A 57,671-nucleotide genomic window follows, 5' to 3' on the forward strand; every position below is an offset into this window, starting at 1 on the left:
GATCAAACTCTCATGTTCAATCCAAGCTTGTCTCATAGACAAACTCTTAAAAACCGACGTCTGCACATTTTGGTGGTTACCACAAACCAATCTGGCCTAAACCAAATCAGTCCGTCGTCTCCAGGATGCACAGACTAAACGCCATAACGCTGCCCGCGCATCCCTTCCTACTGATCAACAATGTCAAAGAACTCTAGAGCCGAAGCCCTCTACCTTCCAGTCCGCGTCGCCGTCTCCTTGGCGCCGCACCCCGTCGGTGGAGGCGGGTTATAGGCCCCACCCAAGGAACTGTCAAACCCTTTTTTGGAAAAAAACGCGCTAAAAATGCAAAAAGTTGGAAAGCCGGTTTTCCCTTAATTTCCGCCACAACCCGCCATATCACTGTCTGATTGAGTGCGCTGCAGCATCATTTTGACCATATGGTTAGGAATGACATTGTATCGATTTAGCCAACCGCAGAAAACAGCCGTTTTAACCTTAGCACCACCACATCGGCGTTTTGCACGGCACAAAACGGGCATCCGCGGCCTTTCACCCCACCCCGGCCGTCTTTTGCGAACACATATATATAATGGGTCATCGTAAAATCAGATTTGCCCCGAAAAGCCCGTGCAAAAACACCGGGCCATCACCGGCAATTTGCACACATATATATAAGAGTGCGAATCATGGAATGCGTCGGCAGCAGTCCGGCCCCGGCAGCGCGGCATTCAGGATAGTGATTCGCAGATACCGGCACACATTTTGGCCTGCGATCATACGCATCGACAAAAGGTGTGAATTTAAATGGTTAACACGCTGCCATTTTCTTGCCATTCTCGCCATTCAGATCAGCGTCGTTCTTGTGAAGATCCTGCCTTATTCATTTCAACGGTTCGTAAACCATATCCCGGCATCATGGCCGTAACGGGACGGTGTCCGAACCGGTTGCGAATTGGCATTTCACATTTACGAGTCTTTTTTGTATAAGGTTCGTGCCGATGTTGCCGCAAAGAGCAACTCGTTGGGCACACTGCATTATTAGTTCTAGGGGAGTTCTGCGGCAATGGCCGGAAGAGACTTGGTATCTATTGCCACCATCATGGCAATCTTGGGGGGGACTGCGGGTTTCATCCTCTCTGACCATTACTCCAACGCTTCGGATACCGCTTTGTCAGCCAGTGCCGCTGAAAGCGAGTTAAGCGCTTCTCCCTCGTCCGGTGTGACCGAAACGGCCAATCTTCCCGATAATGAACCCCGTCTTGAAACGGTTGTGTTGGAAAAAGGTTCCAACCTGATGGCAACTTTAACCGCGGCGGGACTGGAACGGTCGGTTGCGTTCAATGCCATCGAAGCCCTTCGCGATGTTTACAACCCCCGCAAACTGCGCGCTGGCCAGGAATTCGACCTTGTTTATGGCAGCGACGTTGAAGGGGATAGCGGCCTTTTTGATACGCTGCGCTTCCAGCCTGATCCCGAAACCGTTGTTCTGGTTTCCCGTACCGATGACGGTTTTACCGCCTCAAGCGACAAAATCGCACTGACCCCTGTTCGCAATGTTTCATCGGGCGTGATTGATCAGAGTCTGTTCCTTGCAGCAGAAAAGAACGGTATGCCGCTTTCGGTGCTGATGGAACTGATCGAGCTTTATTCCTATGAAGTCGATTTCCAGCGCGACATTCAGCCCGGTGACAGTTTCGAGGTGATGTTCGAGGAACTGCGCAACGATGCCGGCGAGCGCGTTCGTTATGGCGATGTGGTTTATGCCAGCATGACGCTGAGCGGCAATAATGTCCGCCTTTATTCCTATAAAGACAGCAATGGCGATGTCGACTTCTATAACCAGAAGGGCGAATCGTATCGCCGTGCCCTGATGCGGACACCGATCAATGGTGCGCGTCTGTCATCGGGCTTTGGCGCGCGCAAGCATCCTATCCTTGGTTTTACCAAGATGCACAAGGGTGTGGATTTCGCCGCCCCACCGGGAACGCCGATCTTTGCGGCAGGTAACGGCACCGTTGCCCAGATCGGTCGCAATGGGGGTTATGGCAACTATATCCGTCTGCGCCACAACGATTCCTATGATACCGCATATGCCCATATGAAGGGCTTCGCCAAGGGCCTTAAACAGGGATCGCGGGTCAAGCAGGGGGATGTGATCGGTTATGTCGGCACCACCGGCGCATCGACCGGCCCGCACCTGCATTTCGAAATCCTGAAAAACAACGCCCAGGTCAACCCGATCAAGGTCAAGATGCCCAGCGGCAAGACCCTTAAAGGAAACGAACTGAAAACCTTCCTGGCCAAGGCAGAGGGAATGCGCGGGCAGTATGCCGAACTTTCGATGCATAACCGCAAGGTCGCCAGCGCCGAATAAACGATCCGGATACCACGGCATACGCCTTAAAAAAAGCCCACCGATCACCATCGGCGGGCTTTTTTAATGTCTGCGCCAAGCATGGTCCTTTTTGACAACGGCATCGCCACATGAGCGGATGGACCATGCCAGTCCCTTTCCCGCCTGTCGGCCGCTGGCAACGAAAAACCCCGCCTGCATGCAAACGGGGTTTAACTGATCGCGACCGCTGTCGGTGCGCTATCAGGCCGCATCCTGTTCGAACTGCAACCTGGCCAGACGGCCATAAAGCGGGTTTGATTCCATAAGTTCCTGATGGGTGCCAATAGCAATCAGCTTTCCGTCATCAATCACGGCAATCCGGTCGGCATGCAGCACGGTTGCCAGTCGATGGGCAATCACAAGGGTGGTGCGTGTTGCCATGATGGTTTCAAGTGCCTTCTGGACCACCTGCTCGCTTTCGGCATCCAGCGCACTGGTGGCTTCGTCAAGCAGCAGAACCGACGGATTGCGCAGGATTGCGCGTGCAATCGCGATGCGCTGGCGCTGCCCACCCGAAAGACGAACGCCCCTTTCCCCCAGGAAGCTGTCAAAACCGTCGGGCAACCGATCAAGGAATTCGGTTGCATGGGCGGCATCGGCCGCCGCCCGGACATCCTCGTCGGACGCGTCAGGGCGGCCATAGCGGATGTTTTCCCACGCATTGGCGGCAAAAATCACCGGATCCTGCGCCACCAGACCAATCCGTTCGCGCACGGCGATCGGATCAGCCGTACGGATATCGACGTCATCGACCTTGATCACGCCGTTCGCCGGATCGTAGAATCGCAGCAGAAGCTGAAACACCGTTGTTTTGCCAGCACCCGACGGGCCGACAAGTGCTACGGTTTCCCCCGGTTTGACCTGCAACGAAAAACCGGTCAGTGCCGAACGGTCCGGGCGCGCCGGATAATGGAAAGTGACGTTTTCAAAACTGACATGGCCAAGATGTTTTTGCGGCATCTGGACGGGGTTTGCCGGTGCGGCAATCGCCGGTTCGGTTTCAAGCAACCCCATCAGGCGTTCAGCCGCCCCCGCCGCGCGTTGCAGATCACCGATCACTTCGCTGATCGCACCGACAGAACCGGCAACAACAATGGCATAGAACACAAAGGCAGAAAGGTCCCCGGCCGAAATCGTGCCATCCAGCACGTCATGCCCGCCGATCCATAAAATCGTCCCCACCGCGCCAAACACCATGACGATCACGATGGCGGTCAGAAGGGCGCGCGCCGAAATACGCGAAATCGCGGTTTTGAATGCGCCTTCGACAAAGCCATCAAACTTGTCGCTTTCAATCTTTTCGTGGGTATAGGCCTGAACCGTCCGCAGCGCATTGAGCGATTCTTCGGAAAAGGCACTGACATCGGCAATGCGGTCCTGTGCCTCACGCGACAGGCGGCGTACCCGGCGCCCGTAACCGATGATCGGCACAACCACCAACGGCACGACGAGCAAAACAAGTGCGGTCAGTTTGGGGCTGGTGATCGCCAGCATGGTCAGACCGCCGACAAACATCAGGATATTGCGAAGCGCAATCGAAACACTTGATCCGATCACAACCTGCAAAAGGGTGGTGTCTGTTGTCAACCGCGAGAGGACTTCACCTGTGCGGGTTACCTCAAAGAATCCCGGATCCAGCCGGATGATGTGGGCATAAACCGCCGAACGGATATCGGCAACAACACGCTCCCCGATCCACGATACCAGAAAGAACCGGGCATAGCTTGCCCCGGCCATCAGCAGCGTTACGGCAAACAGAACAAAAAGCGCCTGATCAAGCAAGGAGGCATTGCCATCGGCAAACCCCTGATCAACAAGCATGCGCAACCCGCTGCCAAGCGCAAGCACCGTGCCCGACGCAACAACCAGTGCCACCATCGCACCGGCAACCTGCAACCTGTAGGGCCGAACGAAGGGGATAATGGCGCGAAGAGCGGAGAAATTACGACTGGAGTCCCTGTCTGCAAGACGGGGTGAAGTACGAGGATTTAATGCCACAGCAGCCTTCCAGTTTACGCTTTTCCTGCCATTTCCATGATCGGATCAGTCGAGATCAAGTCGCCGACCGGTTTTCACCGCAAGATCCGCCGAAAGCTGATCGGTCAGCGTCGTCGACCCGCGGGTCGAGGTCCAGCTTTCATTGTCTTCATCGAAATCATAATGGCTGGCCCCGCTGACCGGCGAGGACATCCATATCTGGCGGTTCGGACCATGTTTATTGATGATGAACTGTTCACCCGAGTCGAGCTCGATCGTCAGGATTCCCGATTGCAGATCGACATCAAGATCATCGCCCATCTCGTCATCTATATGATCCGAGAGGGTTTCGATGGTGTCATCAGCAAGCTGATGGAAGCGGGTTTCATCAAGGGCCACGATCAACACTCCGTCTGTCAAAAGGGGCAAAACGCCCCCTGGCAAGGCGACAATTTCATATGCTGGCGCACCATACTATATAAAGAGTCTCGCGCAAGTCTGCATCACACAGGAACTACGGATTATTACCCGATGCGGTGTGCAATATCACCCTGCCCGCCGGGAAAAAACGCCTATCGCAACCGTTAATCAGGCTTTATCCAATAATTCCCGGATACAGGGGTTGCATAGGTCGATTTTTTACCTTATACACCGCGCTTCAAATTCCGGAGTGATAGGCGATGAAAAAAGACATCCATCCCGATTACCATGAAATCACCGTTCAGATGACGGACGGCAGCAGCTTCACCACCAAATCGACCTGGGGCAATCCGGGCGACGTTCTGAAGCTTGACATCGATCCGAAAAGCCATCCGGCTTGGACTGGTGTTCATCGTCTGCTCGACAGCGGCGGTCAGCTCGCGAAGTTCAAAAAACGCTTCGCCGGTTTCAATATCGGTAATAACTAAGCAAATTTCGCCTTTCTGGCGATTTATGGGATCAGCGCCCGCTAGCGTCTTCATGATGCTGCGGGCGTTTTTCTTTTCCGGATGCAGAATCAGAATGGTATGCAACCCAGCTATACGGGGGCATTAGCCATATTTAATGGTCATCCGGACATTTTCTTGCCATAATCTTCAACCGGCGCTATACCGCGCGGAAAACGGGGATGGGGTCCCCCTATTGTCAGGAAGACTGGGCTAACCGAATGAACCAGGTGATTGCGCGCACCCAGGTCAGTTATGAAGTCTATGTAAAAGACCGTTCAGGGCGTTGGGAAATTCACGCCCACTTTACCGGTGCGCAGAAAAAGCAGGCCGAGGAAGAGGCACGCTCGCTTGAAAAGATGGCGCATGTCTCGGCTGTGAAGGTCATTCGCGAAGTCTATAACCACGCGACCAATGCCGCGGATGAATATGTCATCTATGAAACGCGGCAAAGCGGCGCAAAAGACAAACCCCAGAACGCACCAAAGACAGCACCAACCCGCCCGGCCCCGGCGCGTGCGCCAGCAAGCCCCCCCGAACAGGTTTCAACACCGGCCCCAAAACCGGCCCGGACAAAGGTCAAAACAGCCAGCCCGGATGAAAGCCCCGGCCTCATTGCTGTGGCGCTGAAACTGGTGATGGCGTTTTGCATCGCGATTGCCATCGGTCTGGCTGCGATGCTTGGCGCATCTCACGGGCTTGAATATCTGCCGCGCATGGGGCTTTCGATCAGTCAGGGCTTCTACGACAAGGCCAATTTCATATCCTTTATTGTCGGCTTCCTTGCCAGTGCGACACCGATGCTGATGAGCATCACAAGCAAATTCAAGGGCAAGGCACGAACAGAGCCGGCGCAAAAGCCCGGTGCCAAACGTTCCGCCAGACCGGGGCGCAAGACGGCATCGCCGAACCGCCCGTCCTTATCGGGCAGCTTTGCAGAAATGGCCGCCGAGGTTGCGCGTTCTGAAAATGAAGCAATGCCCGACATCGATGCGGATGAAACCGACGATACCCAATCCGCATCCGAACCGCGCGATGACGGCATCCCCGATCAGCCAATGACCGTAACGCCAGCCCTTCAGGCCACGCGCGAGGTCATGAAATCCTTCATCGCCGGTTCGATAGAGGCCATCAAGCGGACCGTTCCGAACATGGACGCCTACCACAAATTCGGCGTCAATCTATACGTTGCCGGTGCCTGTGATGCCTGTAGCGAGAAGAACGCCCTTGGCACCAGTCAGGGACGAAGTGTTCTGAAGGACTGCATTTCCGCACTTGGGGCAACCCACAATATGGCCGACACATTCTGCAAGAATGTCGACAGCTATATCCTGGAACCAAAATACAAGGACATGTATGGCGCGGGCAGAAGCTCGATGGATGCCTACATGAAGGACGAGCAGAGCATCACCACATCGGTGTCGCGTGCGATTGCGTCATGGTCGGAAAAGCCGACTGGCGCGCCAGCAAACGCGAATAACAAGCTGCATGCGCTGATGTTTACCGACATCGTCAATTCGACCCAGATGACCCAGCAACTGGGTGATGTCGGCGCCCAGAAGATGGTGCATATCCACAACCAGATCGTGCGCACCGCCCTGATCAATAATTATGGCAAGGAAGTGAAGCATATGGGGGATGGCATCATGGCCGTGTTCCCGTCGTCTGCAAGTTCCGTCGAAGCCGCCATCGAAATTCAGCGCAACATGGCGCAGCATAATGGCCGCGAGGACCTGAAATTCCAGATTCGCATCGGCATCAATGCCGGCGAGGCCATTGCCGAAGAAAACGATCTGTTTGGCAGCGTCGTGCAGCTTGCCGCACGTGTCTGCGCCCAGGCCGGTGGGGATGAAATTCTGGTATCGCAGAACGTGAAGGATACCTACGCCGGCAGCCGGGCGACCTTCACATCGAAAGGCACACGCCAGATGAAGGGCTTTGCCGAACCGATAGAAGTCTTTGCCGCGACCCCGCGCGCCTGAAGCATTTTGCCTTTAATCTGAAGAAGGTGGCTGAACCGTTGCTCAGGCTGAACAGCGTGCCGCGACCTGAAGCTCCATCCGCGCCGTTCGCATATAAAGCGAATGGGCCCGTTCCATAAGATCGCGAAGGGCGGGGGGAAATCCTGTTTCTTCGTCGCAGTCGTCGCGAACACAGATTTGCAGATCGACCATCAGATCATCAAGATCAACCGCATCTTCCCAATCAATCTCGCCCTCTTCAACCGCCCGCACCGCAAGCAGCCACGCCATCGCCCGGATCAGGCGGCTGGTCATGCGCATCTCCTCAACGAATTGCTTCATTTTGGCACTGCCGTGAATCCCATGGCGCGATGCGGTTCGATTTGCGGAAAGATAATTACGCGCCTCCACCAGCAGGGTGAAAGCCTCGTCATAGGTTCGCGAAAGAGGAACAATCGCGAAGTTGCTTTGATAGGGTTGCCCGATCCCGGTCGGGTGATCCTTTTTTGCCATAAAGCTTATATGGGAAACGGACACCGGGCTTCAAGCATCCGGGAAAATTTGCCCTAAATTTGCCCCGAAATAGAAAGACCGCCCCAAAGGGCGGCCTTGCCTCAACCTGCTAAACTTGCCGGACTTTTTTTTATTCTTGATCTTGTTTGTGGCCGAACTCTAGCTAGCGGTTGGCAAGGGGTCAAGGTAATAAGTGTCGGAAATATGACAGTACGTATTAATACGTACCGAAATACGTATAAGCAGTACGTAAAAGGCGAAAACATAAAAAGAACCGCCCTGAATTCGGGCGGTTCAGTTTAACAGGGAGGCATCGAAACATCACGTTCGACAAGGGGCCAAACAGTGGCCCACTACCCATATATAAGACGGTAAGTTTAATATTCAATTAACCGGAGGTTTAAAAATATATCCTCACGTTTAATATTTTGGCGTACCCGCCCCCGTCAGTTCTTGAAAAGCGCTTCCGCCCCGGCACGAACACCATTGCGATGCTCCATTGCCGCATCAACCCGCACCAGTTCCTGCTCCAGGGCGGCTCGATAATCGACAAGGTTTTCAATCGACATTCCGTCAAGGCTCCGCGGCAGGCCGAACATCGCGGCCAAAGGTTTTTGCAGGTCGTCTTCTTCCACAGTCATCCTCCTTTGACATTTTGCCCCTGGCGGTTTTGCCGCTATTACATAGGGATCGAATTTATCATTCGCTATGGAGTTTTGTCATGACCTTGCCAGACGACCTTGCCCCAAGCCTTGCCCCAAGCCTTGCCAAAGACATGCAGGCAATCGAAATCCGCATCGAGGGCGAAAACCGCTATCTTGCCGCGGGCAAGGTCGCGATGCCGGAAATCACGCAGGGCGAGGTTCTGGTGCGTATTCGTGCCGCCGGGGTCAACCGGCCCGATCTGATGCAGGTGGCCGGGATGTATCCCCCGCCCCCCGGCGCATCGGAAATCCCGGGGCTTGAACTTTCCGGTGAAATTGTTGCCACCGCCCCCGATGTCACGACATGGAAGGTTGGTGATCAGGTTTGCGCGCTGGTCACCGGCGGCGGCTATGCCCAATATGCCGCTGTCCCCGCCGCACAATGCCTTCCGGTTCCGGCTGGCCTTTCCATGACAGAAGCCGCAAGCCTTCCCGAAACATTCTTTACCGTCTGGCATAATGTTTTTGACAAGGCCGGGCTGAAATCCGGCGAAACCTTCCTTGTTCATGGTGGCACATCGGGGATCGGCACCACCGCGATCCAGCTTGCCAAGGCATTTGGCGCGCGCGTGATCACAACGGCCGGCAGCGATGACAAATGCCAGGCCTGTCTGGACCTTGGTGCGGATATCGCCATCAATTACAAAACACAGGACTTCGTCGAACAGGTAAAATCCGCAACCGATGGCAAGGGGGCGGATGTCATCCTTGATATGGTGGCGGGCGATTATGTTGGCCGCAATTTCAAGGCCGCCGCAATGGAAGGCCGCATCCTGATCATTGCCTTCCTCAATGGACCAAAGGCCGAAACCAACTTTACCCCGCTTCTGTTAAAGCGCCTGACCTTGATGGGATCAACCCTGCGCGCCCAGCCGGTTGCCAACAAGGGCGCGATTGCAGAAAAGCTGCGTCAACAGGTCTGGCCGCTATTTGAAAACGGCACGATCAAACCGGTCATTTACCAAACCCTGCCGATGGATCAGGCCCAACAGGCGCATGAGATTTTGCAGGGTGGCGCACATGTTGGAAAAGTGGTACTGGAAGTGCCTTGATCGTTTACGGATCCGGGTTGAAGGCATATCGATCACCATCGGCTTCACCCTTTCCCGGCAACAGGCCTTCGATTGCGGGTCGAAAAGAAATATTCTTTTCGATAACCTGCAACAGATTGTTGCTTTTAACCGCACATTGATCGAAAAGAGCGCTGTGGCGGTTCCAGCGACGCGCGGCACTCACCTTGGGTTGCCTTTGCTGCGTTGCCGGAACACCAAAACAGATTATATTCTGGGGCAGATATTCCCGCGTATTTGGGGTTCATCCCATCGCCGGTCTCCAGAGAGAGAAAGAGTAAACAGGAGGAATTATGGCTCAGCCCCTCATGCCCAAAGCAACGGCCGTATGGCTTATCGACAATACCGGTTTGTCGTTCCGGCAGATTGCAGCCTTTACCGAGCTGCATGAACTGGAAATTCAGGCCATCGCTGATGGCGATGTCAATCAGGGGATTGTCGGCCTTGATCCGGTTGCCAATGGTCAGTTGACCAAAGACGAGATCGCGCGCTGCGAAGCTGATCCGCGTGCATTGCTGAAAATGGCAAAGTCCGACCTGCCGCGTCCGCGCGCGCATGGCAAAGGCGCACGCTACACCCCGGTTTCAAAACGCCAGGATCGCCCGAATGCGATTGCATGGCTGCTCAAACACCATCCGGAACTCTCGGATGCGCAGATTTGCAAACTGATCGGGACCACCAAGGACACGATTGGCAAAATCCGCGACCGTACGCATTGGAACTCGGCCAACCTGACGCCGCGCAACCCGGTGACCATGGGGCTTTGCATCGAACTTGACCTTGAAAAACAGGTCGTGATCGCACGCAGCAAAAACCCGGAAAAGGTCGTCAAGAATGTCGAGCCCGATCCGCTGCCCGAAGAATTGCAGATCAACCCGGAACCGGATTATCCCGGCAAAAAGGATGATCGCAAAAAAGACGAACCCAAAACATCCGATTACATGGAAGCAGCAGAAAACCTGTTCCGCTCCTGATCGATGCAAAGGCCGCCCACCGGGGCGGCCTTTTCTCTTTGGCGACCAACCCAAAAGCGAATATGTTTTGTTTCATATGAATGCCGTGAAACGGTAATATTCCTGAAATGAACACGACATAACATTCGTTCAAACAAAACCGCGAAACAACCGCCAAAGAAACCCCTCATGCAAAAACGTCCGACTGAACGTCAGGCCAGCATCGTTGAACTTGTCCGTGCTGACGGTTTCAAGACCATTGAACAGCTTGCCGAACGTTTTCAGGTAACCCCGCAAACCATCCGCCGCGACGTAAACGCCCTTTGCGACGAAGGATTGCTGCGCCGTCGCCATGGCGGGGTTGAACCGGCACTTGAACATGAAAACATCGCCTATCGGGCGCGCAAGGTTCTGCATGTGAATGAAAAGCGCAAGATCGCGGCATTGGTCGCGCGCGCCATTCCCGATGGCGCATCCCTGTTCTTTTCAATCGGCACCACGCCGGAACTGGTGGCAAGTGCGCTTTTGCAGCATCGCGGTTTGCGGATTTTCACCAACAACCTCAATGTGGCTTACGTCGCCGCCACCAATGACAGCTTTGACGTCACCCTGATTGGTGGCCGGTTGCGCAATCGCGACCGCGATGTTCTCGGGCCGGAGGTCGAGGCATTTTTTAACAGCTACAAGGTCGATTATGGCATTTTCGGCGTTGGCGGCATTGATGCCGATGGCAGCCTTCTTGACTTTGACGAACAGGAAGTCCGCGCACGTTCCGCCATTCTGACCAACTCGCGCCAGACCTATCTGGTCGCCGATCATACCAAGTTTGGCCGCAATGCCGTGGTGCGCGGCGGCTCTGTCACACAGGTCACCGCCTTCTTCACCGATTGCGCACCGCCCGCTGCCATCGCCCAGATGATCGAAAAAAACGGTGTTGCCCTGCATATCCCCGAACCAAACGCCGAATTCCCGACCTTCTACGTCCCCGAAGAAGACTGATTTGGCGTCCAGTCTCGCGCAGCCGCAATCAATCCATTGCGGACTTCGCGCAATCCGCTGCCCATCACCTTGTCGCGCCGGACAACAAGGGCAAGGCTCCGCGCAAGGTCCGGGGCAAGCTTGCGGGTTTTGATCGGGAACTGTGTGCGGCCCAACCGCGCGCCCATGGCGGGCAAAATCGTTGCCCCCAACCCGGCACCCACCAGTTCCTTGATCGCCTCGACACTGCCAAGTTCCATGATCGAATGCCCGGCAACACCGGCGGCCCGCAGCCAGTCATCGACAATGGTGCGCGTCTGCCCACCGCGTTCATACAGAACCAATGGAATATCTGCCAGATCAGCCGGCCGGACCAGATCGGGCACATCCATCCCGTCGGCAAAGATCGCGACAAACGGATCGGTCAGAACCGGCACGATATCCAGACTGCGCCCGCTGGCCGGTAATGTCACCAGCCCGATATCAAGGCTGTTTTCCTCAATCGATTTCAGAACGTCGCTGGTATTGCCGGTCCGAACGATGATTTCAAGCCCCGGAAAACGCCGCTGCAACTGTTCCAGAACCTTTGGCAGGAAATAGATACACGCCGTCGCACCGGTCCCGATGCGCACCGGCCCGACCGTGCCATTGGCAAATCCCGCCACAGCGTCCAGGGCGTTCTGAACCGATGCGTCAATCTCCCCCACCCGGTCCAGCAATGCCTGCCCGGCGGGTGTTGGCATCGCGCGTTTGCCGACACGCTCAATCAACCGCACGCCAAGACGATCTTCAAGCTGGCGGATCTGTTGACTGATCGCAGGCTGGCTTAAATTCTGCCGTGCGGCGGCGGCTGAAAAACTGCCAAGTTCGATCACATCGGCAAAGGCATGCACCTGATCAAGGTTAAGGCCACGCATCTAAAACTATTCCTTATGATCCGCATAAGAATACAAATCTTATCTTATTTCAGACGACCGGCTAATGTCACGCCATACCATCAATTTCTGATATGGAACCCCGATCAATGTCGACCGATACACTGCCCGTCGCCACCAAAACGTCCGATCTCGTCATACGCGATGCCGATCATGCCAACATTGCCGCGATCACCGCAATTTACCGCCACCATGTCCTGACCGGCACCGCCTCGTTCGAAGAAATCCCGCCGTCCGAGACCGAAATCACCAATCGCTTTGATGCCATCCGCGCCAATGGCCTGCCCTATCTGGTCGCCCTGCGCGGTGATGTTATCGTCGGCTATTGCTATGCCAGTCTCTATCGCCCGCGGTCGGCCTATCGCCACACCGTCGAAAATTCGATCTATGTCGCGCCCGATTGCATCGGGCACGGGATCGGTGCGGCCCTGATGGCGGCCCTTCTCGAACGCTGCGAAGCTGGTCCGTGGCGGCAGATGGTTGCCGCCATCGGCGATAGCAAAAACCACGCATCCATTGCCCTGCATCGGAAATTCGGCTTCGACATGACCGGGACGTTTCATAATGTCGGCTACAAGTTTGGCACATGGCTGGACTCGGTTCTGATGCAGCGCCCGCTTGGTTCGGATAAGCCGGTCATCCCCGGCCCGGCCGATAAATGATCACCCGCGCACTTGTCATAAAGCTGGGGCTGGGGCAGCTCATCAGTTGGGGGACCGCCTATTATCTGATTGGCAATTTCGGAACCCTGATCGCCCAACATCACGGCTGGTCCGACAGCGTGGTTTATGCCGGTTTCTCGCTAAGCCTCCTGACCATGGCGGTCATATCCCCCTTTTGCGGCAGGATGATCGACCGTCACGGCGGGCGGATCATCATGACGCTGGGGTCCTGCCTCAATGCCCTTGGCTGTCTGATCCTTGCATTCGCCGATCATCAAATTCTGCATTTCATTGGCTGGATCATTCTTGGGCTTGCCATGCGTGCCACCCTTTATGATGCGGCCTTTGCCACCCTCGCCCGGATTGGCGGGCGCGATGCCAGACGGGCGATGGGGCAGATCACGCTTTTTGGCGGCTTGGCCTCAACCGTCTTCTGGCCGCTCGGGCATTTGATCCAGTCGGAATTCGGCATTTCAATCGCCCTTGTCGCCTATGCCGGTTTCGCCCTGCTGACCGTCCCGATGTATGCCGCCATCCCCGATGCCCGACATGGCAAACCTTCGGGAACCACCCTTAATTCCACCGATAATACCAATGACACCAGTAATGCCGATGACCACGGACTGGCAACGCATCAACGCCTGTGCGGCTTTCTGTATGCCGTGATCGTCACCCTGCTCAATGTCGTGAATGCCGCAATGTCGGCCCACATGATCGCGATCCTGATCGGACTTGGCTTAACAACCGCCGCCGCGATCAATGCCGCATCGCTGCGCGGTATCGGCCAATCCGCGGCGCGTGCCGCCGAAATCCTGTTTGGCAAACGCATCGCCCCGGCAAGCCTGACATTGTTTGCCACGGCCGTTTTGCCGCTCTGCTTCGTCCTTGCCTTCTGGGGCGATCAGTTTGCGATTGCCGCCATGACCTTCACCCTGCTTTACGGGGCGGCAAACGGCGTCCTGACAATCACGCGCGGAACCCTTCCCCTGATGATCTTTGGCAATGCCCGCTACGGCCATCAGGTCGGGCGTTTGCTGGTACCGGGATTTATCCTCTCCGCCCTTGCGCCCAGCCTTTACGAACGCGCCATCGCACACTGGGGGCCGACGGGCGCACTCTGGCTTTCCATCGGCCTGCTGGCCTGTGCCTGTGGCGCAGCCATATGGCTTTATCTGCTCTTACGCCCGCAAAGGTCTGAAACCCGCCCTGCGCTGATTGTCCGATAGATATTTCTCATAAAAAAAAAGCCCGCAAATCAAATTTGCGGGCCTCACTAGCATCGCGTCGCGTTCAGAACTTCAGGTCTAAGGTAATCATCACATCTGCGCGCTGCGCAGCCGGATCACCGGAAAGGCTCAACCTGCTCGAAAATCTGTCATCAATATCCGCAAGCATTGCGCCCGCGGAAATTTCTGGCGTCCCACGATCAGACAGGCTGGTACCGACATAGGGCGACGCCGTTACGGCAAAGTTTCCATCCCGACCGGTAAACGAAATGCCATAAGCAACCAAACCGCTCAGCGTGTATTCGCGGTAATCCTCACGCCCGACCATGCGCGACCCTTCGATTGAGCCCGACAGACCCGTCCCGCCCGAGGCAAACCGCACACCACCGCCAAGGTCAAACGCCCCGGCATCGCCGTTGGTCTGGTCGGTGAAATCGTGGATATAACCCGCTTTCACATATGGCGTCAGGGACGTCTCGCTTATCTGGAAAGAATAGGCCAGCTCGGCATTCGGCTTTAACTGAACGGTATTGACCGAGGATTCAGCAACCCGGCTACCGTCACTTTCGGTATAGGCAGCAAGCGTATTGCGCGACGTCAACGCACCAAGCCCGCCCGTCACCCGAAACGGGCTATCTGCAATTGGCTGGAAAGTTTGGCGTGCATCAACCTGCAGATACCAGCTCTGGCTGTCGGTGTTTCCCGTCACAGTGCTATTGCGGCTTCTGGCAACATCCCCGAACGCATATCCCGCAATCGCCGAGAAGGTCAGCATGTCCGAAGGTCTATAGATCACATAGGGCGAGAGGTTCCACGTATCCTCTTCGTAAGTGCCGTTCTCAAAGGTCGTCGTAATGTCGGCCTGGGCGTAGCCAACGGACATACCCGCCACCAGTGCGGGCGAAAAACGATAATCCGCACCGACATTGTACCCCCAGACGCTGCCGTCATAACGGCTGTCCTCGCCCGTCCGGTTGCGCGTATTCTCGATATCGGTAAAGGACCCATGCCCCCAGATCGTAATCGGACTTTCGCGAGACAACAGCGTGCGTTGTTCCGGCCCGTCCGTTGCACTATCAGCGTTTTGCGCAGCAGCAAGCCGCGATGTATCGAAAGACGCAAGCATCGCCAACCCGCCCAGGGTTGTGCCCTCCGTGCGCGTTTTCTTGTCCATCGGATCATCAAGCAAGCTTGAGGAAGCAAAACCGAATTGCTGTGTCGGTGTCGTGGTATCTGGCACTGTTCCGATATCTGGACCGGCTGCCACATTGGCCACCCGTGATCCGAAATTCTGGCCGATGATAACGGACTGCGACCGCGTTACCGCGCCCTGAACGGCGCGCTGCGCCGCAGATGAATTGTCCGAAGCCACGTCGGCAGTTGTGATCGTCACGGAGGCGCTGTTATAGACCAGATGCACACCGCTCCCCGAAACCGTATAATTGACGGTCATGCGGATGGTCGCACCATTCTGCCCGTCGATGGTGACCGTTCCGGTTTCGGTGCCGTTGATGTTCCGGTTACTTGCACAGGCGGCACCAGCCGCAGCGCTGAATGCGCCGAGGGTGCAACCCTTATGCGACGTGTTATTGTGAGCGGCACCAGTTCCGACGCGAAATTCCTCATTGCCGCCGTTCTGGCTGACGAAGGTTATGTCGCGCAATGAGGTATCGACGTTGACACCGCCGCTTGTCGCGACGCAGGTGCCAGCACTATCGTCATAGGTCAGACTATTCGCACTGTTTGAAGTCGCGGCGACGGCGGCAAGGTTGGTGCAGGTGATCGTCGTGGTGGCCGCAGATGCGTCGCGCACATGACCAATCATAAAACCGCAAAGAAAGGTTATCGCAAAAAGCAAAGACGATGGCAGCTTTGCAATATTGATCATACTGGATCCCCCGAACCAATAATCCCCCAAAAACATCAATATAAATCAACATTGGGTTGTATAATATTTTCATTAACTGAGAAATGAACTGTGATCAATATTGTTTCCGCAATAAAGAACTCCCCATGGGCAAAGCTCGCGCAAGCTGTCGGTATCGCAGCGGAGCTTTCTGATCGGGTGAAGCATCTTCGCTCTATGGCAGCGTGATCGCACTGCCCCCTACTCAATGCCCGGCATGTCCGTCATGGCGTCACACAGATGCCCCGGCACATTGGCCATCTGCACGTAACTGACAGTTCAAACCCCGCCAAGGGCTGGATAAATCAACGCCGCCCCCGGAACCCGGCCCCCAAAGCTCTCTTCGCGCGCCCGGACCGCAATCCCGGCAGCCAGAACGATCTTCTTGCCTGAATGCACCCGGCGATCTGATCCGTGCCTTTGCCGATCCGCCGGTCTTGCATTTCACGGGTTGGGTTGGGTTGGGTTGGGTTGGGTCGGGGCGGGTCGGCTCTGCTCGGCTCTGCTCTGCTCGGCTCTGGTCCTGCCATGCCTGCCCCGCCATTCCGATGCCGCCTTTGTGACATTGGCCGGGCTTGGCGGACGTGATGCTGCACGGGCAACGGGCAAGTCCCCTGCCCGGCCTTCGCATAGCTTGGCGGTCTGGCAGTCTCGCGGCCTGACGGTTTCGCAGCTTGGCCGTCTGGCGATCTGGCATCGACGGAGCTGTCGCACCTGCCGATCTGATCCAGTCGCAATTCGGCCCTGCCGCAACCACAGTCATTGCCATCGCCACCCCTGTCGGGGTTGCCTCACTCGCCCCGCCCACACTTCTGGCACGTCCCGATGCCCGAAGGACACATTTCTCCCGTCATGATTAACAACCGTTTTCGCCAATTCTCCCCGAAACTTATCGAGGCTATCGGGCGTCACCGCCCGGACGCACGTCCCCCGTAATGACTTTTCCATCCGCCATCAATACACCCCTTTGGCAACGTCGTCGTCGCCCTGCCGCCCCATCAGATCGCTGAACAATCATCGTCACTTTCCTGTCTTCCCGGCCCGAATACGCAAAAACCCGCGAAAGCGCATCACGCTTTGCGGGTTTTTGATCCGGGTGCATTTGTCCCGTTGACTTTGCCTTTATGGCACAAATAAAAGAACAAATCAAGAACATTTTTCGGAAAAATTCATTCCCGTGAAAATGGTATATTTTTCAATATATTAGAAAGGCCCGCCCGCAGGATAAATCAGAATAAATCCGACGGGCGGTGATGCTGCCCCGGCCTCATACCAGTCCCGGCATCGGGAATTTTCATGCCGTCATGATGCCGCTGATTTGGCGTAACCGATATCTTTGAGGGCTTCGGCAATTTCCGGCAAAATCCCCGGATCATCGATGGTTGCCGGGGCGTTATATGCCTCCCCATCCGCGATGGATCGCATGGTCTTGCGAAGGATCTTGCCCGACCGGGTTTTGGGCAGACGATCCACGATGGTTGCCTGCTTAAACGCCGCAACCGGCCCGATCTGATCGCGCACCATGGCAACCACTTCCTTGATGATCGCCTCATGCGGGCGATCCACCCCGGATTTCAGAACCACAAAGCCAAGCGGCAATTGCCCCTTAAGGTCATCATGCACCCCGATCACGGCACATTCGGCAACATCGGGATGCCCCGAAAGCACTTCTTCCATTGCCCCGGTCGATAACCGATGCCCCGCGACATTGATGATGTCATCGGTTCGCGACATCACATAGATATAGCCGTCCTCATCGATAAAACCGGCATCCCCGGTGGCGTAATAGCCGGGAAATTCTTCAAGATAGGCCGACTTGAACCGATCATCATTCTGCCAAAGGGTCGGCAATGTTCCCGGCGGCAACGGCAACTTGGCCACCAATGCGCCGATCTTGCCGCGCTCCAATGGTTTGCCGCCTTCATCCACCACCTGCAAGTCCCAGCCACAGGCCGCGACCGTCGGCGATCCATATTTGATCGGCAGCATTTCAATACCGCGCGGATTGGCACAGATCGACCATCCGGTTTCGGTCTGCCACCAATGGTCGATCACCGGCACGCCAAGGCTGTCTTCGGCCCAGTGCAGCGTATCGGGGTCTGACCGTTCGCCCGCAAGATAAAGCGCCTTGAGGCACGAAAGATCATAATTGGCCATCAACGCGGCCTTGGGGTCATCGCGCTTGATCGCGCGAAACGCGGTCGGTGCGGTAAACAGGACCTTGACCCGATGCTGCGATATCACCCGCCAGAATGCCCCGGCATCGGGCGTTCCGACCGGTTTGCCTTCATACATCACCGTCGTGCATCCGGCCAGAAGCGGCGCATAAACGATATAGGAATGCCCGACGACCCACCCCACATCGGATGCCGCCCAATACACATCACCGGCCTCGACGTCATAGATATTTTTCATCGACCAGTTAAGCGCCACCATATGGCCGCCATTGTCGCGCACAACGCCTTTGGGCTGGCCGGTCGTGCCCGATGTATAAAGCACATAAAGCGGGTCGGTCGCGGCCACCGGCACACAATCAGCCGGGGCGGCCTTGGCACATTCCGCCATCCAGTCAAAATCACGCCCGTCAATCAGCGGGGCCGAACATTGTGCGCGCTGGAACATCAGGACCGTTTCGACCTTGTGCTTCGCCTGATCAATCGCCCGATCCAGAAGCGGCTTGTATTCGATCACCCGCGATCCTTCGATGCCGCAACTGGCACTCAGGATCAGCTTTGGCTTTGCGTCATTGATCCGGGTCGCAAGCTCGTTCGATGCAAACCCGCCAAACACGACGGAATGGATCGCACCAATGCGCGCACAGGCCAGCATCGCCATCGCCGCCTGCGGGATCATCGGCATATAGATGATCACCCGGTCGCCTTTGGTCACCCCCTTGGCATGAAGGGCCCCGGCAAGGCGCGCAACCTCATCACGCAGTCGGTTATAGGTGAATGTTTCAATCGTATTTGTGACCGGGCTGTCATAAATCAGGGCCGCCTGTTCACCGCGACCGTCTTCGATATGACGATCCAGCGCATTAAAACAGGTATTGACCATCCCGCCTTCGAACCAGCGATAAAACGGCGCATTGCTGTCATCAAGCACCCGGTCCCACTTCTTGTACCAGGACAGATTTTCCGCAGCTTCTGCCCAGAAACCTTCCTTGTCCGCGATCGAACGATCATAGATTTCCTGATAGCGACCCGTCATTTGTGAAACTTCCTCCCGCGCGTCTGGATCTTTGCCCAAATATACGCGTCTGGCTTGTGTGCTGCGTTACCGCGACATCATCATCCGCAAATGTTGTGACATCGCCTGCCCGATCTGTATCAAGGGCCAGCCCCAAGGCCGCCCTAATTCGGCATCATAATACCGATTTAAATTTCCAATGCCCCTTAGACATTGGTAGAGGGCAGAAAACCGGGATTTATGCGGATTTAAATCAATCCAGAAAACATCTTTCCACGTATGCTGCTTTATGAAGGTCAGAACGCAGAAGGATGCTTACAAGAATGCCGCCTCTCGTTGTGGGCGACAAGCGGAGGCGGCAAAAAATGAAGGAACTGATCCTGTCGTCAGGAGATGCATTTTTCAGGAAATCGGCACAGCCTTACCATCACGCCATGCGGATTTTGCCAGCATCCTCTTGACGGCTAATGGGTTATTCGACTTATCTCGTCCTTGATTTCGAGCTTGCGGCGTTTAATGTCTGCGACACGGGAATTGTCTGGCGCCGGGCGGCGCTGCTCGTAATGGAGTTCCTGCTCAAGTGCAGCATGTTTGGCAGTGAGAGCTTCGACATGGGATTGAACACTCATTCGCCTACTCCTCAGTTCTGACTTTGCCCACACAAAGATGGTAGTAATTCTGTAATATGATTTCCAGTCTTTCGAAGACGCAATCGTTCAAATAGTGACCCGGATAACACATAAAATGTCTCAAAAGGATCGACTTATCATTGGCATAACCGGCGCGTCCGGGGTGATTTATGGCATTCGTTTTTTACAGCTGCTGAAAAATTCGCCAATCGAGACCCACCTGATCCTTTCAAAGGCGGCAGAACGCACAATCGCCTATGAAACCGATTTTAAAATCCGCGATATCAAAGAGTTGGCAGATGTTGTCCACGACAATGCGGATATCGGTGCCTCAATCGCATCCGGTTCTTTTCGCGCACGCGGCATGGTCATCGCCCCCTGCTCGATGAAGTCTCTAGCCGAGGTCGCAAGCGGAGTCGCAGACAATCTGATCGCACGTGCCGCCGATGTGATGTTAAAGGAACGCCGCCGACTGGTTTTGATGGCGCGCGAAACGCCGTTGCATGCCGGCCACATCCGCAATATGGCACTGGCGACTGAAAACGGTGCGATCATTGCCCCGCCGGTTCCCGCCTTCTATGCGCGCCCGCAATCGCTTGATGAAATGGTCACGCAAAGCTGCGGCCGGATCCTTGATCTGTTTGATATTGATCTCCCGGAAACGGCCCGCTGGGGCGACACGGACGCCGAAAACCACATCCCGGTCACCGGCAAACCGCGCAAGACGGATTAAGCTATCAGGCCGCCCTATTTTAACATCATGCAGGCGCAAAGCTGTTCCAGCGCAGCATCGCATTCCGACTGGCTCATCTTAAAGCGGGTCGGCGATAAATAGGCCCGTGCCGGTGCCATCGGATCACCAGCCGGGATGGTTTCAACCGCCTTGCACAGAAGTTCCTGTTCGATACGTTCGGCGGCAACTTCGTCATTCTTGACCTTGCCACGCAGTTTTTGCGCACTGCTCCAATCGGCATTGCGCAAAAAGCGACGGGTATTGCGCAACGGTACAATTACCTGTTCACGCCAGTCCCGCACCGCATTTTCAAGGGCGGATATGCTATGCGGTGCCTGCCCCTTCTGGCCAAGATAGAACATGAACAGCAACATGTTCACATCCAGATCACAACGTTCCTGCAATTCAAGACAAAGCGGCGCAACGCCGTCCCGTCCATACATCTCGACCGTAAAGGCCCAGACTTCCTCTGCGTTCATATCCAACCTGTGCGTTTTTCGTTTTTATAAGCGTGCGATCTTTTGATCAGACCGTCTTTGCGGTCCGCGCTGTTTCTGGCGGATGCCCCAGATAGGCACCAAGCCCTTTTGCGGTCGATACCATGGTTCCCTTGGTATCGACAAGACGCGGCCCGACAATCACATCGGCCATCGCAACATCGATCACCTTGCGCTTTGACCAGGCGACGACACGATCAAACCTTTTCTGCGCAATCAGGTCCACCGCATGCACCCCGAAGGCCGATGCAATGACCCGGTCGCGCGGCGATGGAATCCCGCCGCGCTGCACATGGCCCAGCACGGTCACACGGGTTTCCCAGCCGGTTCGTGCGCCCAACTCATCGGCCAACCAATGCCCGATCCCGCCATAACGTATTTTCTGACCATCATCCCCTTGCGTCACCGCCGCACCGTCATCGCGTTTTACGGCCTCGGCAACGATCACCAATGCATGATTGCGTCCACGCTTGCGGATATTCAGACAATGTTCGGTCAGGGCATCCAGATCGTAATCCATTTCCGGGATCAGGATCGCATCCGCCCCACCGGCGACCCCGGCAAAAAGGGCAATATGCCCGGCATCGCGCCCCATGACTTCCAGGATCATGATGCGGTCATGGGATGCGGCTGTCGGCTGCAACCGGTCAAGTGCCTCGACCGCCACATTGACCGCCGTGGTAAAGCCGACGGAATATTCCGTCAGTGCCAGATCATTATCGATGGTTTTGGGGATACCCACCAGATTGATGCCACCCATTTCGGCCAACCGATGCAGGATCGCCATACTGCCATCCCCGCCAACCCCGATCAGGGCATCAAGGCCAAGCTTGTGATACCCGGCAATCACATCGGCGGATCGGTCGGCAAAACTGCCATCAGGCATCGGATAATGGAACGGATCCCCCTTATTCACGGTGCCAAGAATCGTACCGCCCAAACGCAGCATTCCGTCATTATTGACGTAATCGTTCAGATCAATGGCCTGCGGCGGGTCCTGCATCAAACCGTGCGTCCCCTGCCGGATGCCAACCACGTCCCAGCCATAACCAAGGACCGCACGGCGTACAACCGCCAGAATAACCGCATTCAGGCCCGCACAATCGCCACCACTGGTCAGAATTCCGATCCGCATCCGTATCCTCCGTCCTATCCAATCTTATTAACAAAGCAGATTACAAATCATATGGGTTGCCAACCCGAATTCTGATAGTATTACAGGCTCTTCGCGTCGCTAACCAAGCTGGATCAAAAATGGACGAAATCAATCAGATCGCGGTTGAAAAAAGACTGCTGTTTCTGCGCGAGGAACATCGTGATCTCGATATCGCAATCGAACAACTGGCCCACGGGGCCCATCACGATCAGTTGCGGCTGGGGCGCATGAAAAAACGGAAACTCGCCCTTAAGGACGAGATTCTGTATCTCGAGTCGCAGCTCGTCCCCGACATTATCGCCTGATAAACAATCCGGTGTTTCCGGCAGAACACCCCTTTTGGAAAGACACGAGGGGCACGGCAGGACGCCGTTCTCGCCTCAAAGACCGCTTGGAATACGTTGTAATTGCGCTGATTTCATTTCTTTTTCAGCACGCAGGGCATAATCGACAGATACCAACGCTTCTTCGGCGGTTTCCCCCGATTTGACGTGATAAATGCCAAAAACCGGAACGATGGTGATGTATTTTCCGTTCCAGAAATAAGGATGCTTTCTTAGCCGACGTGCAATTGCGTCTGCCCGCTGCCAGGCATCCTGTTCATCCATATTGTAAAGCAACGCGATAAAATCGTTGCAGCCAAGATATCCGACCTGATGGGGCGGCATGATGAATTCGGTAATCGTGCGATACAAAAAGGCAAACACCCCTTCCTTGCATCCATGACCGTGCCGCTGCAACACATCATCAAGATTGGCAATCTCGCACAGCAACAGCGCGCGTGTCGTTCGATCCGATCCAACCAGCACCATTTCATTTTCAACAATCTGCATGAAACTGGTGCGGCTTAACGCGCCGGTAAATGGATCACGCCCTTCTGCGCGGGCCAGTTCGACCTGATGACGCTGCAATTCGCTCAGATGGTCCGAAAGCCCGTTAACGCGCAGCATCAAACGCGAAATCGCCCGTTCCACAGCCGGGGTCACCTGTTCATCAGGAATGCCCAGAACATCGGCAATGTCGTGGATGTTCGCGGTAACAGCCGGTTCGGCATTCAGGATATCGCGATTGACGATATCAACCTGATGCTGATCGGGGTCAGGCGCACCTTTTTTGCGCACCGACCTGCCATAGGTGTACGCGGCATAGGGATTGGATGGATACCGTCCATCGCCCGCCCCCATTGATGACGGTGTGGCGGCACCGGGTCTGGTGACTTTCATGTCTGCCCTCTCTTGTGCTACCTGCACAGAGACAAAAATTAAGATCAAAAACTATAAACCCAAAATACTTATACTTCACTTAAATTATCAACTGTAAGCAAGGATAGTATCCCTACCCTTATAGCTACCCCTGCGCAATATTGCGCGCCGCGCAGAATGCTGCGCGAAACGATGTCATATCGCGCCATTGGCGGGCTTGCATGATCACCCTTCCTGCCTATAATGCGGGCCTTCTGATAACGCCCGAAAACGGAGCCGCCAGCATGAGCGATCAAAGCCCGGTCATCGGCATTATCATGGGAAGCCAGTCTGACTGGGAAACCATGAAAAATGCAGCAGATGTCCTCGATGCGCTGCACGTCCCCTACGAAACCAAAATCGTATCAGCCCATCGCACACCTGATCGCCTGTATGACTATGCCAAATCAGCAAAGTCGCGCGGTCTCAAGGTGATTATTGCCGGTGCTGGTGGTGCGGCCCACCTTCCGGGCATGGCCGCGGCCATGACACCGCTTCCGGTTCTGGGCGTTCCGGTACAAAGCCGCACGCTTAAGGGCCTTGATAGCCTTCTGTCGATCGTTCAGATGCCGGGCGGCGTTCCGGTCGGAACACTGGCAATCGGTTCGGCCGGGGCAAAGAATGCCGGCCTGATGGCCGCCGGGATCATGGCGCTGATGGATGATGCGCTGGCCGGTCGCCTTGACGACTGGCGCGCACAGCAAACCGATGCGGTTGCCGATGAACCGGTCGATCCCGCACCGTGACATGAATGAAGCGCGCCCGAACGGGCGCGTTTTTCTTTGGCATCATTCAGATCAATGATGCCCGCCCCAACCGGGGAATGTGAAGGAATTCGAGGAATAAATGACGCAGGATTTCGCGACACGCATCATCGCACCGGGCAGCACGATTGGCATCATGGGCAATGGCCAGCTTGGCCGGATGGCCGCCCTTTGTGCCGCCGAACTTGGCTATAAGGTCCATGTTTTCGGCCCCGGCACCGATAGCCCGACCGAACAGGTCTGCGCAAAGGCAACAATTGCCGATTACAGCGATCTCGATGCGCTTCGTGCCTTTGCCGCCGATGTCGATGTCGTGACGTTTGAATTTGAAAACGTGCCGCATGACAGCGTGAAACTGTTATCCGAACTGGTGCCGGTCCGTCCGGGCTGGAAATGCCTGCATCTGTCGCAGAATCGCCTGCGTGAAAAAACCTTCTGCAATGAAAACGGCATCGGCACCGCACCTTTTGCCGCCGTCCGTTCGCTTGCCGACCTTGAAGCCGCCGTTGCCAAACTTGGCCGCCCCGCCGTTCTTAAGACCACCGAAATGGGGTATGACGGCAAGGGGCAGGTCAAAATAACTGACGAGACCAGCCTTGCCGACGCGTGGACGGAAATGAACGGTGCCGAAGCCATCCTTGAGGGCTTCATCTCGTTTGAGCGTGAAATCTCCGTCATTGTCGCGCGCGGGGTCAAGGGCGACACCGCCTGCTTCTGCCCGGTTGAAAATGTGCATACCAATCACATTCTTGATGTCACCATCGCCCCGGCGAAAATTCCCGCCGATCTTGCCCAAAAGGCCGAGGACATCGCCACCCGTCTGGTCGAGGCGATGGAATTTGTCGGGTTGCTGGCGGTCGAGATGTTTGTGACCACCGATGGCGACGTTCTGGTAAACGAAGTTGCCCCGCGCCCGCACAATTCCGGCCACTGGACGATTGATGCCTGTGTCACCAGCCAGTTCGAACAGTTCATCCGTGCTGTTTGCGGATTGCCGTTGGGCAATCCGGCCCACCATTCAAATGCCCGGATGAAGAACCTTCTGGGCCATGACATTGATGACTGGCAGGCAATTTTGGCCGAGCCGGATGCAAAACTGCACCTTTATGGCAAGGCCGAAGCCAAAGCCGGGCGCAAGATGGGTCACGTCACCTGGGTCCTGCCCAAAGAGGACTGATATCCATCCAAGTGCAATTTATGCCAATGCCCCGAACCATGCTGGTTTCGGGGCATTTTTCATTGGATCACAGATGCTTCGCCCGACAGGCAGTTTCTTCCTGCCAAACTGGCATCGCGCTTGCTGATGTCCCGTCAGGAAATACTTTTCGGGTAACAGGCGTGATGAAAAAACTTCTTCTCATCCTTGCAGTCATAACCGGCTTTGCATCAGCCACCGGCACAAATAACGCCGTCCACGCCGCACCGGGGGCCGCGGGTTTCCCGGATGTACTGCAAGGCGACCAGCTTCGGTTTGGCAATATGATTGTCGAACTGTTTGGCATCCGCGCCCCACGACCGGGCATGATCTGCCGGGCAGGCAGTGTCGAGTTTCAATGCGGGGCCGCCGCCGCACAGGCACTTGACCGCATCATTGAAAATTATGCCGTCGCCTGCCAACAGGTTTCAGATTCCCAGCTATTCCCAATGCTGACCGAATGCCGCATGGGTCAGACCGACATCAACCGTTTGCTGCTGCGCGCGGGTTGGGCAATTGTCGATATGAACAGTTGCGATGGCAACCCGAACTGCCTGACCTATCTGGGGGATCAGGCCCATGCCAAGGAAAACCGCAAAGGCATGTGGATGGGTGACCTGCCCTATGAACTGGTTGCATTGGCCGCCAAACCAAAGCCGATTGATATCGACAACGCCAATGGCGAAACGGAAGTTGCCAACGACAACGGTGCACCGTTCAGCATCAATCTTGCCGCCGAAATGGAACAGGCGAACAAGCCCGACACGACGCTTCTGAGCTTTCTGATGCGCTAGACGCAGTCACACCAGCGTTGTCCCCAAAGTCCTCCCTAACGCAAAACGCCGCCTGATATGCAGGGCGGCGTTTTGTCTATGGATATAAATCAGAGCCGGTCTATGCGCCGAACTGGCGACGGACCCGCCCCGGCGTTGGCATGCATTTGGCCAGCTTCGCACCAAGCTTGAACGGGGTTGCCGCAAATTTCCCGGCCTTTTTGACCGTTCCGGTGATTTTCGGAATCTGCATGACATTGCCGATCCGGCGATCCAGAAAGGCCCAGCTGTCCGCGTGACCTTCGGATTTGTCATCCAGCCAGTAGGCAAGGGTTGAACCATAAACCCCCGCCAGCAACATCCGTTTGGTGTACCAATTGTGATCGGTCGATGTATCACCGGCCGCGATCCACATCTTATCCGCCGTGCCATGCGTCAGCTTAAGGCTAAGCGGGACGTTTTGCGGCAATGCCAGATAGGAAAGGGCTGCCCGCACCGTATCCTTTTCATGTTCCACCAGCGACAGTCGGGTTTTGACCGCAGTGGCAATCCGTTCGCGGATTTTCATCGATGGCAGATCAAGCTTGTCGAGTTCCTCGACCATTTTGCGATCTGTCATCTCGACATAGGTAATGATGGCCTGACGAATGCCCCCGGGCAAAAGACGATCCACCTCGCCCGGTGCAAGTTCAAGGTCCTCGGCACCGCTGCGAAGGGCGACCATGCTCCAGCCGTCAAACGGGATATGTTGAAGTGCCGCCGCAACCAGCGCCTCGCGCTGCGTACGCAGGCGGTTCATACTTTCGGAAACGGTCATTTCAGGCCTCCTTGCTTTCGTCATTGGCACCATCATCGGAACTGTCAGCAGATGATGCCCCCTGTCTGAGGGGCGTCTCGGGCGGGTTGTCGCGCAACTCGTCGACAAAGCCCAGCAACGTCATGTCTTCCATACGTTCGGGATACATCACCCCGATCAAATGATCATATTCATGCTGAACCACGCGCGCATGGAATCCACCGGCAATGCGTTCAACGTCCTTGCCATATTCATCTAACCCGCGGTAACGGATTTTGTTCCAGCGCGGCACCACGCCCTGCAACCCGGGAATCGAAAGGCATCCTTCCCAGCCATCAACGATTTCATCGCCAATCGCCTCTATTTCCGGATTGATCAGCACGCTTAACGGCACTTCCGCATCATCGGGATCATCGCTTTTGCGAAAGGCCGGGACATAAAAAACCATGATCGCCTTTGACTGAAACACCTGTGGCGCCGCAAGGCCTACGCCTCCGGCATCCTTCATGGTTTCCTTCATATCCGCGATCAAACGCTGGATTTCGGGATCAAGCGGGTTTTCGACCCGGTCCGCGACCCTGCGCAGAACCGGGTGGCCCATCCGGGCAATTTTAAGGATCGACATGGCTCTATATCCAACCAAAACGCCCCGACTGTAAAGCCCCTACGCATGATCCGCCGCCTAATGAGCCGACAAAACCAGCGTCTGTAGCGGCCAGAGCAGCGCCTGAATACGCAGGAGTAAGGCATGCACGATCCCGACCGTCTGTACCATATGCAGGAACAACCATTCGCCCGTACCGATTTCCGGGTTTTCAAGCTGATCATGGTTATTGGTATAGGCATTGGCAACGCACTGGCTGCCCCTTGGCACATCCTTGATCTGCTCAGGATAAAGCGGGATCATTTTGGCAAGGAACGTACCCGGTACGGCCCGTTCCGAGATATCTAGCAATCTGTCTGTCGGGCGGAACTGACCGGCAGCAATCACCGGTTGCACGCTGGTTACCAACATCGGGATGACTTCAAACGGCAGCGACGCACACGACATTTCCGCAAGAATCCCGGCTTTGACAACCTGGGCGGAAACCTGCTGAAAACCGGCTTGGAATATGACCTCCTTGGGTTCGGCTGGTATAAGGATACCGGCCGGACGTAACAACGGATTGACGATATCACCGATCTGCAATGCAAATTGCTGTATCACGCCATCGACACCGGCCCGGACAACGGTTTTGCCAAGGGCAACCTCGGCCGAACGAAGCGACGCTTCCGCGCTGGCAAGCTGGGCTGGCAGAAGGGTTTCCATTCTGGTTTCGACGGCATTGACATTGGCCTTGGCCGCATTAACCGATCCCTGTCGTGTGGTTAAGGCCACTTCAAGCCGTTCGACCTCCCGCCGGGAAACCGCATTGGTACCGCGTGACAAAAGATCAGCCTTGACCGCCAATTCCTCGCGCACCTGCTCATACGCCCCTTGCGCTTCTTCAAGATTGCCGTTCGCCACCGCAAGATCAGCCTGCGTTACCGCCATCTGCGCACGGATTTCCTGCACCTGCTGCCGGGCGATTTCGACCGCCTCGGTTTCTGTCCGGTCATCAAGGCGGAATAACGGTTCGCCCGATTTTACCTGATCATCGTTATCGACATAAATCTCGACCACCCGGCCATTTTTCTCCGGCAAGATGGTCAGGGTCCGATAGAACGACGCAACGTTATGACTTGACGGGTGGTAATAAAAAATCAGCGTAATCAGCGAAATTGTCAGGATCGCACAGCCGACAATCCCGTATCGCAGCTCGTACCAGACCGAAAACAGGGTGATTTCCTTGCCGATACGTTTGCCCTGCGCATATCGGCGAATCAAGTAATCAGGCAGGATCGTAAAAATGGAACATAGCATAAGTTCAAACATCTTTACGGCCCTCCTGCACATTCATATCGGCGGAGATCGTCGAGGCGTCACCATCGGTGACCGGCTTTGGCCCGGTGGATTCGCTCATTACCCCCTTTTCCCGTGCCATGGCCTTCACGGCATCAGCAATCGCATTAATCGGGGTGTAAAAATCGGGAACCTGAACCACGGCAATCACCAAAGCCGCCAGCCAGAACAGGTTGTTATGGGTAAACAGCGCCAGAAGCGTCAGGATACTGATAAGCTGGATCTGGGTGTGATTGGCATGATGGGCCAACCGTTCAGGCAGGGCATGCAGGCTCAGATAAAGAGCCCCCAACCCAAACACCCCCAGAACGACAGACCAGACAACAATCATGAACAACACATCCGACTGTCCGGGCCCGGTAATGAAGAACGGCGCATGTGCAATTGCCGTCTCTCGCAATGAGCTTTCCATGTGCAAATATCCCACCGTTATGAGGGCTCTGCGCGGATGCAAACCTACGCCACCGGCGGCATACCCAAACTCACCCCCAGCGATAAGCCCAATTTTGTCAAAGCATTATATCAACTTTTGAGATTTTTTTGGACATACAATTCGCGCAAAGCGCAACACCACAAACCCAGAGTCTGGAAATTCGTGTTTTGCCTTGGCGTTTTGCGCCTTTGGCTCAACAAACGCCAAAGGCGAATATCTCCTTCCCTCTTTTCTTTTGCTCCGCTTTGGACTATATAAAGGCCACGGTCATACAGGCCGTGCTACCAACCGGAGGGCATGCTGCCTTATCCGGGTGTTTTTGTTTTTTTGAAAGGAGCGTGGTTTCCGTGCAGGTAATCGTTCGCGACAACAATGTCGATCAGGCTCTGAAAGCGCTTAAGAAAAAGATGCAGCGCGAGGGCATTTTTCGTGAGATGAAACTCCGCCGCCACTTTGAAAAGCCGTCGGAGAAGAAAGCTCGCGAAGGGGCGGAAGCAGTCCGCCGTTCCCGCAAGCTGGAGCGCAAGCGCATCGAGCGCGAAGGCTTCTAGTCTTTTTCACTTTCGGGGTTCCTCGAACGTGACTGTACGATCGGTTTTGGCTTGCTAAAACCGGACCCGTGCGCCAAGCCCGCCTCGGAGCAATCCGGGCGGGTTTGGTTTTTTATACCCCTTTTTCCAAATCTCTCCCCGGATCGCATAGCTGTCATTCCCGCTAAGTTTTTTGTCTTGGCAACGGATTGTTTTAAACAATTCCCCGGCAGGTCTTCACCCGCCATGCGCAAACACCTTTGCGCCACCACCAACCAGTCAATCGGGGAGACATGACTGTGAACACACAAACCGATACCGGCAACGCCCTCGCCGGATCCGATTTCAATGGATATTACCGACTGACCCGCGTTTTGCCTGTCATCGCTGTGATGGCCGCGATCTATAGTATTGCCGCACTGGTCGATTACCACATCAATGCTGTCCTGCTGACCATCGTTGTCATGATCGCGCTGTGTCTTTTGCGCGTGCCAGTGCCGATCGCATTGATTTCCGCGGCCTTGCTGGGCGCAATGCATGCCGGGATGGATACAACCACCGCCATCGGTGCGCTTAATGACAACCTTCTGGTCGGCGCGCAGGTCGGCATGACCTATGTGATGATCGGTGCCTTTGCGGTTGCGATTGCGCGTTCGGGCATTCTTGATCTGTTTGCCCAAAAGATCGCCGCCCGCGTCGGAAGCGACGCCCAAAGCACTTCAAAGGGCCTTAAATGGTTCCTGTTTGCGATCTTTATTTTCTGTTCGTTGATTTCGCAGAACCTGGTGCCGGTTCACATCGCCTTTATTCCGGTGATGATCCCGCCGCTTCTGGCGGTATTCAATCGCCTGCGGATTGACCGCCGCGCCGTTGCCTGCATTCTCGCCTGCTCGATCAGCTTTTCCTATCTGCTGCTGCCGACCGGTTTTGGCGCGATTTACCTTAATGAAATCCTGATGGCCAATGTCAACGACGTTGGCGCAGCCTATGACCTTTCCATGACGGCCGATATGGCGCCCAAGGCCATGTTCCTGCCGGTTATGGGGATTGTTGCCGGGATGCTGGTTGCGGTCTTCATCACCTATCGCAAACCGCGCGATTATGTGACTGATCCATCTGCCGAGAGCCATATCAACCCGGCCAAGCCCGTGTCGATCAATCCGCTTCAATTGCTGGCAACCCTAGCCGCCCTTGCCGTTGCGCTGATCTGCCAGTTGCAGTTTGACAGCCTTCTGGTCGGGGCAATGATCGGCTTTGTCATTCTGGCGGCGGCGGGCATTTTCCGCTGGCGGGCACAGGATGATGTTTTCACCGAAGGCATGCGGATGATGGCCCAGATTGCCGTGATCATCACCATCGCATCGGGCTTTGCCGGGGTGCTTGATGCCACCGGCGAAATTGCCCCGCTGGTGCAGGCCAGTGCCGAACTGATCGGCGATAACAAGGCAGTTGGCGCGCTGATCATGCTTCTGGTCGGCCTGTTCATCACTATCGGCTTTGGCGACAGCTTCGCCAGCGTGCCGATCCTGGCTCCGATCTATATCCCGCTGGCACTGGCCCTTGGTTTCTCGCCCATGGCAACCATCGCGCTTCTGGGGGCGTCGGCTGCCCTTGGCGATGCCGGATCACCGGCATCCACCATCACGCTTGGCGCAACATCGGGCCTTAATGCCGACGGGCAGCATGACCATGTGAAGGATTCCGTGATCCCGACCTTCATCCACGCCAATTTCGGCATGGTTGTGTTTGCTTGGGTGGCGGCGATGATCCTTTGATCAAATCGGCTCAATAAAGCCGTGGCCAAACAACAAACCCGTCCGATATTCGTCGGACGGGTTTTAATTTGCCGACTGAAACCCGGGTATCATTTCGACCCGAACAACCAGTCAAACACCCCATCAACAGCTCCTTTTCTGGCGTCATTCGACTGTGTAACGTCTTCACGCACCAAAAGCCCGAACTGGCTTTTATAGACCGTATAAGTATTGGCGACCGCGATATCGGTGAAAGTCGAACTGCCATATTCGGCATCAATCAGGAAATTCCAGTCCGCCACCAGCTTGCCGATATCAATGCCCTTGGTCGCACCAAGGGCATAGGCCATATGCGGGCGGGTGTTCTGATCTTCGATATCTTGGTATCGGCCTTCCAGTCGCACCAGCTTGTACCGGGAATCCACGCCAAGAATATTGGCCCACGGCTTGATCTTCACAAACTCCGCGTCAATCCGCCACTGATCGCCGTAAATCACGTATTTGCCGGGAATGTCGTTGCCGGGCAATGTCAGATAGGCATTGTATTCCTGATTTCCGACTTCCTCGAACGTAATCCGCGCCACCGGCTCCTCGGCGTCCAGCCGGAAATAGGTGATGAAAATACCCGAAACCGACGCCACCAGCACCAGCGACAAAAGCACAATCGTAAAAAGGGATACTTTCAGAAGTCGGAACATCAATTCTCCCGATTTGAAGGCGGAGTACAATTCTCAGGCATTTTCATGAGAAAGTCTGAACTCTTCACGTGTAATTTGATAATATCTACATCGCTCCTTGCGATCTCGTGCAGAACTATATGCCATCCTTTCTTCGAAAGGCTTCATACCCCATGAAGTCATGACACCAAAGGATGCCTCATTGGCAAGCTGGGCACCGGCTTCAATGGAATCAAAGCCAAACAGATCAAATCCAGCCTGCAAAATGGTGAGCTTGATTTCGCTTAAATACCCGCGCCGCTGTGCTGGCATCCCTATCCAATATCCAAGCATTCCCCTACGCGGATTATCCTGATAGCGATACAATGAGACCCAGCCAACAAAACGATCTGTCTCACGCTCGATGATCGCCAATGGCAGTGCGTCTCCTACCGCCGCCTCCCTCCTACTTCTTGTGATGCGTTCTCGCGCCATTTCGACGGTGAACGGCACCTTCCAAGAGGCCAGCCAACAAGCAATTTCAGGTACCATCAAGCTTGCAATGGTTTCCGCGTCCTGATCTTCGACGCATCGCAGATACAGACGTTCGGTTTGCGCACTGAAATTCGTTAGGCTGCTCATAGATTTTTTACTCAAGCAAAATGAAACGAGGCTAGACTGCCAAACCGACAAATACACCGTAGCCGACGGATATTTTAGTCGAGTATGAACCTTTAGAAGAAGAAAAGGGCGACCAAATGGCCGCCCTTCTTGTGTCCAGCAGTGAAGCCAAATCACTCGTCGAGATGCATCACAATCTCTTCGCACATCTTTTTGGCGTCACCGAACAGCATCATCGTGTTGTCCTTGAAGAACAGTTCGTTCTGGATACCGGCGTAACCTGCCGACATTGAACGCTTGATGAACAGAACGGTTTTGGCTTTTTCGACCTCAAGGATCGGCATGCCGAAGATCGGCGATGACGGATCGGTTTTGGCCGCCGGGTTGGTGATGTCGTTGGCACCAATCACAAAGGCCACATCCGCCGTGCCGAAATCGCGGTTGATTTCTTCCATTTCAAGCACGTCGTCATAGGGGACATTCGCCTCGGCCAGAAGCACGTTCATGTGGCCTGGCATACGCCCCGCCACCGGATGGATGGCATAGCGGACATTAACGCCCTCGGCCTTGAGGATATCCCCCATTTCACGAAGCGCATGCTGGGCCTGTGCGACCGCCATGCCGTAACCCGGCACGATGATCACGCTGGACGCGTTCTTCATGATGAAGGCCGCATCGTCGCTTGAGCCCGATTTGACCGAACGGTCGCCATCGGTTCCGACCGCCGGGCCTGCATCGCCCTCGGTCCCAAAGCCGCCAAAGATGACGTTAAAGATCGACCGGTTCATGCCCTTGCACATGATGTAGGACAGGATCGCCCCCGATGCGCCTACAAGTGCCCCGGTGATGATCAGGGCATTGTTCTGAAGCGTAAAGCCGATGCCGCATGCCGCCCACCCCGAATAGGAGTTCAGCATCGAAACAACAACCGGCATGTCCGCCCCGCCAATCGGAATGATCAGCGTCACGCCAAGCACCAGAGCAAGCATCACCAGAATCCAGAAAGCCGTATGGCTTTCGGTGGTCACAACGATGATGCCAAACACCAGTATCCCGATTGCAATCGCAAGATTGAGCATATGCTGCCCGGTAAAGCGAACCGGCGTACCCGATACGATCCCCTGCAACTTGCCAAAGGCAACAAGCGAGCCGGTGAAGGTAATCGCACCAATGGCAACACCAAGGCCCATTTCAATCAGGCTGGCCGCCCCGATATTGCCCGCCGTGCCAATGCCATAGGCCCCCGGCGAATAAAGGGCGGCGGCGGCAACAAACACCGCTGCCAGACCCACCAGCGAGTGGAAGGCGGCAACAAGTTGCGGCAATGCTGTCATCTTGATCTTGAGCGCGATGACCGTACCAATCGCCCCGCCAAGCAAAATGCCGACAATGATAGTGGTATAAGACACGACTTCGGGTGATGCCAGGGTGGTCAGAATGGCAATCGCCATCCCCACCATGCCAAGGATATTCCCGTTACGTGCCGTTTCCGGTGAAGACAGACCGCGCAGCGACAGAATGAAGCAGACGGACGCCACCAGATACAGGAAAGCCGACAGGTTTTCCGACATTGTGTGTTCCCCCTACTTCTTTTTCTTGAACATGTGCAGCATGCGCTGTGCGACGATGAAACCGCCAAAGATGTTGACCGACGCCAGCACCACGGCAATGAAGCCCATCGCCTTGGACAGGTTCATATCAATCGGGCCAGCCGCCAGAAGCGCACCAACAATGATCACCGATGAAATGGCATTGGTCACCGCCATCAACGGTGAATGAAGGGCCGGGGTGACTTTCCAAACAACGTAATAGCCAACAAAGCAGGCCAGAACGAACACCGTCAGGCCAAGCACTGTCGGGCTGACACCGCTTGTATGGACAACCGTGTTGGCCGAGCTGGCCATATCGCCTGCCTGAGTGGCAAGGCTATCGGCAAGCTTTGCGGCCTTTTCGGCCAGACCAAGGGCCGCATCGCGCAGCTCGTTGGCATTCTCGGCGGCATTCTGGGCCGCATTTTGGGTTACGGATTGATCAGCCATTTGCGACCTCCTCACCACCGAATTTCGGATGAACAACCTTGCCATCACGGGTCAGCATGGTTTCGGCAATAATCTGGTCTTCGGCATTGAAGGCCAGCGTGCCCTTTTCCTTGTCAACGGACAGCGTGATGAAATTCAGAAGGTTCTTGGCATACATCGCCGTTGCATCAGTTGCGACGGAACTGGTGATGTTTTCAGGACCAATGATTTTCACACCATTATCGGTCACAACCGTTTCACCAAGTTTCGCACCGGCAACGTTGCCACCGCGTTCGGCAGCAAGATCGATGATGACCGATCCCGGCTTCATGCCCGCGACCATGTCGGCGGTAACGATTTCCGGTGCCGGACGGCCCGGAATCAATGCTGTTGTGATGACGATGTCGGTCTTTGCCAGAACTTCCTTAAGCTTGGCGGCCTGTTTGGCCTTGTATTCGTCCGACATTTCCTTGGCATAACCGCCTGCGGTTTCGCCGTCGGCTGCGTCGTCTTCGACCTCGATAAACGTCCCGCCAAGTGACTGAACCTGTTCCTTGACTGCCGGGCGCACATCAAACGCGGAAACCACCGCACCAAGGCGCTTGGCAGTCGCAATCGCCTGAAGCCCGGCAACACCGGCCCCGACGATAACAACGCGTGCGGGTGGCAACGTCCCCGCGGCTGTCATCATCATCGGATAAATCCGGCCAAATTCATGGGCGGCATCAAGCACCGCACGATACCCCGCCAGGTTGGATTGTGACGATAGCACATCCATAGACTGGGCACGCGAAATGCGCGGCATCAGTTCCATCGCAAAGGACGAAACCCCGGCCGCCGCCATTTTTTCAATAAGATCCTTGCGATCATACGGATCAAGCAAGGCAATGATGGCGGCACCCTTTTTATAGGCGGCAAGCTCGTCGGTTTTTCCATCAACAACCGGCGGGCGCACCTTCAGGATCACATCGGCATCCTTGACGGTGGTTTTCATTGTTTTGGCAATGGTTGCACCGGCATCGGCAAAGCGATCATCCGGTATCGCGGCGTTAATTCCGGCACCAGCTTCGATTGCAACGTCAAACCCAAGACCAATCAGTTTCTTGACGGTATCTGGTGTAACGGCAACGCGCCTTTCCCCGGGCCATATTTCCTTTGGAACGGCCAGTTTCATCGCGTTCAACCTCCTTCCCTACAATTATGAATAAGCACGGCATTTTTGTTTTTATAAAACGCGGTCCACGTCCGGTGCCTGCGCATCAGACTGGCCACGATTACCCTTGCCCGGCAAGAAAAAAGGCGGTTCTTCCGCTTTAACAGAAGAAACCGCCCACTTTCCCACCACGCATTCCGAGGCAAAAAGCCTTGGCGACAAGTCAGGTCCCACCCGCCATTGGTGCTCAGGACAAACAATCAATGACGCCCTGCCTTGTCTGCGTTGAATGCAAGATGCGATTTCTTCCGGCCTGCGACAACATCAAAACCCTATAAAAAATCACTTTAACTTAATTTCAGTTTATATTATCTCAAAACACATGTGAGCGGATTTTCGCACATATTATTTCCACCCTGTAACAGGTCCTTATCCCGAACAGATAGAATCAATCCCTTGATTTATGGAAGTTTCCCCTATTTCACGCCATCGCGGTAAGTGAATATTATTTGAAAAACACACCCGCAGGTTTTCACCAACCCCATCACAACGCAAGCAAAGAAAGGAAAAAGTTTTCAACACCCAGGGTCGTTCAAGTAGGGAAATTTCGGATTAAATAGCCGAAAAAGGATCATGCAAAACTGTATTGTTCCGAAATAGCCGATCAATTAGCAAATCGACCCAACCGATTCTTTCGATCCGGAACGTCAAAAATAAAATTATAAAACAGGGAAATCGGATCAGTTTTCTGGACGATCCAGCCCGACTTTGGAAAGGGCAGCATCCTGATTGCGGGCCAATATGTCCGCATCAAAGTTTCCGACCAGATCGTTGAATATCTGATACCAGTTCAGATGCGCATCAAGGCGCAGGAACACCGCACCAAGCCCAACGGCCGCACGATCCACCAGAACAAATTCGCGCGGCGGCTTGACCCCACCGACGCGGCGCAACTCACGGTGCACCCTGCCCGCGACCTCCGCCCCATAGGCCACCGAATTGGTTTCATCCATCCGGCGTTCGCGATCATCAAGGATCGGGCCATAGACAAAACCAGCCCAGATATTAAGAACATCAATCAGTTCTCGTGACGGGTTATCGAATCCCCAGCTTTGATAGGCATGAACCGCCTTTTCCTCGTCCTTATCCCGCAATGCTTCATAAAGCGTGATGACGGCATTGACGAAAGCAGGCGGGAAAATACGGATACAGCCGAAATCAAGCAGATTGACCGACAGATCGTCGCGCAGCGAATAGTTCCCCAGATGCGGATCACCATGAATCACGCCATAACGATAAAATGGCACATACCACGCGCGAAACATGTTCAGCGCCACCTGATTGCGTGCTTCCTGCGACGGATCACTATCAAGGAATTTCTGGAATTTCTGCCCAGTCTGCCACGTCATGGTCAGAAGCCGCTTGGTCGTAAGGTCCATCACCGGTTCGGGCACATGCACGCAATTTTCATCCGCCACCATATGGCGATAAAGCTGCATGTTGCGGGCTTCGCGTTCGTAATCAAGTTCCTCGCGCAGGCGCGCGGTCAGTTCCAACTGGATATTTTCGGCATCAATCGCGCTGTCATACCGGCGATAGATCGCAAAGGCAGCGCGAAGCTGCTTAAGATCGGCTTCCACTGTCGCCGACATATCGGGATATTGCAGCTTGCAGGCCACCGTTCGACCATCATCAAGTGTGGCACGATGAACCTGCCCAAGCGATGCCGCGGCCACCGCATCACGGCTGAAATCGGTGAATTTTTCCTGCCATCCTGCCCCCAATTCGGTGCGCATCCGGCGTTTGACAAACAGCCATCCCATACTGGGGGCGTCCGCCTGAAGCGTTGCCAGTGCCTGGGTATATTCCTTTGGCAGGGCATCGGGGATGGTCGACAGGATTTGCGCAACCTTCATCAACGGGCCCTTAAGCCCGCCCAAGGCGGATGTCAGTTCGGCGGCATATTTCGCATGATCGATATCACCGCCGAACATTTTTCCCGTGGCAAGGCGTGCAGCCAGCTTTCCAGCCGACGCCCCCACCTTCGCATAACGACGAACCCTCCCGCCGAACCGATTGCTCTCGTTTTGGGCGGTGAAATCTTCGTCGTCATTGCTCATCTCAGGAAAGTTCCTCCAACTCGTCGATCATGCGTTTGATCATGTTAAGGCCGCGCTGCCAGAATGCCGGATCGGAGGCATCCAGACCGAACGGTGCCAGCAGTTCCTGATGGCGTTTGGTGCCACCGGCTTTCAGCATTTCGAAATATTTCTGCTGGAAACCGTCTTCGGCATTTTCATAAACGTCATACAGCGAATTCACGAGGCAATCGCCAAACGCATAGGCGTAAACATAAAACGGCGAATGGATGAAATGCGGGATATAGGACCAGTAATATTTGTACTCGTCCTCGTACCGGATCGCATCACCCAGACTTTCATGTTGTACGGCAAGCCAGATCTCGCAGATCTCATCGACCGTCAATTCACCTTCGCGGCGTTTGGTATGAACGCGTTTTTCAAATTCAAAGAACGCGATCTGGCGCACGACGGTGTTGAGCATATCCTCGACCTTGCCAGCCAGCATGATGCGTTTCATCTTCGGATCGGTTTCCGCACGCAGCATCGACTGGAAGGTCAGCATTTCACCAAAAACAGACGCGGTTTCCGCCAAGGTCAGCGGCGTGTCAGACAGGAAATAGCCCTGCTCCCCGGCAAGAACCTGATGAACCCCGTGGCCAAGTTCGTGCGCCAGCGTCATCACGTCGCGCGTTTTGCCGTGATAGTTCAGCAGAAGGTACGGGTGGGCTGACGGCACGGTCGGATGGGCAAAGGCCCCCGATGATTTACCGGCGCGCGGCGGCACATCAATCCACGGATTATCAAAAAATTTCTGACCGACTTCGGCAAGCTCGGGCGAAAATTCACCATATGCCTTAAGGACGGTTTTACGCGCCGTGTCCCAATCGATATGGCGATCATCATCATCTGGAAGCGGCGCATTGCGATCCCAGTAATCAAGCTGATCAACGCCAAACCATTTGGCTTTCAGACGGTAATACCGATGCGACAGATCGGCATGGCTGCTGGCGACTGCGGAATTCAGCGCCTCGACAACATCGTCTTCGACCTGGTTTGACAGGTTGCGCGCCGACACGGGGGTTGCGAATTTACGCAGCCGGTCGTCAATTTCCTTGTCCTTGGCCAGCGTATTGGTGATATGGGCCAGAAGCTTGATGTTTTTTCCAAGCACATCGCCAATCGATTTTGCCGCTGCCTTGCGTTCCGCCACCTTGGTCGAAGACAGCATATTGGCGACATCCGACATGGTCAGTTCTTCGCCATTCATCGGGAAACGCAGATCGGCCATCGTCTGATCGAACAAACGCACCCATGCGCTTGAACCGGCAACGCGGCGTTCATGCAGGACCTGCTCGACCTCGTCCGAAAGTTGGTGCGGACGGAAAGCACGGTTTTCATCAAGCCACGGGCGATAGCGGCGAAGGGCGGCACTTTCGTCATATTTTGTCGAAAGCACCTCTTCCTCAATCCGGTTGATTTCAAGACCGAAGAACAGCGACAGGCTGGAAATGCTCGTCATTTCTTCCTGAACGGATTGATAGAACTGACCAATCGCCGCGTCCGAGCTATCACCTGCATACAGCAGTTGGGCAAATGATCCGATCCGGCCACAGACTTCACTGATGGCTTCATATTCGGCAATTGCGGCTGCAAGTTCATTCCCCGAAAGATCGGCAAGCTTGCCCTGATAGTTTTTCTGGAAGGCGTCCGAGCGGGCTTTGGCATCGTCAAGATCACGCCGGATGGCCGGGTCTTTGGGATCGTTATAGAGATCGGTCAGATCCCAGGTCGGCAAATTCTTGTCGGTCGCGTTCATTTGTCCTCCAGACAGTCGATTATGCCATCAGGCCTTTTACATTCAGGCCCGAAACATCCATGCCCCGATATATGCTGGCCGGGGGCCCTGCGCCAGTGCCGATAACAGCTTTGTCTGTGCGCGCACATCAAACGGGGCGAATTTCAATACCGACAATAGCGTTTTGAACCCGGCTTGTGAAATCGCTATCATCGATGGAACCCAACGAATTTTTCCTACGATGTGAAGTCGCACGCATTTGAACGGTTCAAAGATCATTTTCCGGCTGCGTAATGCCGCAATCCCTGATAACAAAAGCAATGTGGCCCCGTGCCTCTGTGATGGAAGCGCCGAACTTTTGATAGTTTGCGATCACAATGCGGTGACAGACGTAAACAGTGACGCCAAGATCACTGTATGAAGACTAAGAGAAACGACAACAAGGCAAGGAAGCGTCATGACGAATTTGCAGGATTATGCCGATTGGCAGAACTTGCCGTCGATGTTTTTCAAACAGGCTGAAAAATACGGGGATGCGCCGTTCTTGTGGACCAAGGATGGTGAGACAGGTGAGTTTGTCCCGACCAGCTGGAATGACGCCGCCGATCAGGTGCGCGCATTGGCGCGCTCGCTTTATAAAATCGGGGTTCGCCCCGGTGACCGGGTTTTGCTGGTGTCGGAAAACCGCACCGAATGGGGTATTGCCGATCTGGCGATCATGTGTGTTGGTGCCCTGACCGTTCCCGCCTATACCACCAATACCGAACGCGATCATCTGCACGCGATCGAAGACAGCGGTGCAGGCATTGCCATCATATCGACCAAAAAACTCGCCCAGCCGTTCTTGCATGCTGCCCTTGATAGCGGGCGCTGCCGCCATGCGATCATGATGGAAGACTGGGGTCAAAGCTTTGTTGGTGACATCACCATCACCCGCTGGGAAGATATGATTTCGCAGGGGCGCGGACTAACCGATGATATCGATGCATGGGTTGCCAATATTGAACGCGATCAGCTTGCCTGCCTGATATACACATCCGGCACGGGCGGCGCGCCCAAGGGCGTTATGCTCAGCCATGGGGCGATCCTGTCAAACTGCATGGGGGCGTTTGATATCATCGAAACGCTGGGGATCGAGGAAGAAGTCTTTTTGTCCTTCCTGCCATTGTCGCATTCGTATGAGCATACCGCGGGCCTTTACTTCCCGATGAGCATCGGCGCGCAGATTTATTACGCCGAAAGCCTCGACAAGCTTGCCGCAAACCTTGCCGAAGTCCGACCAACCATCATGACGGCGGTGCCGCGCCTTTATGAAATGCTCTATCAGCGCATGAGCCGCATGGTCGAAAAAGAAGGCGGCTTCAAGCAGAAGCTGTTTAATCTGACGCTCAAGCTTGGTCGCAAGACTTACGAAAAAGAACCGCTCAGCCTGATTGAAAAAATCCAGAATTTCGTTTGCGAGATTCTGTTGCGCCGCAAATTGCGTCAGCGTTTCGGCGGCCGGATCAAGGCCATGGTATCAGGCGGCGGTCCTCTGAACTACGAACTTGGCGTTCTGTTTGTTTCGTGCGGCATTCGTATCCTTCAGGGATATGGCCAAACCGAATTTGCCCCGGTCGTGTCGTGCAACCGTGCCGAAAACAACAAATTGCGTACTGTTGGCCCGCCGATGGTCGGGGCCGAGGCGAAAATCGCCGATGACGGCGAAATCCTGCTGCGCGGCGAAAGCATGATGAAGGGGTACTGGAACCTGCCCGAAGTCACTGCTGCCACCATCATAGATGGCTGGCTGCATACCGGGGATATCGGCAAGTTCGACGAAGAAGGCAGCCTTGTCATCACGGACCGCAAAAAGGATATCATCGTCAATTCCGGGGGCGACAATATCTCGCCCCAACGGATCGAGGGTCTTCTGACGCTGGAAACCGAAATTTCCCAGGCGATGGTTTACGGCGACGACAAACCTTATCTGGTTGCTGTCCTGTGGCCGGACGAGGATTTCATGCGCGAATTCGCCAAGGAAAACGGGATCGAGAACAATATTGATCTCCTTGGCGAGAACGAGGAATTCCGCAAGAAAATCCGCACCGCGGTTGATCATGTCAATCGCCGTCTTTCGACGATTGAAAAGGTCAGAAGCTTTACCTTCGCCGAAAGCCCGTTCTCGATTGATAACGAGATGCTGACGCCATCAATGAAAATCCGTCGCCACAAGATCAAGGCAGCCTATGGCCAGGCTCTTGATGCCCTGTATCAGCGCAAACGTGGCGGGCAGTAACAGGAACCAATGGCAAATCATTTGGCGGATAAACCGATGTTAACCCTGATCCGGGGCCTTCCCGGATCAGGCAAATCAACCCTTGCCGCCGCGATTTGCCAGATAACCGATGCAGTCCATCTCGAAGCCGATCAGTTCATGATCGACCGCAACGGCAATTACCGGTTTGATAGCCGCAAACTGCGTGACGTTCATGCACGCTGCGAAGCCGAATGCGACGGGCATCTATCAGCCGGGCAAAGCGTTGTTGTTTCCAACACATTTAGTGAAATCTGGGAAATGCAGGCCTATCTCGACATGGCGGAACGCCACCATGCCGCATTGCAGATCATCGAATGCCATGGACGATTTGGCAATATCCATGGCGTCCCCGATGATAAAATCAACGCCATGCGCAAACGCTGGCAACAGCTTCCCGAACGTTATAGCTAAGCCGTTCAGTTCACGGTCGAAAAGACCTTTTTCAACACATCCGTTGTCCAGCGCGCCGGGTCGTTGCGAATATCGGCTTCCTGTTTTGCGATGTAATAAAACAGGCCATCCATCGCCTTGTCGGTGGCATGATCGGAAAGTGACGCCTTGATATCGGGCACCATCGGCAATGTGTCGTACTGCCCCATCATCTGATCATAAAGCTGCAACGCGCCGGTTTCGGCCAATGCTTCGCCAATTACCGGCCGCAATCTGCTTTCGATATCCCCGCCCGATACACGGCGCAGATATTTCGTCGCGGCATCTTCCGGCCCATCAAGAATACCCTTGGCATCTTCAAGCGTCATGCGGCTGACAGCATCGGCGAGAATATCACCGGCATCCCGCATGGTCTGTTCGGCCGCACGGTTCATTCGCAATTCAATTTCCTCGCCATAACTGCCAAGCCCGGCAGCACTTAGCAGGGATTGCGCATGCTTGACGCTATCAGGCAGCGGAATATGCGCCACCGGATCGGCATTGAATCCATCCGTCACGCCAAGATCGGTGGTGACAACCTCAACCCCCTTATCAAGCGCCTGACGCAAGGCATCGGAAACCGTTTCATCGGACAACCCCGCCATCGACGCCGAACTGCTGCCCGATCGGCTGCCAGTCGTGTTCCCTGTCACGCTGCCAAGTGCTTCCTTAGCCTTGTCAAAAAACGATTGCGCAGATGCATCGACCGATAGTCCGGCTATCAGGGCCAGAAACGACGCGGACACAATCAATCGGGTAAAGGTCTTGGGTTTTGGTGGCAGTGATCGCATGGATGTCCCCTTGGATTTGGTATTTTCATCATCCTGCAGGCAGATCATGGCCTTGAAAAGACAAAACCCCGATCCGGGACCGGGGTTTTGCAAGATTTCAAATCTGCGATGATCAGTCGACCAGTTCGACCTTCTTGCCGTTCAGAAGTAACTGACCGCCTTCGGCAGAAACCGGGATGGTATCGCCATCCTTGATCCCACCTTCAAGGATTTGCATCGCAAGCGGGTTTTGCAGATAGCGCTGAACAACCCGTTTAAGCGGACGTGCACCATAAACCGGGTCATACCCCTTATCGGCCAGCCAGCTTTTGGCGAACTCGTCAAGCTGCAGGGTGATTTTGCGATCAAACAGCAGCTTTTCAAGACGACCCAACTGGATATCGACAATCGTATCCATCTGGGCACGTTTCAGGCGATGGAAAAGAAGCACTTCGTCCAACCGGTTCAGGAACTCCGGGCGGAACGACGCCCGCACGACTTCCATCACCTGGCTGCGCAATTCGCTGCTGTCATGGCCTTCTTCCTGATTGGCCAGAATGTCGGCCCCCAGGTTCGACGTCAGGATGATCAACGTATTACGGAAGTCGACCGTGCGTCCCTGCCCGTCGGTCAAACGACCTTCGTCAAGAACCTGCAACAGAACGTTGAACACATCGGGATGGGCTTTTTCAACTTCGTCAAACAGCACCACCTGATAAGGACGCCGCCGCACAGCTTCGGTCAGCGAACCGCCTTCTTCGTACCCGACATAGCCCGGAGGCGCACCGATAAGCCGCGACACCGCATGTTTTTCCATGAATTCCGACATATCAATGCGAACCATGGCCTGTTCATCATCAAACAGGAACTGTGCAAGCGCCTTGGTCAATTCGGTTTTACCAACCCCTGTCGGACCAAGGAACAGGAACGATCCCATCGGCCGGTTCGGGTCCTGCAACCCGGCACGCGCACGGCGCACCGCATTCGAAATCGACCGCACCGCTTCATCCTGACCGACGACGCGTTTGCGCAGGATATCTTCCATCCCAAGCAGCTTTTCACGTTCGCCTTCCAGCATCTTGTCGACCGGGATCCCCGTCCAGCGCGACACCACCGAAGCGATGTGCTTTTCGGTCACTGCTTCTTCTTTCATGCCGTCGGCCTGATCGTCTTCGGCCTTTTCAAGCAACCTTTCCAGTGCCGGAATTTCTTCGTATTGAAGCTGCCCGGCACGGTCCAGACGCCCGTCACGCATCGCACGTTCAAGTTCGCCGCGTGCCTGATCAAGCTGTTCCTTGATATGGGTCGATGCCGCCAGTTCCTTTTTCTGGGCTTCCCATTTCGCGGTCAGCTCCGCCGATTTGCCTTCAAGTTCGGCCAGTTCCTTGTCAAGACGGCCAAGGCGATCTTTCGATGCCCGGTCTTCCTCTTTCTTAAGCGCCTCGCGCTCGATCTTCAGCTGAATGATACGGCGATCAAGCTCGTCAATTTCCTCGGGCTTTGAGTCCAGTTCCATCCGAAGACGCGACGCCGACTCATCCATAAGGTCAATCGCCTTGTCAGGAAGGAAACGGTCCGTGATGTATCGGTTCGACAGGGTTGCCGCCGCCACCAGCGCATTATCGGCAATACGCACCCCGTGATGGAGTTCGTATTTTTCCTTGATGCCACGCAGGATCGAAACCGTGTCGGAAACACTGGGTTCTGAAACAAAGACCGGCTGGAAACGACGGGCAAGAGCCGCGTCCTTTTCAATATGCTGCCGGTATTCGTCCAGGGTCGTTGCCCCGACACAGTGAAGCTCACCGCGCGCCAGTGCCGGTTTCAAAAGGTTGGAGGCATCCATCGATCCCTCTGCCTTTCCGGCTCCGACCAGCGTGTGTAATTCATCGATGAACAGAACAATCTGCCCTGCTTCGGCCTCGATCTCGGACATAACCGCTTTCAGGCGTTCTTCAAACTCGCCGCGGAACTTGGCACCGGCAATCAGCGCACCAAGATCAAGCGACAGAAGCTTTTTGTCCTTAAGCGTTTCAGGCACGTCACCCTTGACGATGCGCAACGCCAAACCCTCGGCAATGGCGGTTTTACCCACGCCGGGCTCGCCGATCAGAACCGGGTTGTTTTTTGTCCGGCGCGACAGCACCTGAATCGCGCGCCGAATTTCTTCATCACGGCCAATCACCGGATCAAGTTTGCCTTCTCGTGCCGCCGCGGTCAGATCACGCGCGTATTTCTTAAGCGCGTCATACTGGCTTTCCGCACCGGAACTATCGGCCGTGCGGCCTTTGCGGATATCGTTAATCGCCCCGTTAAGAGCCTGTGCGGTCAATCCTGCATCGGCCAGAACCTTGCCCGCAACCGATTTCGGATCAAGTGCAATGGTCAGCAACAACCGTTCAGCGGTGACATAGCTGTCACCGGCTTTCTTGGCGACTTCCTGTGCCTGATCAATCAACCGGGCAAAGTCGGACGACAGATAAATCTGGCCATTGCCGCCCGATACCTTGGGCAGTTTTGCCAATTCCTGCGCACAGCGATCCTGTGCCGTTTTCGGCTTTCCGCCCGCCGCCTTGATAAGATTGGCTGCCAGACCTTCTTCGTCGTCAAGCAGCACTTTCAGAAGATGGATCGGCACAAATTGCTGATGGTTTTCACGCAGCGCCAATGATTGCGCGGCCTGAAGAAAACCTTTGGACCGGTCCGTAAACTTTTCGAATTCCATGCCTGTCACTCCTTGAGCCAACAGTATCGTAACATGCAGACCTTCTTTGAAGCATCCGCGACCTTAAGTGGTTTTATCCACAATGGAAATTATCACCCTTTCCATTGCCAACGTCTTTGATATGTCTCAGTTTCAGGGCTTTGCAAGACGATACCCCTACAAAAGTTGCAAGAATTAATTGTGCATCGCAAAACCGTTTTCTGGCATCATTCAAGATTGCGACGAAAAGCACTGTCATTCCCGGCAAATCCGTTGCGCAAGACCGCACAGGAAGTCTTGCCCTTGGGAATGCAAGGCATTAACGTCGCCCTTCATATTTTTACGGCTTGCAACCCGGCCCGCCCCGTTTGCCGATATGCATATTGTGCCACACAGGATCGAATGCCATGACTGTCCAGCTTAAAGCCATCAAACGTCACCCCGTCAAAGGGCTCAGCGGCATTGAAATGCCTGCCGCCGACATCACTGCACACAAGATGCTGCAAGATGATCGTCGCTTCATCATCGCCACCCAATCATCGGTTGGTCAGGACGGTGTGCATGAATGGGCGCGCAAAAGCAATTTCCTGCAACTGGTTAACACGCCCAAGCTAGCCGAACTTGGCATCGAATATGACGATGCAACCACGACGTTGGCAATCCTTCGCAATGGTCGTGTGATCTGCAAAGGCAATCTTGAAGACAAGATGGGCCGCACCGTGGTCGAGGATTTCCTCTCGGCATTCCTGAAAAACGAGATCGCCGGAACGCCCAGAATTTATTCTGTCCCCGATGTCAGCTTCGGCGACATGAAGGAACCCTATATCTCGATCATCAATCTGGCATCGGTGCGCGATTTCGGCGACCGTGTCGCCCAGACAGAAATCGATCCGATGCGCTTCCGCGGTAATCTGCTGATTGACGGGCTTGAACCATGGGCGGAACTGAAATGGGAAGAAGGCCAGATCATTCAGATTAATGGCGTAGATTTCCGCGTTATCCACCCGATCACGCGCTGCAAAGCAACCAGCGTCAACCCCGGCACGGCAGAGTCCGACATCAATGTGCCCCTGCTGCTGCGTAAAGGTATGAACCACCTTTATATGGGGGTTTATGTCGAAGCACTCGGTTCCGGTGCCATCCATCCGGAGGATGTAGTCACCGTTGCATAACGCTAGCTGAATGTCGGGGCATGTACGGCCATGCCCTGAAACATCTCGTCATGGTACCAGTCGATCCGGTATGCCCGGATCGGCGGGATTCCTTTGCGAAACAGGATCTGTTCTTCGACCGGGAAGCGCGCAACTTCGGTTGATCGCAGGATTGGCTGATTGTCCTGGGGTCGCAGATGCACCGGGCGATCACCGCTTACACCACCCCCGGTATCGTCAAATTTCGACATCGCAGTCAGTCCGGCAACCCAATCCAGGTTGAAAGCCCCGTCCTGGCTCAGCACCGAAATCGCATCCGCCTTCCCTACAACATTTTCCCAATTCAGGCAAACATCCATCAGGCCGCTAACACCGGAAAAACCGGGCCAGATGATCATGCCATCGCCAAGTCCGCCACCCAAAAGACGTTCAAACAACGGCATCCGGCCAACGGCCTCGATACCGTCCAGCAACACCAGAAATTCTGCATCCCCGCTTTTCCAGTCCCGGCGGGCAATCAGCTGCATCATCGCACCAATCATCACCCGGCTGAATGCGGTTTGGGTGGCCGGTGTGTCACCTCCCATTTGACCGACAATGAAAATGGATACCGGTCGCCCCGTCAGATCATCCATACCAAATGTGCTATTGCTGACGACACGTGCAATCGCCGGATTGTCAAAATCAGCCGTTGCCATCCGGCACGCCTCGATAATCGACATCCGCTGATCTTCGGTCATATCAAGGATCGTCAGGGCGATATCAGAAATCCTGCCATCTGCGGATTCAATCCCCATCAGATCCTCAAGTATTTTATAGAAACGGTGCGATGGCATGACCAGGTTGCGGCGAACTTCGGCAAGGCTTCTGCTTTCTTTCAGGCTGGTTTGCATTGTGTAAACAATGAACCCCTGCAAAAGGGTGCGTGCCACACGTGTTTCCTGCTCGTCCAGTTCCTGTACAAATGCCGGTGCCAACAATGTATCGGCAATCAAACCGGCATCGGCAATTAATCCTTCGCCCTGCTGGCGTATAAAATCGCATGGATTGAACTGATCGGTTTCTGCGCCGGCCTGACCATGCGGATCAATCACGATGATCCGCTGCCCAAGTTTTTTGCGGCGCTCATGCACCGCACGATAGATGCTGCCATAACGTTCATAAACAAACAGCGCACCAGTATGGAGCAAGGCGTTTGGCTCCGCCGAAGCGCGATAATATTCTTCCGGCTTGCTGGCAAATGTTATCACTCGGCGCAATCCCGATGCCCCGATCAGGCGCTTTTCAGCCCCCCAGCGTCCCAGAACGATTGACGGCTTGGGATCAAGAAGCTTTCGCGCTTCCAGGTCTTCGGCCTTGGCCCATTGGCCCTCGGCTTTCAACTTGGCCGCTACCATTGGTGATACAGATTGTTTTTTCTTCGACGGGGATGATTGCGCACGATTAAGCACGATCACAACCAGCGGCAGAAACATCGGAATGATAAAACAAACCGCCCCTAACAAAGCCAGCTCATAATCACCGTTAAAAACGCCAAGCGCGACAACCATAGCGCCAAGCGCCCACAGCAGTACCATGATGACGCGGAACAAGCCTGCCCCCATCATTCAACCCCCAAGAATGTTTACCTGTCTTTTAGCGAAGAGACCCCAATGCATTAAAATGCCTTTCGATCCTCCAGCAGGTCATACTTCCATCAAGTGATAGCAGTTAAAATCTGCAGTTGCATCATATTAACTATTTATGGATGCGGGGTTTCACATCAAGAAGTCCAATTGACAGCACCGTAAATAAAGCTGTGGCAACGTGGCACTTCGAGGGCCCGGAAACAACAAACCCCGCGGGATTTCTCCGGCGGGGTCTGTTGTAATCGTGACAAGCCAAATGATCAGGCGGAAACCGGTTCCGCTGATTTGTCTTCGCTTGTACCTTCATCGCCATCTTCGCGACCGGCAGCACGGCTGCGGCCACGACGCGCTGTCGGATGACGGCCACGTGTGCGGCTTGTTCCGGCAGCAGCTTTGCGCGGTTTCTTTTCTTCGCCGTCCGCCGACGTATCGGTATCAGCATCGGCATTGTCAGCTGGGCCAATATCCAAAGATGGCTGATCGCTGTCTTCGGATGCGGCTTTTGGCGGGCGACCACGCGGCGCAGCACGGCGTGCACGCGGTGCACGTTTTACCGGTGCAGCATCACCATCGTTGTTGTCCGTGGAAGAAGCAGCAGAAGAAGCTGCAACATCATTGCTATCGGCCGAATTGGTGCCGGTATCATTGGACGTATTATCTGCCGACGCCGCAACATCATCCTGATTGACAGAATTGTCGCTGCTGTCGTCCCCATTCTGGTTCTCGCTGCGCTCGTCACGGTTCGGGCGGTTGTTGCCCCGATCGTTACGGTCATTGCGATCATTTCGCTGCGGACGCGGGCTGTTATTGTCGCCACGCTCTTCACGACGCTGGTTTTCCCAGTCAATCGCGGCTTGCAGAATACGATGATAGTGTTCCGCATGCTGGTAATAGTTTTCAGCAAGGACCGGATCGTCAGTACAATCCTTCGCCAGCGAAACGTATTTTTCGTAAACCTGCTGGGCGTTTCCACGAACGCGCCCGTCCGGACCGTTACTGTCAAAAGTCTGAAATTTCGGATTTACAGGACGTTTATTCGGCTGCTGCCGACCGCGCGGACGCTTATTATTGTTGTTGTTGTTGTTATTTCTCATATCAACATGTCTTTGGTGTTGAAGGACAAATCCGGATTCATAAAGGAATCCCGGAACCACTCCGTCTGAAAAACATATTTCCCGCTAAACAGCACCGATTGAACGGCACTACGACAAACCCGCCGAAAACCTTAAAGGGAACGGAGATTCATTACTGTTTACAGGGGAACACGGCGCTTTCATAGCGCGTCGGGCACCCGGCCCGTAAAAACAACCTATATGGCTTGACGCCTTATTCCAACTGTTTTTTTCAATGCCCGTATTTTTTTTGCAATGACGTGGCAGATCGGTCAGATCACACAGCGCCCGACAGAACAGCGGGTCTTTTTGGCTGCAACGCAGCGCACGATGCCACCCAGATCCTCCCGATATTCCACGCCGACAAATCCGGCCTCGACCAAAAGGCGGGCAACGTCTTCTTCCTGTCCCTGCCCGATTTCAAAAATCACGAATCCGGCCGGTTTGACGAGTGAAAATGCAACCTGTGACAGAATGCGATACGCACTAAGCCCGTCACCTTCATCGGTCAGCGCCAGACGCGGATCATATTCGCTTACTTCAGGCGATAATATTTCCATATCTGCCCGTGTGATATAGGGCGGATTGGACACCACCAGATCAAAACCTTCCTGGCGTTCCTCGTCCGTAATCGCACTGTCCCAGTCCGACACACGAAACTCAACCTGATCGCCAAGATCAAGGCGGTCGGCATTTTCGCGTGCGCAGGCAACTGCCCCCGCACTGATATCAACGCCAAGCCCACGGGCATTTTGCAGATCGCCGACGATGGATAACAACAGGCATCCCGTGCCGGTTCCGAAATCAATAACCGTCGGCACGTCGCGGTCTTCAAGCCAGTCCAAAGCCAGTTCGACAAGCGTCTCGCTATCGGGGCGTGGATCAAGGGTTTCGGGGGACAGCTTGAAACTGTGACGCCAGAAATCCCGTTGCCCCAAAATGCGTGATACCGGTTCGCGCTTCAAACGGCGTGCGATCATGTCCCGGAATTTTGCTGCACGGTCATTGGCAACCACATCCTCGGGCCATGCCGCAATCCGGCTACCATCAACTTCTGCTGCATCGGATAATAGAATACGGGCATCCATTCGGGCATTTTCGATACCAGCATCACGCAATGCGCCAACCGCCTCGGCCATCAGCGCGCCAAGGGTTACCAAGTTGTCGGTCGTGGTGGCATGGTCTGCCGTCATGGGATCAATTCTCGATCTCGGCCAGTTTCTGGGCCTGATCTTCCGCAATCAGGGCATCAATCATTTCATCAACCGACGGTCCACCTGTAATGAAATCATCCAGTCGATAAAGGGTCAGGTTGATACGATGATCCGATACACGCCCCTGCGGGAAGTTATAGGTGCGGATGCGTTCAGAACGATCCCCGGAACCGACCTGCGATTTGCGGTCGGCTGCGCGCGCACTGTCCTTGCTTTCACGCTCCTGATCATACAGGCGCGAAAGCAGCATCTTCATCGCCTTTTCCTTGTTCTTGTGCTGCGACTTTGCTTCCTGACTGGCGGCGACCACACCGGTCGGGATATGGGTGATACGCACCGCACTGTCCGTGGTGTTAACGTGCTGGCCACCCGCCCCTTGCGAACGATAGGTATCGATACGCAAATCTTTTGGATCGATATGGATGTCGACCTCCTCGGCTTCGGGCAGAACGGCAACGGTTGCCGCCGAGGTATGAATACGCCCGCCACCTTCGGTCACGGGCACACGCTGCACCCGATGCACGCCACTTTCAAATTTCAGGCGCGCAAACACGCCCGAACCCGATACGTTGACGATGACTTCCTTGTATCCGCCAAGATCGTTTTCATTGGCGTCCATCTGCTCGAACTTCCAGCCGCGGTTTTCCGCGTAACGCTGATACATGCGATACAGATCGGCGGCAAACAGGGCAGCTTCCTCGCCACCGGTGCCGGCGCGAATTTCAAGGATGGCGTTCTTTTCATCCGCATCATCCTTGGGCAGAAGCATCAGCTTCACGTCATGCTCGGCCTTCGGCAGCGCGTCGAGGATTTCATATTTCTCGGCTTCGGCCATTTCGCGCATATCGCGATCAGAACCCGCATCGTCAAGAATTTCCTGCGCACCTTCCAGATCAACGCGAAGCTTTTTGACCTTTTCGACCGCTTCGACAATCGGCGACAGCTCTGCATATTCGCGCGACAGTTTGGCAAACGAGTCACCATCCACCGCTCCACCTGACAGCAGGGATTTGAGCTCGTCGAACCGGCGTACAACGCCATCAAGTTTACCGGGGTCCAGACTCACTCTTTTTCCTCCTTCGGGGGTTCATCATTCTGTTCGGCTTTGGTGCTATTCTGTTCGGACTGCAACGCGAACAAGCGCGTCAAAAGCTTTTGCGCCTTCATCCATTCGACCGTTCCCGCACCATCCGTGGTTGCCGCAAGGTCTTTAAGCGCTTGGGTCGGTGCATGCAACAACCTATTGATCAAAAGCCGGGTTGCCTTTTCAGCATCACCGTGGCTCTCGCGCAGCGCATCATCACGCACCGTTTCGAAATGCGTTCTTAAATCCGCCATCGCCGGGATCGCGGCACGCTCGGCCCGGACACGGACGAAATGTTCAACCTCTTCCTCGATCAGCGCCCAGGCTTCGTCGGCCTTTTCTTCACGACCGCCTCGTCCTTCGGCGGCAATTTTTTCAAGATCATCCAGCCGGTAAAAGAACACTTCGTCGATTTCGTCAACCTGCGGGTCGATATCACCGGGAACGGCGGTATCGATCATCAGAACCGGCCGATATCGTCTGCGTTTGATTGCGGCAAGGGCACGCGTTTTGTCAATAATATAGCGGCGCGATCCACCCGCGGTCAGAACCATGTCCGCCTCGGCCAACAAGCGATCCAGATCATCAAGTTCCGACCAGTGGCAATCAAGACGGCGCGCCACAAGACGCGCCCGTGCCGCCAGTCTATCGGTCACCAAAACCCGACCCATACCGCGTTCGGCAAGGGATGCGGCAATCAGTTCGCCCATGTCCCCCGCACCCGCCAAAAGCAATGTGCAGTTGGCAATATCACCATGCAGGTCACGCGCAACAGACTGTGCCGCCGCGGCAATCGAAACCGCCCCCTGCCCGATCCCCGTCCGGCTGCGCACCTTTTTGGAAATGGCATAGGCTGTCTGATAAACCAGTTCCAGTTCGCGTCCGACAAGCTGATGCTGCCGTGCGATCCGGTGGGCATCCTTGACCTGTCCGAAGACTTCCGGTTCGCCAATCACCAGACTGTCTAGCGACGCGGCAACCGCAAACACATGGCGCAACGCATCGCGCCCGGAACGGATATAAAGCTCGCTTGCCAGCTTGTCGCGATCAATATCCGCCCAAAGCGCCAAAAGATCGATCAACCGTTCCCGGCCGCGTTCGGCTTCGGACGCAAGCAAATGGATTTCAGTGCGGTTGCAGGTCGAAACCACGATCGCCTGACCCAAACGGGCCTGCAAAATCGCCGACAGGAACTGCGGCAGGCGGGCTTCGTCGATGAACAGACGGTCACGCGTATCCTCGCTGGAGCGCCGATGATTGGTCCCGATCACCATCAGGCGATCCAGTGGCCAGTCTCCGGCTTCTTCACGCGCGAATGCGTCTGTCACCCTGCACTTACCTTTTGCCGATTACGCCTGCAAGCTGATCAAGTGCGATTTCCTGCTGTTCGCCACTGTCAAGGTCGCGCAACTGTGCAATCCCCTTGGCCAGTTCGTCATCGCCAAGAATAACCGCAAGATGCGCATTGGCCTTGTCCGCACGCTTCATGCGCTTTTTCATGTTACCGGCATAGCCAAGCTCGACCGCGATCCCCGCCTCACGCAAAGTCTGCGCCAGCGTGCGGCATCGCGCCTCTGCAGCATCCCCCATCGGGATCAGCGCAACCGGGCGTGGTGCTGCCGGGGCTTCACCGACCATCAATGCCAGACGTTCAACACCTGCAGCCCAGCCAACGCCAGCCGTCTGCGGGCCACCCATGGTCGAAATCAGGCCATCGTAACGGCCACCGGCCATCACGGTTCCCTGTGCACCAAGGGTGTTGGTCGTGAACTCGAAACAGGTATGACAATAGTAATCCAGACCACGCACCAGACGCGGGTTCAACTCATACCCGATCCCGATATCACCAAGTCCACCAGTCAGCGACTTGAAGAATTCCTGACTGTGTTCATTCAGATATTCGGCAAATAGCGGTGCATTGGCCACAAGTTCCCGGTCGCCTTCATCCTTGGAGTCAAGGATACGCAGCGGGTTCTTTTCAAGACGCGCCCGGCTATCTTCCGACAGCCTGTCGAAATGTCCCTTGAAATAATCGACCAGGACATCGCGGTACGCAGCCCGGCTTTCGGGATCGCCAAGGGTATTGAGCTCAAGCGTTATGCTTTCCCAAAGACCAAGGCTTTTAAGGATATGCGCCCCATAGGCGATCATTTCGATATCGCCCGCGACCTGCTCGACGCCCAGAAGCTCCGCACCGATCTGGTGGAACTGACGCTGGCGGCCTTTCTGCGGGCGTTCATACCGAAACATCGGACCGTAATAGGAAACCTTGACCGGCGACATCTGCTGCATGCCATTCGAGATATAGGCACGTGCAATCCCGGCCGTGCCTTCGGGGCGTAGCGTTATCTGTTCGCCGCCGCGATCTTCAAAAGTATACATTTCCTTGGTTACCACATCAGATGTGTCGCCAAGGGTCCGGGCAAAGACCTCTGTAAACTCAAAGATTGGCGTAGTCATGCGGTGGTAACCATACAACTCGCCAATGTCGCGCGCGACCTGCGCGATATGATCCTGCAGACGGTTCTGTTCAGGCAGAAGGTCATGCGTGCCACGGACGGGTTGAAGCGATGCCACTTTGGGGTCTCCGATCTAACTTGAATTCCAGATATTTGCGCCAAAATGATCGGCCCAAATTCATATGAACATGAAAATAGCTTTCCACCCGGACGGCGGAAAGCCAAAATTCGTCAATTCTGCTACGCTATTCTGCCGCGGCCAGCTTTGCCGCTTCTTCGGCTTCGATCTTGGCGGCGCGTTCTTCGACCAGTTCGACGATATGGTCGACCATTTTTTCGGTGCTGATATTGTGATCCGGGCGACCGGAAATATACATCTTGTGGTTTCCACCACCGCCACCGGTAAGCCCGATATCGGTTTCACGCGCCTCGCCTGGGCCATTGACGATACAGCCAATGATCGACAACGAAATCGGCGTCGAAATGTGCGCCAGCCGTTTTTCAAGCTCCGCCACGGTATCGACAACGTTAAAGCCCTGACGTGCACAGGACGGGCAGGAAATGATCTGCACACCGCGGGTCCGAAGGCCCAGAGATTTCAGAATGTCATAACCAACGTGGATTTCCTCGACCGGGTCTGCCGAAAGCGACACACGCAACGTATCGCCGATACCGGCCCACAGAAGGTTGCCCATGCCAATCGCCGATTTAACAGTACCACCGCGAAGGCCACCAGCCTCGGTAATCCCCAGATGCAACGGATAATCGCATGCCTCAGCCAAGCCGTAATAGGCGGCAACCGCAAGGAATACATCCGATGCCTTGACCGAAATCTTGAACTCGTAGAAATCCTGATCTTCAAGGATTTTGGCGTGGTTCAACGCACTTTCGACCATCGCCTCCGGGCAGGGCTCGCCATAACGTTCCAGCAATTCCTTTTCAAGCGACCCGGCATTGACCCCGATACGCATCGAACAGCCGTGATCCTTTGCTGCTTTCACGACTTCGCGTACACGGTCGGTCGATCCGATATTGCCTGGATTGATCCGCAGGCACGCTGCACCGGCTTCGGCGGCTTCGATGGCACGTTTGTAATGGAAATGGATATCGGCGACAATCGGGACATGCACCTGCTTGATGATGTCCTTAAGCGCCGCGGTCGACTCCCGATCCGGGCAGGAAACGCGAACAATATCGGCACCTGCTTCTTCAAGGCGCAGGATCTGATCCACGGTCGCAGCAACATCGGTGGTCAGGGTATTGGTCATCGACTGCACCGAAATCGGCGCGTCTCCACCAACTTCCACATTACCAACGCGGATCTTGCGGCTTTTGCGGCGTTCAATATCTCGATAAGGGCGGACGCTCATTTCCGGTTCCAAGCAAATCTGTGTCTCTAGGCCGACTATATAGCTTATCAAGTGCCAATTAGAAACCGTTGCCTTACGGTTTTTCCGTCAGATTTTGCAAAGCTGTCATAAAAAAAGCGGCCTGATATGGCCGCTTTCTTCAAAATCTTTGGTGCCCTCATGATAACGAGAGAGCCCGGCACTACTGTGCCGGTGCCGCACCGGCCCCTTCAAGGGCCTCAACATCAAGAGAGAAGTCCGAAATCACCGCACCATATTCACCGACCGGCAAGGCTTCCTTGCCATCAATGCTGTAGGTAAGTGCCCCGGCATTACCGACTTCAAGCATCAGCCCGTTTTTATTGGGCACGCGATAGGTATCGCCTGCACTCAGCATCCGGGTCAGCAGGATGTTGCCATCGCCTTCGCGAATGCGAACCCAACTGGTTTCGACCGCCTCAATGGTAACACGGCTGTCAAGATTGACCGCACCAAACACACGCCCGCCACCAACTTCGTCAACAGCCGGTGCCGCCGGAACAGAAGCCGTTTCCGCCGCTGGTGCAACTGGTGCCGATGACGGCGACTGTGCGGTTGATTGTTCCGGTGCTTGCGCTGCCGGGGCAGGTGCTTCGGCAACTTCGTTCTGTGCCGCAGGTGTTTCTGCCGGTACCGTATCAGCCACTTGCGGGGCTTCTGCGGTTTCCGCCTCCGGTTCCTGTTCTGTCACGACAGATGCAGGTGCATTTGAATCATCCGCTGGCGCTTCCGCCGTTTCGGCAGGTTGCTCTGCCGATGCGGATGGCTCGACTTCTGCCGCACGGGCATCCGCCGCATTTTCAAGATTGCGTTCCGGAACGGCCTGCTCACCACCCGACGTATAACTTGCAAGACGCTCAGGCAGCGGATCAACGAGATCAGCAATCGTTTTGCCCTGGCTCGACAAGTAATACCAGCCACCATAGGCACCGATACCAAGCAATGCCGCAATCAGAAGAACCGCTCCACCGGGAACGCGGCTTTCCTGAACAGGTTTTGGGAAACTAAGCTCGCTTCGGGCTGCGGGCGCATTGCTTTCCACGCGGAAACGCCGCACGATTTCTGCCCCGTCAAGTCCGAGATGTTCGGCATAGGCTTTAACAAAGCCCAAACCATACGGGCCACCGGGCAACACCGAATAATCGCTGTTCTCGATCGCCTCGATATAAATCTTGCGGATACGCAATAACTGACAAACGTCTTCCACGCTCTGACCAAGGCTGTTCCTGGTATGGCGCAAAAGGCGTCCTACCTCGGTCTGGTCAGCGGAATTACCGGTATCTGCTTCC

General features: G+C 55.1%; 51 protein-coding genes (1 of these 51 running past the window's edge). 19 read left to right on the forward strand and 32 right to left on the reverse strand.

Annotation, left to right across the window (positions count from 1 at the left end):
• The first annotated feature begins 1,150 nt into the window (after positions 1 to 1,150).
• Positions 1,151 to 2,356, forward strand: a complete 1,206-nt coding sequence (locus ABIE64_RS08800) for a M23 family metallopeptidase (protein WP_354377177.1) — start codon at positions 1,151 to 1,153, stop codon at positions 2,354 to 2,356.
• 222 nt (positions 2,357 to 2,578) lie between these two features.
• Here the strand turns inward: ABIE64_RS08800 and ABIE64_RS08805 are convergent, their stop codons facing one another.
• Positions 2,579 to 4,375, reverse strand: coding sequence for an ABC transporter transmembrane domain-containing protein (locus ABIE64_RS08805; protein ID WP_037990143.1), 1,797 nt, complete (start codon positions 4,373 to 4,375; stop codon positions 2,579 to 2,581).
• A gap of 45 nt (positions 4,376 to 4,420) precedes the next feature.
• A complete protein-coding gene (gene cyaY, locus ABIE64_RS08810) occupies positions 4,421 to 4,753 on the reverse strand; it encodes an iron donor protein CyaY (RefSeq protein ID WP_007092401.1) in 333 nt (110 codons plus the stop codon).
• Between the two features lie 281 nt (positions 4,754 to 5,034).
• On the opposite strand from cyaY, the gene rpmE reads away from it, so the two are divergent.
• Both rpmE and ABIE64_RS08820 read left to right on the forward strand, forming a co-directional pair.
• A complete protein-coding gene (gene rpmE / locus ABIE64_RS08815; RefSeq protein WP_007092400.1) occupies positions 5,035 to 5,262 on the forward strand; it encodes a 50S ribosomal protein L31 in 228 nt (75 codons plus the stop codon).
• A gap of 239 nt (positions 5,263 to 5,501) precedes the next feature.
• The gene (locus ABIE64_RS08820) at positions 5,502 to 7,262 is read left to right on the forward strand and encodes an adenylate/guanylate cyclase domain-containing protein (RefSeq protein ID WP_354377178.1); all 1,761 of its coding nucleotides are present in this window, start codon (positions 5,502 to 5,504) and stop codon (positions 7,260 to 7,262) included.
• 42 nt (positions 7,263 to 7,304) lie between these two features.
• Here the strand turns inward: ABIE64_RS08820 and ABIE64_RS08825 are convergent, their stop codons facing one another.
• Both ABIE64_RS08825 and ABIE64_RS08830 read right to left on the reverse strand, forming a co-directional pair.
• Positions 7,305 to 7,778, reverse strand: coding sequence for a DUF1465 family protein (locus ABIE64_RS08825; RefSeq protein WP_354377179.1), 474 nt, complete (start codon positions 7,776 to 7,778; stop codon positions 7,305 to 7,307).
• A 422-nt stretch (positions 7,779 to 8,200) separates the two neighbouring features.
• A complete protein-coding gene (locus tag ABIE64_RS08830) occupies positions 8,201 to 8,395 on the reverse strand; it encodes a DUF1192 domain-containing protein (RefSeq protein ID WP_007092397.1) in 195 nt (64 codons plus the stop codon).
• An 80-nt stretch (positions 8,396 to 8,475) separates the two neighbouring features.
• On the opposite strand from ABIE64_RS08830, the gene ABIE64_RS08835 reads away from it, so the two are divergent.
• The 3 genes from ABIE64_RS08835 (at position 8,476) to ABIE64_RS08845 (ending at position 11,480) form a co-directional block, all read left to right on the forward strand.
• Positions 8,476 to 9,510, forward strand: coding sequence for an NAD(P)H-quinone oxidoreductase (locus tag ABIE64_RS08835; RefSeq protein WP_354377180.1), 1,035 nt, complete (start codon positions 8,476 to 8,478; stop codon positions 9,508 to 9,510).
• A gap of 311 nt (positions 9,511 to 9,821) precedes the next feature.
• Positions 9,822 to 10,502, forward strand: coding sequence for a DUF1013 domain-containing protein (locus ABIE64_RS08840; RefSeq protein ID WP_040060006.1), 681 nt, complete (start codon positions 9,822 to 9,824; stop codon positions 10,500 to 10,502).
• 168 nt (positions 10,503 to 10,670) lie between these two features.
• Complete coding sequence (locus ABIE64_RS08845; RefSeq protein WP_007091077.1) at positions 10,671 to 11,480, forward strand: DeoR/GlpR family DNA-binding transcription regulator; 810 nt, start codon at positions 10,671 to 10,673, stop codon at positions 11,478 to 11,480.
• Here ABIE64_RS08845 and ABIE64_RS08850 read toward each other — a convergent pair.
• Positions 11,459 to 12,376, reverse strand: coding sequence for a LysR family transcriptional regulator (locus ABIE64_RS08850; protein WP_354377181.1), 918 nt, complete (start codon positions 12,374 to 12,376; stop codon positions 11,459 to 11,461). The genes ABIE64_RS08845 and ABIE64_RS08850 overlap by 22 nt on opposite strands.
• A gap of 107 nt (positions 12,377 to 12,483) precedes the next feature.
• On the opposite strand from ABIE64_RS08850, the gene ABIE64_RS08855 reads away from it, so the two are divergent.
• Complete coding sequence (locus ABIE64_RS08855; protein WP_354377182.1) at positions 12,484 to 13,056, forward strand: GNAT family N-acetyltransferase; 573 nt, start codon at positions 12,484 to 12,486, stop codon at positions 13,054 to 13,056.
• A complete protein-coding gene (locus tag ABIE64_RS08860) occupies positions 13,053 to 14,282 on the forward strand; it encodes an MFS transporter (protein WP_037990164.1) in 1,230 nt (409 codons plus the stop codon). Before ABIE64_RS08855 ends, ABIE64_RS08860 begins: the two co-directional genes overlap by 4 nt.
• Before the next feature lie 64 nt (positions 14,283 to 14,346).
• Here the strand turns inward: ABIE64_RS08860 and ABIE64_RS08865 are convergent, their stop codons facing one another.
• The gene (locus ABIE64_RS08865; RefSeq protein ID WP_354377183.1) at positions 14,347 to 16,170 is read right to left on the reverse strand and encodes an autotransporter outer membrane beta-barrel domain-containing protein; all 1,824 of its coding nucleotides are present in this window, start codon (positions 16,168 to 16,170) and stop codon (positions 14,347 to 14,349) included.
• Positions 16,171 to 16,862: 692 nt separating this feature from the next.
• Between ABIE64_RS08865 and ABIE64_RS08870 the strand changes: the two genes are divergently transcribed.
• Positions 16,863 to 17,048, forward strand: a complete 186-nt coding sequence (locus ABIE64_RS08870; RefSeq protein WP_354377184.1) for a hypothetical protein — start codon at positions 16,863 to 16,865, stop codon at positions 17,046 to 17,048.
• Between the two features lie 442 nt (positions 17,049 to 17,490).
• Here ABIE64_RS08870 and ABIE64_RS08875 read toward each other — a convergent pair whose 3' ends face one another.
• Both ABIE64_RS08875 and ABIE64_RS08880 read right to left on the reverse strand, forming a co-directional pair.
• Positions 17,491 to 19,437, reverse strand: a complete 1,947-nt coding sequence (locus tag ABIE64_RS08875; RefSeq protein WP_354377185.1) for a propionyl-CoA synthetase — start codon at positions 19,435 to 19,437, stop codon at positions 17,491 to 17,493.
• A gap of 404 nt (positions 19,438 to 19,841) precedes the next feature.
• A complete protein-coding gene (locus ABIE64_RS08880; protein ID WP_007091085.1) occupies positions 19,842 to 20,006 on the reverse strand; it encodes a YdcH family protein in 165 nt (54 codons plus the stop codon).
• Positions 20,007 to 20,121: 115 nt separating this feature from the next.
• Between ABIE64_RS08880 and ABIE64_RS08885 the strand changes: the two genes are divergently transcribed.
• A complete protein-coding gene (locus ABIE64_RS08885; protein ID WP_063092388.1) occupies positions 20,122 to 20,739 on the forward strand; it encodes a UbiX family flavin prenyltransferase in 618 nt (205 codons plus the stop codon).
• A gap of 14 nt (positions 20,740 to 20,753) precedes the next feature.
• Here ABIE64_RS08885 and ABIE64_RS08890 read toward each other — a convergent pair whose 3' ends face one another.
• Both ABIE64_RS08890 and ABIE64_RS08895 read right to left on the reverse strand, forming a co-directional pair.
• A complete protein-coding gene (locus ABIE64_RS08890; RefSeq protein WP_354377392.1) occupies positions 20,754 to 21,218 on the reverse strand; it encodes a TIGR02444 family protein in 465 nt (154 codons plus the stop codon).
• 46 nt (positions 21,219 to 21,264) lie between these two features.
• Positions 21,265 to 22,371 carry an ATP-dependent 6-phosphofructokinase gene (locus ABIE64_RS08895; protein WP_007091088.1) on the reverse strand — a complete coding sequence of 369 codons (1,107 nt, stop codon included), beginning with the start codon at positions 22,369 to 22,371 and terminating at the stop codon, positions 21,265 to 21,267.
• Between the two features lie 119 nt (positions 22,372 to 22,490).
• On the opposite strand from ABIE64_RS08895, the gene ABIE64_RS08900 reads away from it, so the two are divergent.
• Entirely contained in the window at positions 22,491 to 22,697 is a 207-nt protein-coding gene (locus ABIE64_RS08900; protein WP_007091089.1) for a YdcH family protein, read from the forward strand.
• 75 nt (positions 22,698 to 22,772) lie between these two features.
• Here ABIE64_RS08900 and ABIE64_RS08905 read toward each other — a convergent pair whose 3' ends face one another.
• Complete coding sequence (locus ABIE64_RS08905; RefSeq protein ID WP_354377186.1) at positions 22,773 to 23,615, reverse strand: GGDEF domain-containing protein; 843 nt, start codon at positions 23,613 to 23,615, stop codon at positions 22,773 to 22,775.
• Positions 23,616 to 23,878: 263 nt separating this feature from the next.
• Between ABIE64_RS08905 and purE the strand changes: the two genes are divergently transcribed.
• The 3 genes from purE (at position 23,879) to ABIE64_RS08920 (ending at position 26,386) form a co-directional block, all read left to right on the forward strand.
• Entirely contained in the window at positions 23,879 to 24,379 is a 501-nt protein-coding gene (gene purE, locus ABIE64_RS08910; RefSeq protein WP_037990226.1) for a 5-(carboxyamino)imidazole ribonucleotide mutase, read from the forward strand.
• 100 nt (positions 24,380 to 24,479) lie between these two features.
• The gene (locus tag ABIE64_RS08915) at positions 24,480 to 25,574 is read left to right on the forward strand and encodes a 5-(carboxyamino)imidazole ribonucleotide synthase (protein ID WP_354377187.1); all 1,095 of its coding nucleotides are present in this window, start codon (positions 24,480 to 24,482) and stop codon (positions 25,572 to 25,574) included.
• 164 nt (positions 25,575 to 25,738) lie between these two features.
• A complete protein-coding gene (locus ABIE64_RS08920; protein ID WP_341364579.1) occupies positions 25,739 to 26,386 on the forward strand; it encodes a thermonuclease family protein in 648 nt (215 codons plus the stop codon).
• A gap of 100 nt (positions 26,387 to 26,486) precedes the next feature.
• On the opposite strand, the gene ABIE64_RS08925 is transcribed toward ABIE64_RS08920, so the two are convergent.
• From ABIE64_RS08925 to ABIE64_RS08940, 4 genes are read right to left on the reverse strand one after another with little or no spacing between them, the layout of a single operon-like run.
• Positions 26,487 to 27,182, reverse strand: coding sequence for a COQ9 family protein (locus tag ABIE64_RS08925; RefSeq protein ID WP_354377188.1), 696 nt, complete (start codon positions 27,180 to 27,182; stop codon positions 26,487 to 26,489).
• 1 nt (position 27,183) lies between these two features.
• Complete coding sequence (gene def / locus ABIE64_RS08930) at positions 27,184 to 27,786, reverse strand: peptide deformylase (protein ID WP_341364581.1); 603 nt, start codon at positions 27,784 to 27,786, stop codon at positions 27,184 to 27,186.
• Positions 27,787 to 27,843: 57 nt separating this feature from the next.
• Complete coding sequence (locus ABIE64_RS08935) at positions 27,844 to 29,076, reverse strand: HlyD family secretion protein (protein WP_354377189.1); 1,233 nt, start codon at positions 29,074 to 29,076, stop codon at positions 27,844 to 27,846.
• Positions 29,069 to 29,515, reverse strand: a complete 447-nt coding sequence (locus ABIE64_RS08940) for a hypothetical protein (protein WP_007091097.1) — start codon at positions 29,513 to 29,515, stop codon at positions 29,069 to 29,071. Before ABIE64_RS08940 ends, ABIE64_RS08935 begins: the two co-directional genes overlap by 8 nt.
• A gap of 368 nt (positions 29,516 to 29,883) precedes the next feature.
• Between ABIE64_RS08940 and rpsU the strand changes: the two genes are divergently transcribed.
• Together rpsU and ABIE64_RS08950 are read left to right on the forward strand one after the other, a co-directional pair.
• A complete protein-coding gene (gene rpsU / locus ABIE64_RS08945) occupies positions 29,884 to 30,087 on the forward strand; it encodes a 30S ribosomal protein S21 (RefSeq protein WP_007091098.1) in 204 nt (67 codons plus the stop codon).
• 272 nt (positions 30,088 to 30,359) lie between these two features.
• Positions 30,360 to 31,841, forward strand: a complete 1,482-nt coding sequence (locus ABIE64_RS08950; protein WP_354377190.1) for a Na+/H+ antiporter family protein — start codon at positions 30,360 to 30,362, stop codon at positions 31,839 to 31,841.
• A gap of 89 nt (positions 31,842 to 31,930) precedes the next feature.
• Here the strand turns inward: ABIE64_RS08950 and ABIE64_RS08955 are convergent, their stop codons facing one another.
• The 7 genes from ABIE64_RS08955 to ABIE64_RS08985 form a co-directional block, all read right to left on the reverse strand.
• Positions 31,931 to 32,518, reverse strand: a complete 588-nt coding sequence (locus ABIE64_RS08955; protein ID WP_354377191.1) for a hypothetical protein — start codon at positions 32,516 to 32,518, stop codon at positions 31,931 to 31,933.
• Between the two features lie 33 nt (positions 32,519 to 32,551).
• Complete coding sequence (locus tag ABIE64_RS08960; protein WP_354377192.1) at positions 32,552 to 33,118, reverse strand: GNAT family N-acetyltransferase; 567 nt, start codon at positions 33,116 to 33,118, stop codon at positions 32,552 to 32,554.
• Positions 33,119 to 33,270: 152 nt separating this feature from the next.
• Positions 33,271 to 34,668, reverse strand: coding sequence for an NAD(P)(+) transhydrogenase (Re/Si-specific) subunit beta (locus ABIE64_RS08965; protein ID WP_354377193.1), 1,398 nt, complete (start codon positions 34,666 to 34,668; stop codon positions 33,271 to 33,273).
• 12 nt (positions 34,669 to 34,680) lie between these two features.
• The gene (locus tag ABIE64_RS08970) at positions 34,681 to 35,136 is read right to left on the reverse strand and encodes an NAD(P) transhydrogenase subunit alpha part 2 (protein ID WP_354377194.1); all 456 of its coding nucleotides are present in this window, start codon (positions 35,134 to 35,136) and stop codon (positions 34,681 to 34,683) included.
• Complete coding sequence (locus ABIE64_RS08975) at positions 35,129 to 36,289, reverse strand: Re/Si-specific NAD(P)(+) transhydrogenase subunit alpha (protein ID WP_007091104.1); 1,161 nt, start codon at positions 36,287 to 36,289, stop codon at positions 35,129 to 35,131. The genes ABIE64_RS08970 and ABIE64_RS08975 overlap by 8 nt, the downstream gene beginning before the upstream one ends.
• Positions 36,290 to 37,008: 719 nt before the next feature.
• Entirely contained in the window at positions 37,009 to 38,388 is a 1,380-nt protein-coding gene (locus ABIE64_RS08980) for an ABC1 kinase family protein (RefSeq protein ID WP_354377195.1), read from the reverse strand.
• A 1-nt stretch (position 38,389) separates the two neighbouring features.
• Positions 38,390 to 40,165: a M3 family oligoendopeptidase gene (locus ABIE64_RS08985; protein WP_007091106.1), complete on the reverse strand. Its 1,776-nt coding sequence runs from the start codon at positions 40,163 to 40,165 to the stop codon at positions 38,390 to 38,392.
• 436 nt (positions 40,166 to 40,601) lie between these two features.
• Between ABIE64_RS08985 and ABIE64_RS08990 the strand changes: the two genes are divergently transcribed.
• Both ABIE64_RS08990 and ABIE64_RS08995 read left to right on the forward strand, forming a co-directional pair.
• Entirely contained in the window at positions 40,602 to 42,422 is a 1,821-nt protein-coding gene (locus ABIE64_RS08990; protein WP_354377196.1) for an AMP-dependent synthetase/ligase, read from the forward strand.
• A 36-nt stretch (positions 42,423 to 42,458) separates the two neighbouring features.
• Positions 42,459 to 42,854 (forward strand): P-loop nucleotide/nucleoside kinase family protein, encoded by a 396-nt coding sequence (locus ABIE64_RS08995; RefSeq protein ID WP_040061069.1) that lies wholly within the window; start codon positions 42,459 to 42,461, stop codon positions 42,852 to 42,854.
• Between the two features lie 5 nt (positions 42,855 to 42,859).
• Here ABIE64_RS08995 and ABIE64_RS09000 read toward each other — a convergent pair whose 3' ends face one another.
• Both ABIE64_RS09000 and clpB read right to left on the reverse strand, forming a co-directional pair.
• A complete protein-coding gene (locus ABIE64_RS09000; RefSeq protein ID WP_354377197.1) occupies positions 42,860 to 43,663 on the reverse strand; it encodes a DUF4197 domain-containing protein in 804 nt (267 codons plus the stop codon).
• Positions 43,664 to 43,775: 112 nt separating this feature from the next.
• Positions 43,776 to 46,367, reverse strand: a complete 2,592-nt coding sequence (gene clpB, locus ABIE64_RS09005; protein ID WP_063092377.1) for an ATP-dependent chaperone ClpB — start codon at positions 46,365 to 46,367, stop codon at positions 43,776 to 43,778.
• A gap of 386 nt (positions 46,368 to 46,753) precedes the next feature.
• Between clpB and ABIE64_RS09010 the strand changes: the two genes are divergently transcribed.
• Complete coding sequence (locus ABIE64_RS09010) at positions 46,754 to 47,518, forward strand: MOSC domain-containing protein (RefSeq protein WP_354377198.1); 765 nt, start codon at positions 46,754 to 46,756, stop codon at positions 47,516 to 47,518.
• Between the two features lie 2 nt (positions 47,519 to 47,520).
• On the opposite strand, the gene ABIE64_RS09015 is transcribed toward ABIE64_RS09010, so the two are convergent.
• From ABIE64_RS09015 to ABIE64_RS09050, 8 genes are all read right to left on the reverse strand, one after another.
• Positions 47,521 to 49,104, reverse strand: a complete 1,584-nt coding sequence (locus tag ABIE64_RS09015) for a type IV secretory system conjugative DNA transfer family protein (RefSeq protein WP_354377199.1) — start codon at positions 49,102 to 49,104, stop codon at positions 47,521 to 47,523.
• A gap of 281 nt (positions 49,105 to 49,385) precedes the next feature.
• Positions 49,386 to 50,219 carry a DUF4167 domain-containing protein gene (locus ABIE64_RS09020; RefSeq protein ID WP_354377200.1) on the reverse strand — a complete coding sequence of 278 codons (834 nt, stop codon included), beginning with the start codon at positions 50,217 to 50,219 and terminating at the stop codon, positions 49,386 to 49,388.
• Between the two features lie 290 nt (positions 50,220 to 50,509).
• Positions 50,510 to 51,430 (reverse strand): peptide chain release factor N(5)-glutamine methyltransferase, encoded by a 921-nt coding sequence (prmC, locus tag ABIE64_RS09025; RefSeq protein WP_354377201.1) that lies wholly within the window; start codon positions 51,428 to 51,430, stop codon positions 50,510 to 50,512.
• Between the two features lie 4 nt (positions 51,431 to 51,434).
• Entirely contained in the window at positions 51,435 to 52,517 is a 1,083-nt protein-coding gene (gene prfA / locus ABIE64_RS09030; protein WP_007091116.1) for a peptide chain release factor 1, read from the reverse strand.
• On the reverse strand, positions 52,514 to 53,863 hold the full coding sequence (hemA, locus tag ABIE64_RS09035) for a glutamyl-tRNA reductase (RefSeq protein ID WP_354377202.1): 1,350 nt from the start codon (positions 53,861 to 53,863) through the stop codon (positions 52,514 to 52,516). The genes prfA and hemA overlap by 4 nt, the downstream gene beginning before the upstream one ends.
• A gap of 7 nt (positions 53,864 to 53,870) precedes the next feature.
• Positions 53,871 to 55,112, reverse strand: a complete 1,242-nt coding sequence (gene hisS / locus ABIE64_RS09040; RefSeq protein WP_114094834.1) for a histidine--tRNA ligase — start codon at positions 55,110 to 55,112, stop codon at positions 53,871 to 53,873.
• A gap of 127 nt (positions 55,113 to 55,239) precedes the next feature.
• On the reverse strand, positions 55,240 to 56,364 hold the full coding sequence (gene ispG, locus ABIE64_RS09045; protein ID WP_007091119.1) for a flavodoxin-dependent (E)-4-hydroxy-3-methylbut-2-enyl-diphosphate synthase: 1,125 nt from the start codon (positions 56,362 to 56,364) through the stop codon (positions 55,240 to 55,242).
• Positions 56,365 to 56,545: 181 nt separating this feature from the next.
• Positions 56,546 to 57,671 carry the 3' portion of a helix-turn-helix domain-containing protein gene (locus ABIE64_RS09050; RefSeq protein ID WP_354377203.1) on the reverse strand. The gene runs 2 nt beyond the window's last position, so only the last 1,126 of its 1,128 coding nucleotides appear in the window; the start codon is cut by the window's right edge — 1 of its three bases falls inside, at position 57,671; its stop codon occupies positions 56,546 to 56,548.

This window comes from Thalassospira sp. MBR-102 (assembly GCF_040549275.1).
GTDB classification, from domain to species: domain Bacteria; phylum Pseudomonadota; class Alphaproteobacteria; order Rhodospirillales; family Thalassospiraceae; genus Thalassospira; species Thalassospira xiamenensis.

What these genes read in the sequence shown, in the direction of transcription:
- purE (WP_037990226.1), top strand. Translation starts at nt 23,879, where the DNA reads ATGAGCGATCAAAGCCCGGTCATCGGCATTATCATGGGAAGCCAGTCT.
- ABIE64_RS09000 (WP_354377197.1), bottom strand. Translation starts at nt 43,663, where the DNA reads ATGCGATCACTGCCACCAAAACCCAAGACCTTTACCCGATTGATTGTG.
- ABIE64_RS08885 (WP_063092388.1), top strand. Translation starts at nt 20,122, where the DNA reads ATGTCTCAAAAGGATCGACTTATCATTGGCATAACCGGCGCGTCCGGG.
- ABIE64_RS08925 (WP_354377188.1), bottom strand. Translation starts at nt 27,182, where the DNA reads ATGACCGTTTCCGAAAGTATGAACCGCCTGCGTACGCAGCGCGAGGCG.
- ABIE64_RS08855 (WP_354377182.1), top strand. Translation starts at nt 12,484, where the DNA reads ATGTCGACCGATACACTGCCCGTCGCCACCAAAACGTCCGATCTCGTC.
- rpmE (WP_007092400.1), top strand. Translation starts at nt 5,035, where the DNA reads ATGAAAAAAGACATCCATCCCGATTACCATGAAATCACCGTTCAGATG.
- ABIE64_RS08990 (WP_354377196.1), top strand. Translation starts at nt 40,602, where the DNA reads ATGACGAATTTGCAGGATTATGCCGATTGGCAGAACTTGCCGTCGATG.
- ABIE64_RS08905 (WP_354377186.1), bottom strand. Translation starts at nt 23,615, where the DNA reads ATGAAAGTCACCAGACCCGGTGCCGCCACACCGTCATCAATGGGGGCG.
- ABIE64_RS08820 (WP_354377178.1), top strand. Translation starts at nt 5,502, where the DNA reads ATGAACCAGGTGATTGCGCGCACCCAGGTCAGTTATGAAGTCTATGTA.
- ABIE64_RS08835 (WP_354377180.1), top strand. Translation starts at nt 8,476, where the DNA reads ATGACCTTGCCAGACGACCTTGCCCCAAGCCTTGCCCCAAGCCTTGCC.
- ABIE64_RS08960 (WP_354377192.1), bottom strand. Translation starts at nt 33,118, where the DNA reads ATGAGCAGCCTAACGAATTTCAGTGCGCAAACCGAACGTCTGTATCTG.
- ABIE64_RS08865 (WP_354377183.1), bottom strand. Translation starts at nt 16,170, where the DNA reads ATGATCAATATTGCAAAGCTGCCATCGTCTTTGCTTTTTGCGATAACC.
- ABIE64_RS08850 (WP_354377181.1), bottom strand. Translation starts at nt 12,376, where the DNA reads ATGCGTGGCCTTAACCTTGATCAGGTGCATGCCTTTGCCGATGTGATC.
- ABIE64_RS08890 (WP_354377392.1), bottom strand. Translation starts at nt 21,218, where the DNA reads ATGAACGCAGAGGAAGTCTGGGCCTTTACGGTCGAGATGTATGGACGG.
- ABIE64_RS08900 (WP_007091089.1), top strand. Translation starts at nt 22,491, where the DNA reads ATGGACGAAATCAATCAGATCGCGGTTGAAAAAAGACTGCTGTTTCTG.
- ABIE64_RS08880 (WP_007091085.1), bottom strand. Translation starts at nt 20,006, where the DNA reads ATGAGTGTTCAATCCCATGTCGAAGCTCTCACTGCCAAACATGCTGCA.
- ABIE64_RS08970 (WP_354377194.1), bottom strand. Translation starts at nt 35,136, where the DNA reads ATGGCTGATCAATCCGTAACCCAAAATGCGGCCCAGAATGCCGCCGAG.
- ABIE64_RS09010 (WP_354377198.1), top strand. Translation starts at nt 46,754, where the DNA reads ATGACTGTCCAGCTTAAAGCCATCAAACGTCACCCCGTCAAAGGGCTC.
- ABIE64_RS08980 (WP_354377195.1), bottom strand. Translation starts at nt 38,388, where the DNA reads ATGAGCAATGACGACGAAGATTTCACCGCCCAAAACGAGAGCAATCGG.
- ispG (WP_007091119.1), bottom strand. Translation starts at nt 56,364, where the DNA reads ATGAGCGTCCGCCCTTATCGAGATATTGAACGCCGCAAAAGCCGCAAG.
- ABIE64_RS08935 (WP_354377189.1), bottom strand. Translation starts at nt 29,076, where the DNA reads ATGTTTGAACTTATGCTATGTTCCATTTTTACGATCCTGCCTGATTAC.
- ABIE64_RS08955 (WP_354377191.1), bottom strand. Translation starts at nt 32,518, where the DNA reads ATGTTCCGACTTCTGAAAGTATCCCTTTTTACGATTGTGCTTTTGTCG.
- ABIE64_RS08985 (WP_007091106.1), bottom strand. Translation starts at nt 40,165, where the DNA reads ATGAACGCGACCGACAAGAATTTGCCGACCTGGGATCTGACCGATCTC.
- ABIE64_RS08920 (WP_341364579.1), top strand. Translation starts at nt 25,739, where the DNA reads ATGAAAAAACTTCTTCTCATCCTTGCAGTCATAACCGGCTTTGCATCA.
- ABIE64_RS08995 (WP_040061069.1), top strand. Translation starts at nt 42,459, where the DNA reads ATGTTAACCCTGATCCGGGGCCTTCCCGGATCAGGCAAATCAACCCTT.
- ABIE64_RS08965 (WP_354377193.1), bottom strand. Translation starts at nt 34,668, where the DNA reads ATGTCGGAAAACCTGTCGGCTTTCCTGTATCTGGTGGCGTCCGTCTGC.
- ABIE64_RS08915 (WP_354377187.1), top strand. Translation starts at nt 24,480, where the DNA reads ATGACGCAGGATTTCGCGACACGCATCATCGCACCGGGCAGCACGATT.
- ABIE64_RS09020 (WP_354377200.1), bottom strand. Translation starts at nt 50,219, where the DNA reads ATGAGAAATAACAACAACAACAACAATAATAAGCGTCCGCGCGGTCGG.
- ABIE64_RS08950 (WP_354377190.1), top strand. Translation starts at nt 30,360, where the DNA reads ATGACTGTGAACACACAAACCGATACCGGCAACGCCCTCGCCGGATCC.
- ABIE64_RS08895 (WP_007091088.1), bottom strand. Translation starts at nt 22,371, where the DNA reads ATGCGGATCGGAATTCTGACCAGTGGTGGCGATTGTGCGGGCCTGAAT.
- ABIE64_RS08975 (WP_007091104.1), bottom strand. Translation starts at nt 36,289, where the DNA reads ATGAAACTGGCCGTTCCAAAGGAAATATGGCCCGGGGAAAGGCGCGTT.
- ABIE64_RS08830 (WP_007092397.1), bottom strand. Translation starts at nt 8,395, where the DNA reads ATGACTGTGGAAGAAGACGACCTGCAAAAACCTTTGGCCGCGATGTTC.
- ABIE64_RS08940 (WP_007091097.1), bottom strand. Translation starts at nt 29,515, where the DNA reads ATGGAAAGCTCATTGCGAGAGACGGCAATTGCACATGCGCCGTTCTTC.
- ABIE64_RS08860 (WP_037990164.1), top strand. Translation starts at nt 13,053, where the DNA reads ATGATCACCCGCGCACTTGTCATAAAGCTGGGGCTGGGGCAGCTCATC.
- ABIE64_RS08845 (WP_007091077.1), top strand. Translation starts at nt 10,671, where the DNA reads ATGCAAAAACGTCCGACTGAACGTCAGGCCAGCATCGTTGAACTTGTC.
- ABIE64_RS08840 (WP_040060006.1), top strand. Translation starts at nt 9,822, where the DNA reads ATGGCTCAGCCCCTCATGCCCAAAGCAACGGCCGTATGGCTTATCGAC.
- ABIE64_RS09015 (WP_354377199.1), bottom strand. Translation starts at nt 49,104, where the DNA reads ATGATGGGGGCAGGCTTGTTCCGCGTCATCATGGTACTGCTGTGGGCG.
- prmC (WP_354377201.1), bottom strand. Translation starts at nt 51,430, where the DNA reads ATGACGGCAGACCATGCCACCACGACCGACAACTTGGTAACCCTTGGC.
- def (WP_341364581.1), bottom strand. Translation starts at nt 27,786, where the DNA reads ATGTCGATCCTTAAAATTGCCCGGATGGGCCACCCGGTTCTGCGCAGG.
- clpB (WP_063092377.1), bottom strand. Translation starts at nt 46,367, where the DNA reads ATGGAATTCGAAAAGTTTACGGACCGGTCCAAAGGTTTTCTTCAGGCC.